The 57671-nt window shown below is 51.0% G+C and carries 53 protein-coding genes and 2 pseudogenes (1 of these 55 cut by a window edge); 40 read left to right on the top strand and 15 right to left on the bottom strand.

Annotated features, from left to right (window positions below):
* From menB to aroA, 8 genes are all read left to right on the top strand, one after another.
* A protein-coding gene (menB, locus tag BN1247_RS04105; RefSeq protein ID WP_054949258.1) for a 1,4-dihydroxy-2-naphthoyl-CoA synthase crosses the window boundary here: on the top strand, positions 1-757 show its 3' portion. The gene continues 65 nt to the left of window position 1, outside the view; the window shows 757 of its 822 coding nt (coding positions 66-822); its start codon lies beyond the left edge, outside the window; its stop codon occupies positions 755-757.
* Positions 758-805: 48 nt separating this feature from the next.
* Positions 806-2590, top strand: a complete 1785-nt coding sequence (menE, locus tag BN1247_RS04110) for an o-succinylbenzoate--CoA ligase (RefSeq protein WP_187119718.1) — start codon at positions 806-808, stop codon at positions 2588-2590.
* Between the two features lie 56 nt (positions 2591-2646).
* Positions 2647-3855 (top strand): threonine ammonia-lyase, encoded by a 1209-nt coding sequence (ilvA, locus tag BN1247_RS04115; protein ID WP_054949260.1) that lies wholly within the window; start codon positions 2647-2649, stop codon positions 3853-3855.
* 251 nt (positions 3856-4106) lie between these two features.
* On the top strand, positions 4107-4286 hold the full coding sequence (locus BN1247_RS04120) for a hypothetical protein (RefSeq protein WP_054949261.1): 180 nt from the start codon (positions 4107-4109) through the stop codon (positions 4284-4286).
* Between the two features lie 208 nt (positions 4287-4494).
* A complete protein-coding gene (locus tag BN1247_RS04125) occupies positions 4495-5772 on the top strand; it encodes a putative glycoside hydrolase (protein ID WP_082416016.1) in 1278 nt (425 codons plus the stop codon).
* Between the two features lie 110 nt (positions 5773-5882).
* Complete coding sequence (locus BN1247_RS04130) at positions 5883-6449, top strand: class I SAM-dependent methyltransferase (RefSeq protein WP_074011044.1); 567 nt, start codon at positions 5883-5885, stop codon at positions 6447-6449.
* 300 nt (positions 6450-6749) lie between these two features.
* Positions 6750-6965 (top strand): hypothetical protein, encoded by a 216-nt coding sequence (locus tag BN1247_RS04135; protein WP_054949263.1) that lies wholly within the window; start codon positions 6750-6752, stop codon positions 6963-6965.
* A 49-nt stretch (positions 6966-7014) separates the two neighbouring features.
* Positions 7015-8304, top strand: a complete 1290-nt coding sequence (gene aroA, locus BN1247_RS04140; protein WP_054949264.1) for a 3-phosphoshikimate 1-carboxyvinyltransferase — start codon at positions 7015-7017, stop codon at positions 8302-8304.
* Positions 8305-8323: 19 nt separating this feature from the next.
* On the opposite strand, the gene BN1247_RS04145 is transcribed toward aroA, so the two are convergent.
* From BN1247_RS04145 to BN1247_RS04155, 3 genes are all read right to left on the bottom strand, one after another.
* Positions 8324-9508: an aminotransferase class I/II-fold pyridoxal phosphate-dependent enzyme gene (locus tag BN1247_RS04145; protein WP_054949265.1), complete on the bottom strand. Its 1185-nt coding sequence runs from the start codon at positions 9506-9508 to the stop codon at positions 8324-8326.
* Positions 9505-10002: an Lrp/AsnC family transcriptional regulator gene (locus BN1247_RS04150; RefSeq protein ID WP_054951481.1), complete on the bottom strand. Its 498-nt coding sequence runs from the start codon at positions 10000-10002 to the stop codon at positions 9505-9507. The genes BN1247_RS04145 and BN1247_RS04150 overlap by 4 nt, the downstream gene beginning before the upstream one ends.
* A 196-nt stretch (positions 10003-10198) precedes the next feature.
* On the bottom strand, positions 10199-10528 hold the full coding sequence (locus BN1247_RS04155) for a DUF2512 family protein (RefSeq protein WP_054949266.1): 330 nt from the start codon (positions 10526-10528) through the stop codon (positions 10199-10201).
* A 235-nt stretch (positions 10529-10763) separates the two neighbouring features.
* Here BN1247_RS04155 and BN1247_RS04160 point away from each other — a divergent pair, with 235 nt between their 5' ends.
* The 12 genes from BN1247_RS04160 to BN1247_RS18355 all read left to right on the top strand — a co-directional run bounded on the left by BN1247_RS04160 (position 10764) and on the right by BN1247_RS18355 (position 20019).
* The gene (locus tag BN1247_RS04160; protein WP_054949267.1) at positions 10764-11456 is read left to right on the top strand and encodes a response regulator; all 693 of its coding nucleotides are present in this window, start codon (positions 10764-10766) and stop codon (positions 11454-11456) included.
* Positions 11413-12705 (top strand): sensor histidine kinase, encoded by a 1293-nt coding sequence (locus tag BN1247_RS04165; RefSeq protein WP_147675176.1) that lies wholly within the window; start codon positions 11413-11415, stop codon positions 12703-12705. Before BN1247_RS04160 ends, BN1247_RS04165 begins: the two co-directional genes overlap by 44 nt.
* Before the next feature lie 114 nt (positions 12706-12819).
* Positions 12820-13506, top strand: coding sequence for a TlpA family protein disulfide reductase (locus tag BN1247_RS04170; protein ID WP_054949268.1), 687 nt, complete (start codon positions 12820-12822; stop codon positions 13504-13506).
* Positions 13507-13579: 73 nt separating this feature from the next.
* A complete protein-coding gene (locus BN1247_RS04175) occupies positions 13580-14296 on the top strand; it encodes a cytochrome c biogenesis CcdA family protein (RefSeq protein ID WP_054949269.1) in 717 nt (238 codons plus the stop codon).
* 12 nt (positions 14297-14308) lie between these two features.
* Entirely contained in the window at positions 14309-15028 is a 720-nt protein-coding gene (locus tag BN1247_RS04180; RefSeq protein WP_054949270.1) for a hypothetical protein, read from the top strand.
* Positions 15029-15199: 171 nt separating this feature from the next.
* Positions 15200-15775 (top strand): sulfurtransferase TusA family protein, encoded by a 576-nt coding sequence (locus tag BN1247_RS04185; RefSeq protein ID WP_054949271.1) that lies wholly within the window; start codon positions 15200-15202, stop codon positions 15773-15775.
* A 225-nt stretch (positions 15776-16000) separates the two neighbouring features.
* Positions 16001-16396 carry a DsrE/DsrF/DrsH-like family protein gene (locus BN1247_RS04190; RefSeq protein WP_054949272.1) on the top strand — a complete coding sequence of 132 codons (396 nt, stop codon included), beginning with the start codon at positions 16001-16003 and terminating at the stop codon, positions 16394-16396.
* Positions 16397-16457: 61 nt separating this feature from the next.
* Positions 16458-17612: an MBL fold metallo-hydrolase gene (locus BN1247_RS04195; RefSeq protein WP_054949273.1), complete on the top strand. Its 1155-nt coding sequence runs from the start codon at positions 16458-16460 to the stop codon at positions 17610-17612.
* Between the two features lie 235 nt (positions 17613-17847).
* On the top strand, positions 17848-18630 hold the full coding sequence (locus BN1247_RS04200) for a sulfite exporter TauE/SafE family protein (RefSeq protein WP_054949274.1): 783 nt from the start codon (positions 17848-17850) through the stop codon (positions 18628-18630).
* Between the two features lie 209 nt (positions 18631-18839).
* The gene (locus BN1247_RS04205) at positions 18840-19223 is read left to right on the top strand and encodes a rhodanese-like domain-containing protein (RefSeq protein WP_054949275.1); all 384 of its coding nucleotides are present in this window, start codon (positions 18840-18842) and stop codon (positions 19221-19223) included.
* Entirely contained in the window at positions 19220-19480 is a 261-nt protein-coding gene (locus tag BN1247_RS04210; protein ID WP_054951483.1) for a metal-sensitive transcriptional regulator, read from the top strand. Before BN1247_RS04205 ends, BN1247_RS04210 begins: the two co-directional genes overlap by 4 nt.
* A 410-nt stretch (positions 19481-19890) precedes the next feature.
* Complete coding sequence (locus tag BN1247_RS18355; RefSeq protein ID WP_261796023.1) at positions 19891-20019, top strand: hypothetical protein; 129 nt, start codon at positions 19891-19893, stop codon at positions 20017-20019.
* Positions 20020-20276: 257 nt separating this feature from the next.
* Here BN1247_RS18355 and BN1247_RS17380 read toward each other — a convergent pair whose 3' ends face one another.
* From BN1247_RS17380 to BN1247_RS04240, 6 genes are all read right to left on the bottom strand, one after another.
* Positions 20277-22244 carry an ABC transporter ATP-binding protein gene (locus BN1247_RS17380; protein WP_054951484.1) on the bottom strand — a complete coding sequence of 656 codons (1968 nt, stop codon included), beginning with the start codon at positions 22242-22244 and terminating at the stop codon, positions 20277-20279.
* Positions 22244-24001 carry an ABC transporter transmembrane domain-containing protein gene (locus BN1247_RS04220; protein WP_054949276.1) on the bottom strand — a complete coding sequence of 586 codons (1758 nt, stop codon included), beginning with the start codon at positions 23999-24001 and terminating at the stop codon, positions 22244-22246. Before BN1247_RS04220 ends, BN1247_RS17380 begins: the two co-directional genes overlap by 1 nt.
* A gap of 364 nt (positions 24002-24365) precedes the next feature.
* Entirely contained in the window at positions 24366-26279 is a 1914-nt protein-coding gene (locus tag BN1247_RS04225) for an FtsX-like permease family protein (protein WP_054949277.1), read from the bottom strand.
* Positions 26254-27033: an ABC transporter ATP-binding protein gene (locus tag BN1247_RS04230; protein ID WP_054949278.1), complete on the bottom strand. Its 780-nt coding sequence runs from the start codon at positions 27031-27033 to the stop codon at positions 26254-26256. Before BN1247_RS04230 ends, BN1247_RS04225 begins: the two co-directional genes overlap by 26 nt.
* Positions 27034-27362: 329 nt before the next feature.
* Positions 27363-28571 (bottom strand): sensor histidine kinase, encoded by a 1209-nt coding sequence (locus tag BN1247_RS04235; RefSeq protein ID WP_054949279.1) that lies wholly within the window; start codon positions 28569-28571, stop codon positions 27363-27365.
* Positions 28568-29275 (bottom strand): response regulator transcription factor, encoded by a 708-nt coding sequence (locus BN1247_RS04240; protein ID WP_054949280.1) that lies wholly within the window; start codon positions 29273-29275, stop codon positions 28568-28570. Before BN1247_RS04240 ends, BN1247_RS04235 begins: the two co-directional genes overlap by 4 nt.
* 205 nt (positions 29276-29480) lie before the next feature.
* Between BN1247_RS04240 and dhaK the strand changes: the two genes are divergently transcribed.
* The 7 genes and pseudogenes from dhaK to BN1247_RS18360 all read left to right on the top strand — a co-directional run bounded on the left by dhaK (position 29481) and on the right by BN1247_RS18360 (position 35462).
* Positions 29481-30482: a dihydroxyacetone kinase subunit DhaK gene (gene dhaK / locus BN1247_RS04245; protein WP_054949281.1), complete on the top strand. Its 1002-nt coding sequence runs from the start codon at positions 29481-29483 to the stop codon at positions 30480-30482.
* Positions 30483-30546: 64 nt separating this feature from the next.
* A complete protein-coding gene (gene dhaL, locus BN1247_RS04250; RefSeq protein WP_054949282.1) occupies positions 30547-31170 on the top strand; it encodes a dihydroxyacetone kinase subunit DhaL in 624 nt (207 codons plus the stop codon).
* Between the two features lie 149 nt (positions 31171-31319).
* On the top strand, positions 31320-31808 hold the full coding sequence (gene dhaM / locus BN1247_RS04255) for a dihydroxyacetone kinase phosphoryl donor subunit DhaM (RefSeq protein WP_054949283.1): 489 nt from the start codon (positions 31320-31322) through the stop codon (positions 31806-31808).
* Positions 31809-32143: 335 nt separating this feature from the next.
* Entirely contained in the window at positions 32144-32473 is a 330-nt protein-coding gene (locus BN1247_RS04260; RefSeq protein ID WP_054949284.1) for a hypothetical protein, read from the top strand.
* 612 nt (positions 32474-33085) lie between these two features.
* Positions 33086-33467 (top strand): annotated as a pseudogene (locus BN1247_RS18485) (DEAD/DEAH box helicase family protein); the annotation flags it as partial.
* Between the two features lie 542 nt (positions 33468-34009).
* Positions 34010-35329, top strand: coding sequence for a helix-turn-helix domain-containing protein (locus BN1247_RS04270; protein ID WP_054949286.1), 1320 nt, complete (start codon positions 34010-34012; stop codon positions 35327-35329).
* Between the two features lies 1 nt (position 35330).
* On the top strand, positions 35331-35462 hold the full coding sequence (locus tag BN1247_RS18360) for a hypothetical protein (protein WP_261796024.1): 132 nt from the start codon (positions 35331-35333) through the stop codon (positions 35460-35462).
* Between the two features lie 173 nt (positions 35463-35635).
* Here the strand turns inward: BN1247_RS18360 and BN1247_RS18365 are convergent, their stop codons facing one another.
* Positions 35636-35758, bottom strand: a complete 123-nt coding sequence (locus BN1247_RS18365; protein ID WP_261796025.1) for a hypothetical protein — start codon at positions 35756-35758, stop codon at positions 35636-35638.
* A gap of 71 nt (positions 35759-35829) precedes the next feature.
* Positions 35830-36219: a helix-turn-helix domain-containing protein gene (locus tag BN1247_RS04275; RefSeq protein ID WP_054949287.1), complete on the bottom strand. Its 390-nt coding sequence runs from the start codon at positions 36217-36219 to the stop codon at positions 35830-35832.
* A 149-nt stretch (positions 36220-36368) separates the two neighbouring features.
* Here BN1247_RS04275 and BN1247_RS04280 point away from each other — a divergent pair, with 149 nt between their 5' ends.
* From BN1247_RS04280 to BN1247_RS04295, 4 genes are all read left to right on the top strand, one after another.
* Positions 36369-36599, top strand: coding sequence for a helix-turn-helix transcriptional regulator (locus BN1247_RS04280; RefSeq protein WP_054949288.1), 231 nt, complete (start codon positions 36369-36371; stop codon positions 36597-36599).
* A 123-nt stretch (positions 36600-36722) separates the two neighbouring features.
* A complete protein-coding gene (locus tag BN1247_RS17010) occupies positions 36723-36986 on the top strand; it encodes a helix-turn-helix domain-containing protein (protein WP_074011046.1) in 264 nt (87 codons plus the stop codon).
* 386 nt (positions 36987-37372) lie between these two features.
* A complete protein-coding gene (locus tag BN1247_RS04290; RefSeq protein WP_054949289.1) occupies positions 37373-38761 on the top strand; it encodes a sodium/glutamate symporter in 1389 nt (462 codons plus the stop codon).
* 305 nt (positions 38762-39066) lie between these two features.
* Positions 39067-40101, top strand: a complete 1035-nt coding sequence (locus BN1247_RS04295; RefSeq protein ID WP_054949290.1) for an ornithine cyclodeaminase — start codon at positions 39067-39069, stop codon at positions 40099-40101.
* A 518-nt stretch (positions 40102-40619) separates the two neighbouring features.
* On the opposite strand, the gene BN1247_RS04300 is transcribed toward BN1247_RS04295, so the two are convergent.
* The gene (locus BN1247_RS04300) at positions 40620-41930 is read right to left on the bottom strand and encodes an ISL3 family transposase (protein ID WP_231633131.1); all 1311 of its coding nucleotides are present in this window, start codon (positions 41928-41930) and stop codon (positions 40620-40622) included.
* 147 nt (positions 41931-42077) lie between these two features.
* Here BN1247_RS04300 and BN1247_RS04310 point away from each other — a divergent pair.
* From BN1247_RS04310 to BN1247_RS04340, 7 genes and pseudogenes are all read left to right on the top strand, one after another.
* Positions 42078-43246, top strand: a protein-coding gene (locus BN1247_RS04310; protein WP_261796060.1) for an IS3 family transposase whose coding sequence is annotated in 2 segments (ribosomal slippage) — positions 42078-42339 and positions 42339-43246 — 1170 coding nt in all. Because the reading frame shifts where the segments join, the coding sequence is not laid out codon by codon here.
* Between the two features lie 189 nt (positions 43247-43435).
* Positions 43436-43753: pseudogene (locus BN1247_RS04315) on the top strand (CDI toxin immunity protein); the annotation flags it as partial.
* 45 nt (positions 43754-43798) lie between these two features.
* Positions 43799-44251, top strand: a complete 453-nt coding sequence (locus tag BN1247_RS04320) for a DUF6756 family protein (protein WP_054949294.1) — start codon at positions 43799-43801, stop codon at positions 44249-44251.
* A gap of 180 nt (positions 44252-44431) precedes the next feature.
* Positions 44432-45379, top strand: coding sequence for an ABC transporter ATP-binding protein (locus tag BN1247_RS04325; protein WP_054949295.1), 948 nt, complete (start codon positions 44432-44434; stop codon positions 45377-45379).
* Positions 45380-45392: 13 nt separating this feature from the next.
* Entirely contained in the window at positions 45393-46175 is a 783-nt protein-coding gene (locus BN1247_RS04330) for an ABC transporter permease (protein WP_054949296.1), read from the top strand.
* A complete protein-coding gene (locus BN1247_RS04335) occupies positions 46172-47158 on the top strand; it encodes an ABC transporter permease (protein ID WP_054949297.1) in 987 nt (328 codons plus the stop codon). Before BN1247_RS04330 ends, BN1247_RS04335 begins: the two co-directional genes overlap by 4 nt.
* A 67-nt stretch (positions 47159-47225) precedes the next feature.
* A complete protein-coding gene (locus BN1247_RS04340; RefSeq protein ID WP_054949298.1) occupies positions 47226-49847 on the top strand; it encodes a winged helix-turn-helix domain-containing protein in 2622 nt (873 codons plus the stop codon).
* 151 nt (positions 49848-49998) lie between these two features.
* On the opposite strand, the gene BN1247_RS04345 is transcribed toward BN1247_RS04340, so the two are convergent.
* On the bottom strand, positions 49999-51591 hold the full coding sequence (locus BN1247_RS04345) for an alanine/glycine:cation symporter family protein (RefSeq protein ID WP_231633133.1): 1593 nt from the start codon (positions 51589-51591) through the stop codon (positions 49999-50001).
* 898 nt (positions 51592-52489) lie between these two features.
* Between BN1247_RS04345 and BN1247_RS04350 the strand changes: the two genes are divergently transcribed.
* Positions 52490-54355, top strand: a complete 1866-nt coding sequence (locus tag BN1247_RS04350; RefSeq protein ID WP_054951485.1) for an anaerobic ribonucleoside triphosphate reductase — start codon at positions 52490-52492, stop codon at positions 54353-54355.
* The gene (gene nrdG / locus BN1247_RS04355) at positions 54352-54831 is read left to right on the top strand and encodes an anaerobic ribonucleoside-triphosphate reductase activating protein (protein WP_054949299.1); all 480 of its coding nucleotides are present in this window, start codon (positions 54352-54354) and stop codon (positions 54829-54831) included. Before BN1247_RS04350 ends, nrdG begins: the two co-directional genes overlap by 4 nt.
* Positions 54832-54971: 140 nt before the next feature.
* Here the strand turns inward: nrdG and BN1247_RS04360 are convergent, their stop codons facing one another.
* Entirely contained in the window at positions 54972-57104 is a 2133-nt protein-coding gene (locus tag BN1247_RS04360) for a hypothetical protein (protein WP_054949300.1), read from the bottom strand.
* Positions 57082-57627, bottom strand: a complete 546-nt coding sequence (locus tag BN1247_RS04365) for an RNA polymerase sigma factor (RefSeq protein ID WP_054949301.1) — start codon at positions 57625-57627, stop codon at positions 57082-57084. Before BN1247_RS04365 ends, BN1247_RS04360 begins: the two co-directional genes overlap by 23 nt.
* Positions 57628-57671 lie beyond the last annotated feature (44 nt).

Below are 57671 nucleotides of genomic sequence, written 5' to 3' on the forward strand. Positions count from 1 at the left end.
AATGGCCAAAATTACGATAAACCGCCCGGAAGTGCGCAATGCGTTCCGTCCGAAAACGGTGGTCGAATTGATCGACGCATTTGCGGAGGCGCGGGATGACGCGAGTGTCGGTGTGATCATTTTAACGGGTGCAGGGGATAAGGCGTTTTGTTCCGGTGGGGACCAAAAAGTGCGCGGTCACGGCGGTTACGTCGGGGAGGACAACATTCCGCGCTTGAATGTGCTCGACTTGCAACGGCTCATTCGCGCCATTCCGAAGCCGGTCATCGCCATGGTCGCCGGCTATGCCATCGGCGGCGGGCACGTGTTACATATCGTTTGTGACTTAACGATTGCAGCCGACAACGCCGTATTCGGACAGACGGGTCCGAAGGTAGGTAGTTTTGACGCTGGCTACGGTGCCGGTTATTTGGCGCGCATCGTCGGACACAAAAAAGCGCGGGAGATTTGGTATTTGTGCCGCCAGTATTCGGCGCAAGAAGCCCTCGACATGGGACTCGTCAACACGGTCGTACCCCTCGAGCGACTGGAAGTGGAGACGGTGCAGTGGGCACAAGAAATGTTGGAGAAATCGCCGACCGCCCTTCGCTTTTTGAAAGCGTCGTTTAACGCTGACACAGACGGTCTCGCCGGTCTACAGCAACTCGGCGGCGACGCGACGCTGTTGTATTACACGACGGAGGAAGCAAAAGAAGGACGCGATGCGTTTAAAGAGAAGCGCCAACCAAACTTCGGGCAGTTTCCGCGCTTTCCGTAAAAAAAACGGCAGCAGCTCGGTGGGGAAACTCATCGGGCTGCTTTTTAAGTGAAGGTGAAGTTAGTGACTGGACAACAAATGCCGAATTGGCTCAAAAAAAGGGCTGCACTAACACCGGAGCGGCTCGCCGTCATCGCGGGCGGGGAGCGGCGCACGTTTCGCCAGCTCGACGAAGGAGCAGAGGCGATGGCGTACCGCTTGGCGCGCTTAGGCGTACAGGAGGGCGATCGCGTCGCGTTACTACTTAAAAATAGTGTGGCAGCGGTAGAAATAATCCACGGATTGCACGACCTCGGCGCCGTACTGTTGCCCCTTAACACCCGCTTATCGGTGCGGGAGTGGCAGTGGCAGCTGCATGACGCGGCGGCTCGCCTGCTTATTTACGACGACACGTTACCGAGCGAGACGGTTGCGCAGATTAAACAGCTGCGCGAAGAGCTTGAACAACCGATTGTGCAAACGCCTGAACAATCGCTCGTACAATTGCAAGAACTGCCGCTTGAACAGCTCTATGAGGGACACCCGCAAGAACAGCCATGCGAAGGACAGCAGCAAGAACAGCCATGCGAAGGACAGCAGCAAGAACAGCCATGTGAAGGACAGCAGCCTGAGCAAGGCCTGGCAGAACAGCGAGCGACAGACGGTCACCGTAACGATCGGTGTGACAGTCGCGATACCGTAACGCTCCTTTCGTTGCGACAATTTCTCTCCGTGAGTCCCTCCCCAGTCGTCGGGTTAACACTTAAACAGACCGTACAGTTAGAGGCGCTGCAAGCGATTATGTACACGTCGGGCACGACAGGACACCCGAAAGGGGTCAGGCTCACGTATGGCAACCACTGGTGGAGCGCCGTCGGTTCGGCACTCAACCTCGGCCTTTGTGCTGGGGACCGCTGGCTCATTAGTGTGCCGCTGTTTCACATGAGCGGGCTCTCTATCGTCATGCGTAGTGTCATCTACGGGATTACGGCTGTCGTGCACGAATCGTTCCAACCGGAAGCCGTCCATCGCGCCATCGTTGCCGACGGGATCACACACCTTTCCGTCGTCAGTGCGATGCTGGCGCAACTCGTCGATCGACTTGGCACGGAGGAGCGCTATCCGGCGTCGTTCCGCTGCATGTTAGTCGGAGGGGGACCCGTGCCGCTGCCGCTGTTACAGCGCTGCCAGCAGCTCTGCATCCCGGTGTACCAAACGTACGGATTGACAGAAACCGCCTCACAAATCGCGACGCTTGCCCCGGAGTATATGGTGAGCAAAAGCGGTTCCGCTGGCAAGCCCCTCTTTCCCGCCGAGCTGCGCATCGAGGTAGACGGTGTCCCTGCCGCGGCAGGTGAAGCAGGGGAAATCGTCGTGAAGGGGCCATCGGTCACAAGTGGCTACTGGCAGCGGGACGAGGCGACGACACAGGCGATTAAAGACGGTTGGCTGTATACGGGCGACATGGGCTATGTGGACGAAGAGGGGTTTTTATACGTCCTCGACCGGCGTAGTGACTTGATCATTTCCGGCGGGGAGAATGTGTACCCGGCAGAAATAGAAGCGGTTTTGACGGCGCACCCTGCTGTGGTGGAAGCAGGCGTCACCGGTTTGCCGCACGACAAGTGGGGACAAGTTCCCGTCGCCTTTGTCGTCGTACGCGCCGGCAGCCGTACAGGTGGTGCCGTCGACGTCGACGAAGAGACGCTGCGCGACTTTTGCCGCGAGCGACTAGCGAAATACAAAGTGCCCGTCGCCGTTCATTTCGTCCCATCTTTACCGCGCAATGCGGCGAACAAACTCGTGCGGCGAAAACTTTTTGAACTCGCGACAGGTTCGCCGAGTCGGGTATGAAAACGTGATATAATGAACGGTATGGAATGGTAGGAACGATTTTCCGGGAGGTTTCAATGGGACACATAGCGCAAATTAAAGCCGCGAGAGAGGCGATCGCCAAGATCGCCCATGAAACGCCACTCGATTATTCGCAAACGTTTAGCGACTTAGCTGCCAACGATATGTATCTTAAATTGGAAAACTTGCAAAAGACAGGGTCGTTTAAAGTGCGCGGCGCCTATAACAAAATTCATTCGCTACAGCCGAAAGACAAACAAAAGGGCGTCATTGCCGCTTCAGCCGGCAACCACGCGCAAGGCGTTGCCTTCGCCGCCACACAGGAAAACATTGCGAGTACGATTGTCATGCCGGAAGGCGCCCCGCTCGCCAAGCTACAAGCGACGGAAGCGTACGGTGCAGAAATCGTACAGCACGGGTCGACCTTTGACGAGGCGCTCGAGCGGGCGATTGAACTACATCGCGAGACAGGAGCGACCTTCATACACGCCTTCGACGACGAAAAAATTATTGCCGGCCAAGGGACGATCGGATTGGAAATCGTAGAGCAACTGCCGGAAGTAGACGCGATCGTCTGTCCGATCGGCGGTGGCGGCCTCATTTCCGGAATCGCGAAAGCGGTAAAAGAACTAAAGCCGTCGGTAAAAGTGTACGGAGTTGAAGCGGCGGCTTGCGTCAGCATGGGGGCGTCGCTTAAGGAAGGGAAACCGCTGAAAGTACGGGCGACGAGCACGATCGCTGACGGCATTGCCGTGAAACAGCCGGGACGACGGACGTTAGATTTGGTGCAAAAATACGTGGACGACGTCTTCGTCGTCGACGATTTGGAAATCTCGCGCACCATGCTGTATTTGCTCGAACGCAATAAATTACTCGTCGAAGGTTCGGGCGCAGCTGCACTCGCCGCGATGCTGTATCATAAAATACCGGAGACGGGTAAAAAAGTCGTCTCGATCGTTAGTGGGGGCAACGTCGACATTTTATTTATTTCGCGCATTATTCAGCACGGCCTCGTCGAAGCGGGACGTTTCGTCACGTTTACGACACTCGTCAACGATAAGCCCGGCAATTTGAACCGCCTGCTGACGATTGTGGCCAAACATCACGCAAACGTCATCTCGATTCAACACCACCGGATCACGCCGAGAATTATTCCGGGGCAAACGGAGATTGAGCTCGCGCTAGAGACGAAAAACGACGCACACATCGCTGAAGTCAAGCATGCCCTCAAAGAAGCTGGTTATACGATTACGAAAAAAATTTAACTATGCCACCGATTCGGCGGCGCTTAAAGGAAGTGTCGTCTAAAATGCTATTGCGACGTTTGCTCTGCACAGTTTCTTTCACCTGTGCAGAGTTTTTTTGTGGCATTTGTGGCATTATCGTTGCTGGTAATCGCGATTGCTGTATAAACGGAAGGGAAAAGCGAAAACTACTATATTAAAGGGTAAGGAATGAAGGCGCGTTAAACGAGCGAATATACGGCTCGTCAAATCTTTTTGGAGGGGGTGTTAACGTGAAAAATGAAGAGCAGCAACGAAAGCAAATAAGTCTACAGCGAAAGGAGCCGACGATTGCTCCGGGGTTAAATGACCGTGAACTATTGGAGCACAAGGCGACGGAGGCAGAAATTCGCGCCGGCAACAGCACAGAAGTGACGACTCTCACATATGACGAAACCGAACCGAGCGATTGAGACGACACGTGACGGTGTAATTAAACCAAATATTACATAAATCGTTCGATTGCGACAACTATTGACACGTTTTAACATGTGTATGACAATAGCTGTAACGCTATAACTGATGCAGTCGTTTTAAAGGGGATTCATACATATGTGGGCTAATAACTGGTTTTCTAGCTTCCTTCTCGCCTTAAGTGTAATTTTTTTTACAGCTGGTTGTATGACCCTATTGACGCAATCATCACAAGAATCAGGAGGAGGGTATACACCGAGTAAAAACGATACGGGTGCAGAGGGGCCAGTAACAGACAGAGAGAAAGGGTCCCGCTCCGAAGTAGGGGCTATTTCTACTGGGGCTCGCGGTGCAAAAGCCAAAACGGAAGCGCCCTCCGTCCCGACCTTTACGGAACCGGAAGTGGTGCGCGGTATTTACGTCACAGCCCCGTCTGCGGGCGGTCGTAAATTTCCGGAGCTCGTTGAGCTCGTCGCGAAGAGTAAGCTCAATGCAATGGTCATCGACATAAAAGACGACGACGGCCACATTACATACCCGCTTGCAGACAATGAACTAACGCCTTTTGTCAAGCCGTACATTAAAAATCCAGAGCAGTTGATGCAGACCTTGTCGGAAAACGACATTTATCCGATTGCGCGCATCGTCGTATTTAAAGATACAGTTTTAGCGAAAAAAAAGCCGGAGTGGTCGTTTTCGCAAGGTGAAAACGTGTGGCGCAGCGCCAACGGCGAGGCGTTTGTCAACCCTTATTTACGGGAAGTGTGGGAGCACAACGTCGCAGTGGCCAAACAGGCGGCAGCACTCGGTTTTAAAGAAATCCAATTCGATTATGTCCGTTTTCCGGAAGGCTTTGAAACGTTCGGCGACAGTCTCACTTTTGAGCGAGGCACGTATGCGTCGGTGCAAGATCCGCTTAAGGCGCGGGTAAAGGCTGTCACTGATTTTGTCGCTTACGCCAAGAAAGAATTGGCGCCTTACGCTATCGACGTGTCGGTTGACATTTTTGGATATGCGGCGACTGTTCCCGCGGCGTCGGGCATTGGACAAGACTTTTCCGCGATTAGCGCGCACGTCGACGTCATTTCGTCGATGATTTACCCTTCCCATTGGGGATTCGGCAATTTTGGTCTCGCTAAACCAGATTTAGAACCGTATGCGTTAGTGATGCAATACGTCGTGCGGGAAAAAGAAAAACTGTTACTGGTAAAAAACCCGCCGCGCTCCCGCCCGTGGCTGCAAGATTTTACCGCTACTTATTTAGGTGCGGGCAATTATATACCTTATGGCAAAACAGAAGTCGAAGCGCAGATTCGCGCGTTGAACGAAGCGGGCATAAAGGAGTTTCTCCTTTGGAACGCGGCGAACGACTATACGCCGGACGTCAATTATACGCCGGCGCTCGACGAGGCGCGGCAACAGGCGATTCGACGGGAAGATCGCGAGCGGTTGGACGAAAACAAAGGAAAACGTAAAGCCGACTGAGGATGGCGAATAGGCTAGTCGATTAAACCCGTAGAATGTGACGGGGCTTCAGTTTGGGAAAGAGAAGTCGAAGTAAGATGATGTATCATGGGAAGGAGATTTTATTAAAAATGGCCGGACATCGTTTTAATCCAGAGCGCGCACACAAATTGCATTCCCCGGAACGGTTGAAGTTGCTTCCACCGGAGACGGTCGTACAGAAACTAGGCGTTACGCGAGGAGAGACCGTCGCCGATTTAGGGGCGGGTAGCGGCTATTTTACGCTCCCACTGGCGCAAGCGACCGAACAGACAGTGTATGCCGTCGATATCGAACCGAAAATGTTAGTGCATTTGCAAGAAAGGGCGACTGCCGCACGCGCCGACAACATCGCCTACGTCGAGAGCGATTTGGAACACATACAACTCGCCACACATGCAGTCGATAAGGTGATCGCGGCGTTCGTCCTACATGAGGTGGCCGACTTAGCGCAGGCTTTCGCGGAAATAAAGCGCATCATGAAGCCAGACGGGCGCGCACTCGTTTTGGAATGGATGAAAAAAGAAACAGAGTCAGGTCCACCGCTCGGCGAACGCATTCCGGTAGAAACGTTCGCCGAACGCGCCCAATCTGCCGGTTTTCGTACGGACGTCTTTTATCCGAATGAGCAACATTACGGTCTCGTACTTTCATTGTAGTTCGTCTTCATTTTTTCGTATGGCGGTTTACTAGCTTTTTCATTGCTTGTACGGGGAGTTGAAGCACGAGGACCCAGAAGATCACTTGCAAGTAGTCCATCCGTCACACCCCACTAGATTTAACGTAAGGAAAAACTTTTCCGATCGTACAAATAGTGTATGAGCCGTGTTTGGTTGCGGTGACGACCTGCGTCTTTTTTTTCGTGTTGTTAGCGTTCCTTGATCCGTTTATGTCATATCTTTCGCGTTCCGCTATTACACATGGTAACAGAGGATGCTCTTAAAGGAGAAGGCGAACGAATGAAAAGTGGTAACAGCGAACAGCTGTACGAAGTTGCGGCGCGCGTATACGAAGAAGAAAGTTTGCGCGAGGCCGCGCGTTTGGATGAACGGGAGCGCAGGGAAGACATCGAGGAGGAGAAGGACGAGCGCAAGCAGTTTTGGACCGGGGTGCGCGCGGCAATTTTTATCGGGTGTGCTGGGGTGATTGCTTATTATATTTTTTTTACAGGTTAAATCGTGTTAAAATGCTAGCAAAAGAAGGAGCCGAGGAGAGGACAACTGCATGGATGTACGCGTAAAACGTATGGAACAGTTAAAAGGGACACTTAATCCGTTATCGTCAAAAAATTATACGTCACGATATTTGCTCGCTGCGGCGCACGCGGAAGGGACGAGTACGATTCGCCATCCGGCACATAGTGAAGACGGCGAGGCGATGCGCCGCTGTTTACGCGACCTCGGCGCCCATCTCGTCGAAGACGAAGAAAAAATCGTCCTGACCGGTTTCGGCAAAGAGCCACAGCCGGTTAAGCACCTCGATCCGGGCAACGCCGGGGCAGTGGCCCGCTTTTTACTGGCGCCGTGCGCGTTTTTACCCGAGGTGACGCTCGTCAACTCTTATCCGGAGTCACTCGGCAAGCGTCCCCACGGCGATTTGTTGCGGGCCCTCGCAGAGATCAACGTGCGTACCGAATCGCGGGACGGAAAACTGCCGATAACAGTGCATGGCGGGGCGCCGCGCGGCGGAAAGGTACACGTGTCGGGGGCGGTCAGTTCCCAATATTTAAGTACGCTGTTGTTTTTGACGCCTCTACTCGCTGCGGATTCTCACATCGAAGTGACGGGCGGCCTCAAGTCCAAGGCGGCGGTGCGGCAGACGTTAGACGTGCTGCAGCAAGCGGGGATCGAGATGGAAGCGTCGCGCGACTTGTTATCGTTCCACGTGCCGGGCGGGCAGCGTTACAAGGCGCGCGAGTATGTCGTTCCCGGCGATTACCCGGGCACGGCAGCGGTAATGGCAGCGGCAGCAGTCCTTCAATCCGACGTACGCATTGGGCGCATGGACGAGCAGTCGTTGCAAGGGGAGCGCGCCATCGTCGACGTGTTGCGACAGATGGGCGTTCCGCTCACCCACGCGAACAACGAGGTACACATTCGCGGCAACAGCAGGCTGCGCGCCGTTGAATTTGACGGGGACCGGGCAACAGACGCCGTGTTAGCGATGGTTGCCGCTGCGGTATTCGCCGAGGGCACGTCGCGGTTTTACAACGTGGAAAACTTGCGTTACAAAGAGTGTGACCGCATCACCGACTTTTGCACGGAATTGCGCAAAGCGGGGGCGCGCGTCGAAGAGACGCGTGATGAAATCATCGTGCACGGTTCCCCCGAGGGCGTGCCGGGTGGAGTGGCGATCGACGCTCACTATGACCACCGCGTCATTATGGCGTTGACGGTAGTCGGTCTGCGTGCCGATCAAGGCCTCACGATTCGCGACGCCCACCACGTGGCGAAGTCGTACCCGCAGTTTTTTGCCCATTTACGTTCGCTCGGGGCCGTTATCGAAAAGGAGTAAACGGGAAAAGAAGCCGCATTCACCCGAGGTGAGTGCGGCTGTGTTGCTTCGCGTAGCGGGCGACGAACCGTTCCATGCGCGCCATTGCTTCGCGCAGTTTTTCGATTGACGTCGCATATGAACAGCGGACGTGGCCTTCGCCGGAGGAGCCAAAGACGTGGCCGGGAACGACAGCGACTTTTTCTTCTAGAATTAGCCTTTCTGCAAATTGGTCCGACGAGAGGCCAGTGGCACTAATATCGGGAAAGGCGTAAAACGCGCCTTCTGGTTCAAAACTGTCTAAACCGATCTCGCGCAAAGCGTGTGTGACGTAGTTGCGGCGCTGTGCGTAGCTGTCGACCATGCGCCGCATATCGGAAAAACCGTGTTGCAGCGCTTCGAGCGCCGCCATTTGCGCGTTGATCGGCGCACAGAGCATCGTGTATTGGTGAATTTTCGTCATCGCCTGCACGATGTCGCGCGGACCGGCAGCATAGCCGATGCGCCAGCCCGTCATGGCGAATGCTTTGGAAAAACCGGAGAGGAGCACTGTACGATCTTTCATCCCCGGCAGCGAGGCGAAGCTTACCGGATGTCCGGTATACGTCAGTTCAGCGTAAATTTCATCCGATATGACGAGTAAGTCGAGTTGCTGCACGACCTTGGCGATTTCCAGCAGTTCTTTACGCGTCATGATCGCCCCGGTCGGGTTGTTTGGATAAGAAAAAATGATTGCTTTCGTTTTTGCCGTCACCTTCTCGCGAATGTGCTGCGGAGTCAGTTTAAAGTTTGTCGCTTGCGTCGTCGCGATTTTGACCGGTACGCCGCCCGCGAGGCGGATAATCGGCTCGTACGACACGTAGCACGGCTCAACGAGTAAAATTTCGTCGCCCGGGTCTGTGATGGCGCGGATGGCGAGGTCGATCCCTTCACTCGCCCCGACGGTGACGAGAATTTCCTCTTCCGGATCGGTTACGACGGCGAACCGCTTAGACAAATAGCGAGAAATCTCGCGGCATAGCGCGGGTAACCCACTGTTCGGCGTATAACTCGTATAGCCGTCTTCGAGGGCCGAGATCGCTGCCTCGCGGACGTGCCACGGGGTGATGAAGTCTGGTTCACCGACGCCGAGCGAAATAACCCCTTCCATTTGCGCAGCCAAATCGAAGTACTTGCGAATACCAGACGGGGGAATAGCCTGTACGGCCTGCGCTAAACGGGTCACGGCGCCATCACCATCCGCTGGTCGTCGTCCGCTTCATCGAGGACGATGCCGTCGTGTTTGTATTTTTTCAATAAAAAGTGAGTGGCGGTTGCGTTCACCGAATCGATCGTCGCTAGTTTTTGCGAGACGAAGGAGGCGACTTCTTTTACCGTTTTTCCTTCGACGATGACACACAAATCGAATGCGCCGGACACGAGGTACACCGAGGTGACTTCCGGAAAGCGGTAAATGCGCTTGGCGACGTGGTCGAAACCGACGTCGCGCTTCGGTGTCACTTTCACTTCGATAAGCGCAGTGACGCGATCGTTCTCGGAGAATTTTTCCCAATTGACGAGAGTGGGATATTTGACGATGATCCGTTCTTGTTCTAACGTGGTGATACTCTCTTTTATTTCGTTAATAGATACGTTTAACATGGCGGCAAGTGTTTCATAGTCGTAACGGCTGTTCTCTTCCAGTAGCTTTAATAGCTCTCTCTGTTTTGATGCGTTCAACACATACCATCTCCAAAGCAAATTTTAAGCAGCTAATCATAACTATTGTATAATCTTACCTTAAACGTTTCCGTTGCACAAGTTACAATTGCCGTAGCATTTGCTGTTCATAGTAAAGATCGTCGAACGCTTAGAAGGTGTTTTTCGGCTGTCGGCGCTAAAACAGCGCATATATACTATAATATAGTAGTGTCGCCTACGTAGCTGTTTCGCGTCTTTCGTATGCCGTATGTAAATACAATTCGCTCAAGCCGATCGCGACAGCGGCGAGTACCGGGGTGAGTGCGCTGATGTTTTTAAAAAGGATGGCGACGAGTATCCACACGAACAGCGCGTCAATGACGGCCGAGGCGACTTTTCCGGTTCGGGGAAAGACCATTAAGTCGCCGACAAAATAACCGATGACCGTAAAAATGACCGCAGCGAGCAAAATGTTCGGGAATGTGGCGGCGTGTTTTACAAAAATGACGAGAGCGGCTGTCGAGACGGCGAGTTTAATGCCGAGTGCACGGAGATGTCGTTGCAAGCAGGCTCATTCCTTTCATGTCGTTCATCGTTTTGCTATTATAGTGGCACAATGTTGTCGTTTTTATGTGATATTATGGATGGGCATCTTTATAAATTCTTAACAATCACCGGATATACTCACTACTAACTACCGGTGGTAGGGCATGCGCTGCTGCGTCAGGTAGGGCATGCGTTGCATTAGGTAAGGTATGCGCTTTGAGTGGTGGGGCAGCGATGGAGGCTAAGAGGCTGACATGAATACGACGGGCAAATCGATTTTAGTCGTAGAGGACGATGCAAAAATACGCGAGCTCATTAAAGTTTATTTAGAACAGGCCGGGTTCGAAGTCATCGAAGCGGGCGACGGGCGCGAGGCGAAGCAACTGTTCCAGCGGGAAGACCCGTGCTTCGTCATTATCGACCTCATGCTGCCCGAAACGAGTGGGGAGTCGGTTTGTGAGTGGATTCGCACGGAATTGAAAAGCGACGTGCCACTCATGATGGTGACGGCGAAAGTGGCGGAACAAGACCGGGTGCGCGGCTTGCAAATGGGGGCCGACGACTACATGACAAAACCGTTCAGCCCGCGAGAACTCGTCGCGCGCGTGGAAACCGTGTTGCGTCGCACGGCCCACCGCTGCAATAAGCTCACGTACCGCGGAATCGTCCTCAAACCGCAGAAGCGCGAGGTGAAGTTTCACGGCCACCCTGTCGCGCTCACGCCGCACGAGTTTCAGTTGTTGCACTTTTTCATGCGCCACCCGAACCAAATTTTAACGCGTAGTCAATTGTTGGACGAACTTTATCCGCACGACGACAAAGTGGTGAGCGAGCGAACGATTGACGTGCACATCGGCAAAGTACGGGAAAAACTCGGGCGTATCGAGGCAGAGGTGGAATTGATTGAAACGGTTCGAGGGATGGGGTACCGTTTTGTCGCTTATTAAGGGAAAATTAGGTGCTCTACTAGCGTCGCGAAGGGACAAGGTTCAGGCCGTGGAACAAAACGGCAGTGGCCAAGGGCGTCATAGGGCCAGTTGCAGTAGCGAACAGCAAGCGGAACAGAGTAACAGCGCGTCGCAAGTTCAGCGGGTAGGTGACGCTCGTTCCATAAAGGGCGATCCCCCCGCCAAGCGAAACGGCAAGGTTTTGTGGAAGCTTATCGCACTGAACAGTGTCGTCATCGGCATCGTCGTTTGGCTCGCTGCCTTCTCCGTGAAAGAATTTGCCTGTTACCTCGTCGCACAGTACCCACTACTCGATACGGAAAAAAGTGCCGCGTTCAGTCGTACGATGCAGTCGTATTTAGTCGACGTCAGTCTGTTCGCGATTAGCATTGCTGCCGTCTTTCACTACTTATTCGTACGCAAACTATTAAAACCGCTGCAGCAATTAACGGCGGCAGCCCAGCAAATGACTACGGGAGCTTATCCCGCGCCGCTGCCGCGCGTCTCCCGTGACGAAATTGGGCAATTGACCGATACGTTTAACCGTATGATTGCGCAGTTAAAGCGAGTCGACAGGGAGCGGAGCGAGTTATTGCAAAACGTCGCGCACGAGCTGCGCACGCCGCTAACGAACGTAAGTGGCTACTTAGAGGCGTTAAGTAGCGGCGTACTCGAGGGTAACCGCCAGTTGTACGAGTCGCTTTACGACGAAGCGACTCGACTGACGCAGTTGGTCGATCAATTGCAGCAGTTAAACGTTTGGGAAGGCCAAGCTGCGGTCCGCACGTTTGGCGAGGTGTCTATTGAGGACGTCGTGACGCAAAGCGAGCAGTCGTTTGCGCTCGAGTTTGCCGCTAACGAGATCGCGTGCGACATACGCGTGGAGGAGGCGCAAGTTTGGGGCGATGCGGCTGGACTAAAGCAAGTGGTCGACAATTTACTGCGGAACGCGCTCACGTTTGACGAAGGCGGTTGGCTGCGCGTAACGGGAGAGCAGCGGGGCAGCGAATATTGCGTCACGGTGACGAACCGCGGACAGGCGATTCCACCGGAGCAGGCCGAAACAATTTTTACTCGCTTCAGTCGCGTAGAGGAATCGCGCAGCCGCGATACAGGTGGCGCGGGTCTCGGGTTAGCCATCGTCAAGGAGATTGTGACTCAGCACGGCGGACGCGTCGGCCTGCGCACAGGCGCTGGGCAGCGGCACGCGTTTTGGTTTACGGTTCCGCTCGCCGAACAGGTGAAATAAACGGCCGAGCGCTTAAGTAAGTGGCTACCTAAGTTAGCGGTAGGACACGTACCATAGTTAGCGGTAGGACACGTACCATTGACAACAAACTGAACGTTGAATAGGGGTGATCGTATGCGTTGGGGAAATATTTTGATCGGATTGGCGCTCGCCGCGTTGGCGATCGGGGCGATCGTGATGAACTTGCCGAGCGACGACAACAAAAAAAAGACAGCCGAGGAGAACAAACAAGAAGCGACGGCGACGAACGGCGGTGCGCAAGAGGACAAGAACGCACCGCAGGCGCAAACGCCAGAGGAAAAAGGCGACGGCAAAGAAGATAAGAGCGAGAAAGGTGCCGATAAACAAGGAAAACCGAAGCGGGACGTTAAGCCGCAAAAAGGCTTCGTCGCACCTGAGTTCGCCTTAGCCAAAATGGGGGGCGGCGAAACAGTTTCCTTATCGGCTAACAACGGCAAGCCGACGCTCGTCAATTTTTGGGCTTCGTGGTGTGGGCCGTGTCGCATCGAAATGCCCGACATGCAGGAAGCGTACGAAAAGTACGGCGACAAGTTGAATTTTCTAATGGTCAACATGACTTTTACGGAAAAGTCTGATAGCGATGCGCCGAATTACATTAAAGAAGAAGGCTACACGTTTCCGGTTTTAATGGACGAAAACGGCGATGTGGCGGAGCAGTACGCCGTGTTGGCTGTCCCGTCGACGTTTATGATCGATGAAAACGGAGTCGTCGTGGAAAGAGTCCAAGGCTTAGTGCCAGCGGAGACGTTGCAAGCGTTAATTGAACAATTGGTCGACTAACAAACACGATCAACTAACATGGTTAACCAACACGATCAATTAACACGATCAATGACTAACTTGAGGTGATAACATGCAAGCCGATGTGTCCATCTGGTTGGCGTTCGGCGCTGGATTCCTCTCCTTTATTTCGCCGTGTTGCTTGCCGCTGTACCCGTCGTACATTTCCTATATAACTGGTGTGTCGGTCACGCAATTGCAAGAGAAGGGGCAGTCGTTTACGATGCGTAAACTGACCATGCTACACACGCTCTTTTTCATCATCGGATTTTCGATCATATTTTTCGCCATGGGCTATACCGCTTCTTGGATCGGCGACTTTTTCGTCGCCAATCAAAGAATGATTCGCATGTTGGGCGGGGTTTTGATCATCTTAATGGGGATTTTCTTGATGGGCATCTTTACGCCAAAATTTTTAATGCGCGAGAAACGGCTCACGATCAAGAATAAACCAGCGGGCTTTTTAGGTTCGATTTTAGTAGGGATCGTCTTTGCCGCGGGGTGGACGCCGTGTAACGGACCGATTTTGGCGATGGTGCTTTCGCTCGCAGCGAGCTATCCGACGCAAGGGTTCGTCTTTATTTTCGCTTACATCCTCGGGTTTGCGATTCCTTTCTTTGTCATGGCCTTTTTCATCGGAGAGACGAAGTGGATTTTGCGTCACTCTAGTAAAATAATGAAGGTTGGCGGTGGCATCATGGTGCTCGTCGGGATCTTGCTATATACCGATAAAATGACGCTCATTACGACGTCGTTAGTCGACCTATTCGGGGGTTTCCAAGGGTTTTAGGAGGTTGACACGATGTTTGAACCACAAGCGATTAGCATCGGCGGCTTTTTCTTTGTTCCCGCGACGTGGCTGGCGCTGGCGATTCTCGTCTATGTAGGAGTACGAATGAGTGAAAGGCTGTCTCCAGTGCGAGGGGAAGTTGCGCGCACGGTGAGCGATTGGCTGCCGACGGCGCTGCTCATTTACTTACTCGTCTACAAGTTTGGTTCAGCGCTGCTCAACCCGTTGGCGGCAGTGAAAAATCCCACGACGCTGTTGTTTACGACTGGTAGTCCCGCGTCGGCAGTGGCGGCGCTCGTCGTTGTGTGCGTTTGGCTCGGGTGGAAACTGTGGCGTTCACCGCATCCGTGGGCGCTCCTCGACGTCATTGCCGTTGCCGGCTTAGGAGTGGCGACGGGTTACAATATATTGTTCATCGATCTGGGAGAGACGACGGCGGTGTGGTGGGGCTGGCGCGGCGAACTGTACCGCTACCACCCGTTACACCTTTACCGCGTCGCCTTACTCTTGCCACTACTCGTATGGATCGTCCGTCAGTGGCGGCGGTTTGACCGTGGCACGGCCTTTTACTGGGCAGCACTCGGCGGTGGAATTGCGACAGTGCTCGTCTCGTTTGCCGCTTTTTCTGTCGCGCCTCCGACACTCGGTTTAACGAATACGCAATGGCTCGGGATTGCGCTGGCGGTGCTCGGATGGGGTGTGAAGGTAGTTAGAGAAAAAACGGCCACATAGAGGCGTTTGTTCGCTACGAACAGCTTTGCAGACATTATTCCTTAAAAAAGATGCAAAGGGGGTTGCGTCTCTTTTTTTTATCTGTTAATATACCCCTAGGGGTACGGGTATGAAATAATTTCATCATACGTTATTCCGATGATTCTATCGCTAATAGGAGGAAAGACAACAATGCAACTTACAGTTGATAAAGTGCTCGACGCAACGGGATTGTCTTGCCCGATGCCGATCGTGAAGACGAAACGAGCGATTGACGGTATGGCGGCGGGCGAAGTGTTAGAAGTTCACGCCACAGATCAAGGTTCCACTGCTGACATTAAGGCGTGGGCAAAAAGCACCGGGGTGCAATATTTAGGGACGATCACCGCCGGTGACGTACTCAAACATTACGTGCGCAAGCCGAGTGTCAGTGAGGTGGAAGACCGTAGAGAAAGTGACGCGGTCGTCGCGCTAGACCAGTTGCAGGAAAAAGTCGCAGCTGGTGAAAAATTGACGATTATCGATGTGCGCGAACAGGCGGAATACGCCTTCGGGCACATTCCAGGAGCGAAAAATATTCCGCTCGGGGAACTGGAAGAGCGGTTAAGTGAAATAGATCGTAATGACGACATTTACGTCATTTGTCGTAGCGGTAACCGCAGTGATTTGGCCGTACACACAATGAAGCAAGCAGGATTGACAAAAGTAAAAAACGTCGTTCCTGGGATGAACACGTGGACTGGTCCTACGGAGACATCCCACGCGTAAGTGCGTAAGGCATCGCATGCGAAGGGATCGTATGTGATACAGCATCATTGTCGCGCATCGTCGTCGACACAACGCATTTCTAGCGTCGTGACGCACTTCACGCACGGTGACGCACTTCACGGATAGTGATGTAACGAAGTAGCAGGAACGAGAATCGATGGACCACATGTTGCTTTACGACAAGCTTTTAGACTATATGTGCCAATTTGAGGAGGATGTTTAAAGATGGGTAAAAAAGTTGCGATTATCGCTGCGAACGGCAGCTTGTTCGATGCGTACAAAGTGTTTAACATTGCGACGGCTGCCGCAGCGTCGGACGCTGAGGTAAAAATATTTTTTACGTTCGAAGGACTGAACCTCATTCATAAAGAGGGTTATAAACAGTTGCCGATTCCGGAAGGCCGCGAACAGATCGCCGCTGGATTCAAGAAGGCGAACGTGCCGTCAATGGAAGAAATGATTCCGCTGGCGCAAGAGATGGGCGTGACGTTTATCGCCTGTCAAATGACGATGGACGTGATGGACTTGCAAAAAGACGCCTTTATCGACGGAGTAGAAGTTGGCGGAGCAGCGACGTTTTTACAGTTTGCGCAAGACGCCGACGTCAGTCTGACGTTTTAACGAAAATGCTTTAACGAGGATATCGAAAACATTCAGTTAAAATTGGTGGAGGGGGAACATTATGTCTGTGCAAAAAATGTCGGCCAGGCAACTGGCACGGCTCATTATGAAACAGGAATCGTTGTTTATTTTAGACGTCCGGAATGAAGACGACTATGCGGATTGGAAAATCGAAGGCGTCAATGTGCGCTCGATCAACAAGCCGTACTTCGAGCTATTGGACGGTGTCGAAGAAATCGCCGCACAGTTGCCTAAGGACGAAAACATTTTGGTCGTCTGTGCGAAGGAAGGCTCGTCAAAATTTGTCGCCGAACAACTGGCGGAAGCAGGTTTTGACCGCGTGTCGTATTTAGAAGACGGGATGGCATCGTGGAGCGAACATTTAGAGCCAGTAAAAATCGGTACGCTTCCCAGTGGGGGAGAGGTTTACCAGTTCGTACGGCTCGGTAAGGGATGTCTCTCTTACGCCGTCGTCGCCGATGGAGAGGCGCTCATCGTCGACGCGAACAGGATGATCGGCGTGTATGAGACGTTTGCTGCCGAAAAAAAGGTCATGATTACGCACGTCGTCGACACCCACTTGCACGCCGACCACGTCTCCGGCGGGCGCCATTTAGCCGAGCGGGCCGGAGCGACGTACTGGTTGCCGGCGCCAGATGCGGGGGATGTGACGTATGCGTATAAACCGTTGCAAGATGGTGGAGTACTTGAAATCGGCGCGGGTGTCGGTGCAGAAGCGGTGAAAAAAGTGACAGTAGAAGCGATACACACGCCGGGGCACACGATTGGCAGTACGTCCCTCATCGTCGGCGGTAAATACTTGCTGACAGGGGATACGTTGTTCGTCGCTTCGATCGGGCGCCCAGACTTGGCGGGGCAAGCAACCGCCTGGGCGGACGACTTGCGCGCGACGCTGTACGACCGCTTCAAGGCGTTGCCGCACGAACTCGTCGTGTTACCTGGACACTTCGCCGAAGTGAGTGAGTTAAACGAAGACGGGAGTGTGCAGGAGACGCTCGGACAGCTTTACGCCCACAACAAAGGGCTCACGATCACGGACGACGCACAGTTTCGCCGTGCCGTAACGGAAAACTTGCCGCCGCAACCGCACGCGTACGAACAAATTCGTATGACGAATAAGGGACAAACGCATCCCGATGCCGCGGAACAACGGGAAATGGAAATTGGACCGAACCGTTGTGCCATTCACGGGTAAGTCTAGGGGAGAACGGTCGGTCGTACGCGACCGTTCTGGAAAGGGTGCGAGTGCGGCGCGCTGGACGAAGGCGTGCCGCTACTTACGCTACCGTACCGCCGCATGCGCTATTGTGCTCCCACTTGCACTACCATGCCACTTGCTACGTCCCCGTGTCGGGTTTGGGGGCAGGGGTATACGTGCAGACAAACATGTGGCGGTGCGTCCGCCTGTGACGAGGAAAGGGTGAGCCCAGATGACCATTGACTTCGCCGTGACACTGTTCGCGATCGGCTTTGTCGGCTCATTCGTTTCGGGGATGCTCGGCATCGGCGGTTCGATCGTTAATTACCCGCTCCTGTTATACGTTCCCCCTTTGGTCGGTGTGACGGCGCTAACGGCCCACGACGTGACCGGTATTAACGCGGTACAAGTTTTTTTTGCAACGCTCAGTGGGTTATTCGTTTTCCGCAAAGGCGGTTATTTAAATAAGGCACTCATCGGGTATATGGGTGTGAGTATCGTGGCAGGTAGCTTTATCGGCGGTTACGGCTCCAATGTTGCAAGTGCCGCCGCCATTAATACGACGTACGCGGTGTTGGCGACACTTGCCGCACTGCTTATGATCGTCCCGCAAAAAGAGAGCGACGATGTACCGCTGACCGAAGTGACGTTTCATAAACCGGCTGCGGTCGCCATCGGCTTTGCTGTCGGGTTGGCGGCTGGCGTCGTCGGTGCGGGAGGGGCCTTTATTCTCGTTCCGCTCATGTTGGTCGTTTTAAAAATACCGACGCGAATGACAATCGCGACCTCACTCGCGGTAACGTTTCTCTCGTCGATCGGTACGACGGCGGGAAAACTACTCACCGGTCAAGTGTTGTTTGCGCCTGCTGCGGTTGTCGTCGTCGCCAGTTTGCTCGCCGCGCCACTCGGTGCTACGGTGAGCAAGAAAGTGAATGTCAAGTGGTTGCAGGCACTATTAGTCGTGTTAATCGTGGTAACGTCACTAAAAATTTGGGTCGACGTGTTAGGAGGATAACTTGGCGGCTATTGTCGTACGTTTTTCTTCTGTGTTGTTCTTACTTCTGCGTTGTTCTTATTCGTCGCCTTCGTTGCCGCACCGTTACTAAGACGTTGTTTCTTTTGCACGGTTGTGTTATTTTACCCTTAGGGGTATATTAATAGTCGTATCGCCCGTTCGTCTTGTCGCAAGTGAGGCACGGTTGTATGCTGGAGGGAGGGTTCAGCGTGTCTGCAAGTATATTTTTTCTGCTCGTTGTCGTGGCGCTCGTCGGGTGGATGCTTTGGCAGAAGTTTGTGCCACCGAAAGGGGTCACGAACATTAATGTGCAAGAGCTGGAACAATTGTTAGCCAAGCGTGAGGACTGTTATTTTATCGATGTGCGCGAAACGCACGAGTACAAAGCTGGACATATCCGCGGGATGAAGAATATCCCGCTGTTAGAGTTGCACAATAGACGTAACCGCATCCCACAGCAGAAACAAATTGTCCTCATTTGCCGCAGCGGCAGGCGAAGTCGGATCGCGGCGAGAATGTTGGCGAAGCAGGGCTTTTCGCGCATAGCCAACGTTCGAGGTGGGATGCTCGCGTGGAAGGGAAGGGTATCATGAAATACGAGAACGATGTAAAAAACCGCCTAAAACGGATTGAAGGTCAAGCGCGCGGCGTGCTGCGGATGATGGACGAGGAAAAAGACTGCCGCGAGGTGATCACGCAGCTGTCGGCTGTGCGCGCAGCTGTCGACCGCGCCATTTTGTACATCGTCGGGACGAATATGGAGCAGTGTTTGCGCGAGAACATTGCCAATGGCGAGGAGACAGACGACGTCATTAAGGAAGCAGTGCAAATGCTCGTCAAAAGCCGCTGATGCCGCTGACGTGACGTTGACTGCTGCCGACGATCGGCATACGGAATTTAGACAAGATGAGCTTATCTCCTGACATACGGAATATTGACGAGTTGAGCCCATCTCCTGAGTTAACGGGATTAAGCTAAAGACAAGCCCAATATACGAAGGCTAGCGGATACAGACAAAAATGAGTCCATTGTATAAGGTAAATGCGGGGTAAGGAATTTGTGAACACGCACGTAGATCATTCGATGGAGGTGATAACGTTGTTAAAGGTGACACCGGCAGCAATTGCCCAATTAAAAAAGGAAGCTGAAAATCATCTCGAAAATAATGAGGAAATGTTTATTCGCGTGTCGATGGGCATTGGGTGAGGCGGTCCACGTTTACAACTGACTCTGGAAGAGTCAGCCCAGCCTAACGATCAAGTGATCGACCTCGAAGAGAATTTAAAAGTGTTAGTTGGCAGTAACGATGCGGTGTATTTCGACGACAGTAAATTGGACTACACGAAGTCGCTGTTCGGCTTTGGACAGTACAAGCTCTTGCGCGTGTAGTACGGTATGTGTGCGAGCCTTTATGCGAGCTTTCATAAGATAAGATTGGCCTTCTTCTATCTGTTACACTGTTATGTGTTGCCGGTATAGGGGAGCCTTTCGCACGAAGGAAAAGACCTCCTACTGAGTAAGTACTTTACTCTAGGGAGGCCTTTTTGTTTACAACTGATCGCTATTTACAAGCGTCATTTACAAGTGTCATTGACAAGCGTCGAACATCGTCACGACTTCGAGCACCACATACCGTCTGCCCAATGTTAACCGATCTTACTCGTTTCCTTTGCGCTAGCGGCACTAGTGCCTTGCTGTAACAGGTACATTTTGTGGTACAACCCTTCCGCAGCCAACAGTTGTTGGTGTGTGCCGCGTTCGACGATTTCTCCTTTGTGTAGCACTAAAATTTGATCGGCGTCTTGAATGGTCGATAAGCGGTGGGCGATGGCGATCGTCGTTCGCCCGGCGCGCATTTTTTCTAAGGCGACTTGGATCGCTTCTTCTGTTTCCGTATCGACACTCGCTGTCGCTTCGTCGAGGACGAGAATTTTCGGGTTGAGTGCCATCGTGCGGGCGAAGGAGAGCAATTGGCGCTGGCCGCTGGAAAATGTCGCGCCGCGTTCGCCGATCGATTCCTCGTACTGTTGTGGTAACTTGCGAATGAACGCATCGGCTTGCACGAACTCAGCCGCTTTAACGACGTCTTCGTCGCTAATTGACGGGTTGTTCAAGCGGATATTTTGCTTTACATCGCCGACGAACAAGAACGAATCTTGCAACACGAGCCCGACCTTGCGGCGCAGTTCGTCGTTGTCGTACGCCTCTAGCGGTACGCCGTCGATCGTAATTTTCCCTGATTGCAAGTGGTAAAAGCGCATGAGCAAATTAATGATCGAGCTTTTGCCGCTACCCGTATGCCCGACGAGCGCCACAGTTTCACCAGGGTTGGCAACGAAGGAGATGTTCTTTAACACGTCAACCTTGCCGTCGTAGGAAAAAGTGACGTCGTTAAACGCGATCCGCCCGTCGCGGATGACCGGTGCTTGATTGGTGATCGAACCTTTACCGGTGACCGGACTTCCATTGACAACCGGACTTTCACCTGTAACCGGCGTGCCAACGCTGCTGACTGACGCCCTTTCGCTTCTCGGTTGTGTGGGACGGTTCGCCTCTTCAGCCCCCGCCACACCAACTAGTTCCTTATTCGGCGCTAGGCGGTCGTCGTCGAGCAAACCGAAGACGCGCTCAGCGGAGACGATCGCCTGCTGGTATTGGTTAAGGCGAATCATCATCGCGTTAATCGGTTCAAAAAAGCGATCCAAATAACTAATGAACGCGTACAGCACGCCGATTTCGATCGGACTGTTCAATGAGTTAATGCCGAAGAAACTGAGGACGAGGAGCAGCGCCAGCAAATAAATGATGTCGACTGCCGGTCGCAACAGTAACGCATTGAGGCGAATGTTGCCCATGATGGCGTCATAGTGCTCTCGGTTCGTACGGCCGAATTCGCGGCGCAACCGTTTTTCTTGCCGCATCGCCTGAATGACGCTCATCCCTTGCAACGACTCGTTCAGTTTCGCGTTCAGTTGGCTGAGTTTACTGCGCGCTGTGCGGTACACTTTCGAACTAAAGTGGCGGTAAGTGAACATAAGCGCGATGACGAGTGGCATGAGCGCAAGACAGAGCGCGGCCAACTTCGCATCGAGGGCGAACATCCCGATAAAGACGCCGACTAAAAACACCGAGTTTTGCACGAACGTCGACAGTACGTGCACGAACAAGTCTTTGATCGCTTCCGTGTCGTTCGTAATGCGCGAAACGAGACTGCCCCCCGGTGTCTTATCGAAAAAGCTCAGTCCTAAGTGCTGTACTTTGCTAAAGACATCGATGCGCAGTTGCTGCACGATGTTGAGCGCGACCTTTTGAAACGTGAGCAACTGAAAGTAGTTCATGACGACCGAGAGCAAGTACAGGAGGAAAAAACCGACGCCGAGCAACGTGAGCGGTTGCCAGTGCAAGTTGCGCGGCGTCAAATAGTCGTCGATAAATATTTTCGCCAAAATCGGTCCGAGCACGTCGGCAGCGGTGCCGATTAGCAGCACGGTGAAGGCGAAAAACAACATTTTTTTGTGCGGTTTGGCGTAGCTGAGCAGACGGCGCAAGACGTTGCCCCGCGCTAACCGTTCATTCGCCTGCCCGTCGTTTAAATGTGTATCTGTACCGTTCATCACGAACGAATCCCCCCTTGAGCGACGAGTGCCTCGAGTTGCTGGCTGCGATAAGTGGCGGCATACCAGCCATCTAAAGCCATCAGCGTGTCGTGCGAGCCGCGTTCGACGATGCGGCCCTCTTCACAGACGAGGATGAGGTCCGCGTGCTTGATCGCACTTAAGCGGTGCGCGGAGATGATTGTCGTCTTTTGCGCCCGATTGTGCTTTAAAGCTGCTAAAATCGCCTCTTCCGTGTTGGCGTCGACGGCAGAAAGCGAGTCGTCGAGAATCAAAATTTCCGGATTGATGAGCAAGGCGCGGGCGATCGAGATACGCTGTTTTTGCCCCCCGGACAAGGTGACACCGCGTTCGCCGACGACCGTTTCATAGCCGTCTTTAAACCCGATAATGTCGTTGTGCACGTGCGTCAGCTTCGCTGCGGCGACGATTTCCTCGCGCGTCGCTTCCGGTTTGCCGAAGGCGATGTTTTCCGCGACGTTTGCCGAGAAGAGGAAGTGGTCTTGCGGTACATAGCCGACCGCCGCGCGCAGCGACCCGAGTTTGTAATCGTAAATCGACGTGCCGCCGATCGTAATATCGCCGTCTTTGCAGTCAAACTCGCGCAACAGCAGCTTGAGCAAGGTTGTCTTGCTGCTGCCCGTCTTGCCGACGATACCGAGCGTTTGCCCCTGCGCCAGCGTAAAGTGGATATCCTTAAGGGCCGGTGTCTCCGTATCCGGATAGTGAAACGTATCGACGGCGTAGACGAGGTCGCCGCTCGGTACCTCATCGATGGCGCCTTCTTTGTCCACGATGTCCGGTTTGACGCTTAAGAGCGACTGAATCCGGTCGTACGAGGCGCGGCCGCGCTCGACGATGTTGAATAAAAAGCCGAGAGCGAGCATTGGCCAAATGAGGCGCCCTAAGTAAATCGTGAAGGCGGTCAACTGTCCGAGCGTCATTTCTTCTTGCACGACGTAGACAGCGCCAAAGGCGATCGCTAGGAAAAAGGACATCCCCACGACGAATATGATCGTCGGTTCGAACAGGGCATCAATTTTGGCCACGGCGACGTTTTTTTGCACGACGTCCTCCGATTTTTGGCGGAACGATTCCTTTTCCGCTTCTTCCAGTCCGAATGCCTTCACGACGCGCACGCCGGACACGTTCTCCTGCACTTTGTCGTTTAAGTCAGCGAACGCCGCTTGCGCTTTATGGAACCGCTCGTGCAGCTTGGAGCCGTAATAGCTCGTCGCTACAGCCATAATCGGCATCGGGATGAGGCAGATGAGCGTCAGCTTCCAACTAATCGTCGACGCCATCGTCAAAATGACGAGTCCACCCATCGCAATCGAGTCGACTAACGTTAAAATCCCTTCCCCAGCCGTACCTTCGATCGCTTGAATGTCGTTCGTCGCGTGTGCCATTAAATCGCCGATGCGTCGCTTTTGGTAAAAGCGGGGTGACATTTTTGTAAAGTGGGCGAACAACTGGTCGCGGAGCTGCCGTTGTAATTTTACGGCGGATCCGAAAATAAGCAAGCGCCACACATAGCTCAAGACGTAAATAATGCCGCCGCTAAGCAGCAATAGCCCGACCCATTTGCCCAATTGTTGCATCGTGAACGTTTCTTGCTGGATGCTGTCCACGACGACCCCGACGACGTACGGGGGAAACAAAATGAGCAAATTGACGCAAATGAGGACGAGGATCCCTAAGATATAGCTCTTTTTTTCCTGTTTGAAGAACCACCACAAGTCGCGAAACACTTTCATGACATACTTTTCCTCCAAACTGCCTGTAGTTCTTACTCGGTACAACCTTCAGCACTTTTTTTGCATAAAAAAACCATGGGATGACCACACCCCATGGTTGATGTATGTACAAAAAAAACGACGCCTGCGACGCATTGGTAAACTTGCGGCAGCTATTCGTGTATACACACTTCGCGCTGAGGTTGTGTCATGCAAATTGCAGAATGTGCATTTTGGCAATCTAGTGTATTGACGTGATCGTTATGTTTAAGCATGACAAACAGCCTCCTCGAATTCATAAATGTCGTGTAAAAGTGAAGAAAATACTTACATACTTGTGTATTATAGCAAATTATTTAGCGGAAGTAAAGGGTTTTTTTGTTGTTTAAATGTGCGTCATTTGCCGTAAATACGTCCGGCGGCTTAACATGAAATATACGAGTTGCATCACAAAGTAAATACCGAAAACGACTGTCCCGTAATACCAAACGTCGATCCCCAAAATATTTCCGAGCACTTTTAGCGCGAAGCTAGCGTGTAGTGCTCCGATCAGAAAAGGTAAGAAGAACATAAGGCTAATTTGCGTTGTCGCGATTTTATTCATTTCTCGTGCGCTTACGCCGATCCGTGCCAACGCTTTATATAGGTCGTGGTCTTCTTGCAGTTCCGTAAACAGTTTGAAGTATAGAAAGCTGCCAGCAGCAATAAAGAACAGCAAACTTATGAACAAGCCGATAAACAAGAGCAGTGCCGCCCCTTCTTTTTTCTGCAAATAGTTGCCAACTCTTGAGCTAAGGATGACGTTTTGCGGAAGAGTCTTCTTTAACTGTTGAATTGCCTGCTCGCTATTTTCCCAGTTGCTCAGCTCGTAACCGTAGTAAGTGATCATTTTGTTATTTGCGACGAAGGGCCGCATCGCTTCATAATCGTCGTCGTTCACAACGAGCAATTCCATAGAGGAGAGCGAGGGGACGACCGAAGCGTCGCGTTGATTGAGGACAGGTATATGGCGTCGCTCGCCGACGTTTAGCGAAAACGTTTGTTCGCCGATCGATACATTTAGGTCCACTGCTTTTTTTTGTTCTATCTTCTCAAGCTCGGGATAAGGAGTAACGATGATCGCTTCGTTTTTTTCTAACATCAGAGGATCGACACGTGCCATTTTGTTCGCACGCTCATTGTAATGCGCCGCCGGAATGAGAAACAACGGCTGATCTTCTCCTTCGACAGAGACGAGCCAGCCACTCACTTTATCTTGATCGGCGATGCGAAACCTCTGTTCCGAGAGGAACGGTTCAACCGTTCGCGAGACAGACTCGTTAGGCGGCACTTGTCCACTTTCGACAATGCTAAACGTATGCGGATAGCGAAGCACGGTGGAGTCCTTCATCCCTTGGTAATAAATGTAGAACGCCCCTGACGCCGTCAAGACGACGGCGGCCAATACAGTTACGGCATAAAACGTGCGCGCATTGTCTTTTAAGCGAAAAACGAGTTGCGAAATAACGAGTAAATTCGTCCGCTTATAATAAACGGCAGGTAAGCGCGTCAGCTTCTGCAAAACAGCGATACTGCTCTGTGTGAAAAAATAGTACGTCCCAATGAGGACGAGGATCAAAATCGGAGTCATGACGATTTGGTCCCCGCGATTCCAAGCTAAATAATAGCCGGCAGCGAGACAGACGACGGCCATCATGCCAAGCCAAACGGAATAGGCCGGTAACGTCTTCGGTTTTTTGGCTGCTTGAAACAACTCGACGATCTCGCTTTTACCCACTTGAAACAAGCTGACCGCCGTCAACAGTTCAAACAGGATAAAAAAACTAACGAACGTAACAAATACGGCTTGTGGTGCGATGACGAATGGCAGTGGGGCACTCACTCCTAATAAAAGGCCAATGGCCATAAAAAACAGTTTGGACAGCAACATGCCTGCCAACAAGCCGCTGCCGATGGCTAAGAGTGAAATAACCGTATTTTCGTACAGCACAAGTCGGTGAACTTGTCTTTTCGTCATCCCAAATAAAAAGAGGAGCCCGAATTCCTTTTTGCGAGACTTTAAGAAGGCGCTGTTGGAATACAGAACGAAAAAAAACGAAAAAATAATGATGATGACTTCGCAGAAAATCAATTGCTTGCGAATATGATCGGCAACCCCGCCGTTTGCGATGTCGGGATGAAAAACAAATAGGGCGAAAATAAAATAGATCGTCACGGCGAACGAACTACTCAAGTAGTATGCCGTGTACCGCTGCCAGTTGCCCCGAATATTACTAAGCGCGAACGTGCGAAAATTCACTGTGATCCCCCCCTAACAGAGCCAGACTGTCCAGAATGTGCTCTAAAAACGCTTGTCGTTTTCCTCCCTTGCGAATTTCCGCAAAAAAAGAGCCATCTTTAATAAACACGATACGTTCACAAAAACTTGCCGCAAACGGGTCGTGCGTCACCATTAAAATCGTGGTACGCTGTTTTTTATTCAAGTTTTTTAGCGCCTCCATTAAGTCTTTCGACGACTTCGAGTCGAGGTTACCGGTCGGTTCATCTGCTAGCACGATCGACGGTTCGTGAATAATCGCGCGCGCGGCGGCGGTCCGCTGCTGTTGACCGCCAGAAACTTCGTACGTCCGTTTATTCAATATGGATTCGATGTCCAGTAGCCTAGCCACATATGTTACTCGCCGTTCAATCTCGCGTACCTTCATGTTATCTAAGACGAGCGGCAGGACGATGTTTTCCTTGATCGACAGCGTGTCCAACAGGTTGAAGTCTTGGAAGATGAAACCTAATTGGCGGCGTCTAAACAATGCGAGATCCTTTTCCGGCAATTGCAGCAGGTCGACCCCGTTAATTTCGACTGTGCCCGCTGTCGGTTGGGCGATCGTCGCTAATAGGTTCAGAAGCGTCGTCTTGCCGCTGCCTGACGGGCCCATGACGCCGACGAATTCGCCGGCGTCAACCGAGATGGAAAGGTCGTTTAGCGCCTTGTGGATCCCGCCCCCTTTTTTTGATCCGTACACTTTCTGTAGTGATTCAGCGCGTAAAACTGTCATCTGTCTGTTTCCCCCTTAAGCTTGCGATACGGTTCACACGGTGTGTTCACCAGCTTACTTTTACAATAACGGATGTCGGGAAAGTGTGGTATCGATTTACCTTTCGTTTGGACGATCCAAGCTTACAGTTTTGTCACCTTACGCAGTTGGTCTTACGTGGTCAATACCGTTTTTTTACGATACTTGAAAGTCGCTCACCGCTACTCGCTTGTTCTTGCCGAGCTCCTTACGTCATTATTCGAGTGTTGCAACTGACGAGGCGACGGTGCTCGGGGAGCTCACGATGACATCGTTCCTAGCAGAGAGCACTTAGTATCACAATTTGGGTGTTACATCTGATGCAAGTGGCGGTGTCCGGGAAAGGTAACGGTAACAGTCGTTCCTACACCGACTTCTGATTGAATGTCTAGCTGATGATCCAACCGCTCACACAGTTGTTTCGCCAAGTACAGACCCATCCCTGTCGATTCCGCATAGCGCCGCCCATTTTCCCCGGTAAAAAAAGGGTCGAACAGACGTGGCACATCTTGTGGTGGGATGCCGACCCCTTCGTCTTTTAGGCGCACATGCCAACCAATGGCATCTCTGTACACATCGATCCAGAGAGTCTTGCTGGCTTGCTCGCGTTTGGAATATTTAATCGCATTCGTCAGAAGCTGACGAAAGACGAGGCGAATCCATTTCGCATCCGTCTGTACGACGGCTGTTTCTTGTGGTGCCTGCAGTTTCGGAAATACTGACTGGCGGATACACGCTTTTTTATATTCGTTGACGACTGCCCGCAACGTCTCGACGAGGTCGATCGACTCCGCTTTCACGTCGAAGGAAAAGGAGTCTAGCCGCGCCGTGTTCAGCATCATATCTAACCCGTGAGCCAACTTCTCTTTTTCTTCTGCGATACTGTTGAAAGTAACCGTCATTTCTTCCGTCGATGGGACGTCCTTCGTTTGCTGTAAGAGCAGGTCGATCACAGCGACAGGGGTTTTCATTTGATGTACCCACTGGTTGACGAACGTGAGGTGTCGTTGCTGCTCGTTACGTAATTGAACCAGTTCTTTTGTATAATGGCGGTACTGCTTGGCTAGGATTGCTTGGTAGGCGCGTTGTTCTGCTGTTACGGCGCCTTGTAACACTAAGGTGTCATCGAGCGTCCCCGTTTTTTGCAACAGCTGATTCATCTGTTTATACAGATGGCGCTGCCTACCGTAGTCGACGAGGAAATACACGCATAACACGGCTGCCGATAACAGCAGTAAATAAGATACATTTTCTATGCGCAATGCGGTGCCGTTTTCCAGTAACCCGAGTTGGACGACGAGCAGTGTCAACGCGACGCTAACACTATAGGCGACGATGTAACGGATGCGATCTTTGAAAAACGTCGTAAGGCGCAGCGAATGCATGTGTCGCTGTGCCATCTGCTCTGGACGTTCCATCTGTAGCTTCTGCTTAGGTTGCTCGGTCTGTTCCGGCTTCACCTTAGTTGGATTGTTCTCTGACAGCTTCTCCTGTGATAGCTTCCCCTGTGGCGGTGTCATTCGCTACTCCCCCCGCTGTACACGAGACGGTAACCGGCACCGCGTTTCGTTTCGATGGCGTGATGAGCGCCTAACTGGGCTAATTTTTTTCTAACGCGGGCGACATTTACCGATAGTGTGTTGTCGTCGACAAAATCGATCGCGTCCCACAGTGTCTCTAGCAATGTGTCCCGGGGGACGTAACTGTTGACACGTTGTGCTAAGCAATCCAATAGGAGGAACTCTTTTTTACTTAATTCTAATCGTTTCCCGTCCCACTCCATTGCGTGTTCGCCGCGCAGTAAGTAAAGGCCGCCGACGTCGTATACGTCGCGGGTCGTTGCGGCGTGTCCGGCGTACTCGCCATACGTCCGCCTTAGCACGCTTTTAATTTTTGCTAGCACGACTTCAAAGTGAAACGGCTTCGTGATGTAGTCATCGCCGCCGTTTTCGATCGCCATCACTTGATCCATCTCCCCCGCCCGCGCAGAAATAAACACGATCGGCACGTTAGAAATGGTACGGATTTGTCTGCACCAATAAAAGCCGTCATAACGTGGCAAGTTGATGTCTAGCAGGACGACATGAGGTTCGGCGCTCCTAACTTCTTCTTTTATACAGCTGTAATCAGTAGCAGTCACGACATCATAGCCGTATTTTTGCAAAAATTGCTTGAGAATCGTACGGATTTTTTCATCGTCTTCTACGAGAAAAATGCGGTACACGTCTTTTTGCCTCCTAATTACGTATGGTCAAGGACGCTCTTGTTCTTGCTTTCGTCATCTTACTTCCGTTCTCTTCATTCGTCATCTTGCTTTCGTTCTCTTATTGTACATCTTTAGAGTTCAAAGGGATGATGTTTTTTCTACTCGTACGATGTGTCATAATATAGGTATCACGCTTAAAAGAACATGCAAGGGGGATTACGGAGTGAAAAAAATCGTTAACCGCCCGGAAGATGTCGTCCAAGAAATGTTAGCGGGGTTAGTGGAGGCAAACCGGAAGCAGTTGCGGCTGATCGAAGGTACCGGGGTGATCGTCCGCGCCGATGCCCCCGTAAAAGGAAAAGTCGGCCTCGTCAGTGGCGGAGGTAGCGGTCACGAGCCGGCACACGCTGGTTTCGTTGGCAAAGGGATGCTCGATGCCGCCGTCGCTGGCGCCGTCTTTACTTCGCCGACGCCGGACCAAATCCTTGAAGCGATTAAGGCGGTCGACAGTGGCGAAGGTGTCCTCTGTATCGTCAAAAACTACACTGGCGATGTGCTAAATTTTGAAATGGCCGCAGAATTAGCCGCAGCGGAGGGAATCGAGGTCACACAAGTCGTTGTGAACGACGATGTCGCCGTCGAAGACTCCACCCATACGACAGGGCGGCGCGGCATTGCCGGCACCGTATTCGTGCACAAAATCGCCGGGGCTGCCGCTGAAGCAGGGGCGTCGTTACAAGAAGTGACCGCCGCCGCGGAAACCGTAATTGCCAACGTGCGCAGTATGGGGGTCGCTTTGACACCGTGTACACTGCCCGAAGCAGGGAAACCTGGTTTTCAACTAGGAGACAACGAGATCGAAATCGGGATCGGCATCCACGGCGAACCCGGTGTCGAACGCACACACGTACAGACGGCAGCTGAATTGACACAGACTCTCGCCGCGCGCGTACTCGTCGACTTGCCATTTGCGGCACACGATCGGGTTGCGGTGATGGTTAACGGGATGGGGGCGACACCGCTCATGGAACTGCACATCGTCAACAACGAATTGCAGCAACTGCTCAAAGAGCGGGAAATAGACGTCGTCGACACGTGGGTCGGCGAATACATGACGTCGCTAGAAATGGCTGGTTGCTCGATTACGCTGTTAAAACTGACACCAGACTTAGAGAAATGGTTACTCGCGCCTGCGGATACAGATGCTTTTACGCGTATCGGTTAAGGTAGGCAAAAAGTTGATGTGATTGATTTTAACGTATATAACGTAAGGCAGGAGGAAAAGGGCAATGGATGTGACACAAACAGTCGCTTGGCTCCAGCATTACGCTGACGTCATCGCCGAGAACAAAACGTATTTGACCGAGCTCGACGCGGCGATCGGCGACGGGGACCACGGTGCGAACATGGCGCGGGGCTGGCAAGCAGCGAAAGAAGCACTCGACGGGTTTGAAGGGGACATCGGGCAATGTTTCATGCTCGTCAGTAAGACGCTCATCGCCAAAGTCGGTGGGGCGTCGGGGCCGTTGTACGGGACGGTTTTCTTGCGCATGGGCATTGCCTGTAAAGGGAAGCAGTCGATTGCGCGGGAAGACTGGCCCGGGCTACTCAAAGCGGCGTGTGAAGGGATTCAGCAGCGCGGCAAAGTGACGGGTGGCGAAAAAACAATGTTCGATGTGTGGAAACCGTTGCTCGATGCGGTGGAGGCGCCCGACGCATCCGATGCTGCGGATGACGTATCGCTCGCGCAGTTGATGCGTGAAACGGCGGAAGCTAGAGCGGAAGAGACGAAAAACTTGCGTGCCACAAAAGGGCGCGCGGCATACGTCGGCGAGCGCAGCGTCGGACATCCAGACCCAGGCGCCGTGTCGACGAGCCTACTATTCAAAAGCTTGCACGAGACGCTCCGTTAGTCGGAACAGAAGCCTAAGAATGTAACAACAGTACCTTAAGAGTACCTCAAGAGCACCGCAACAGGATCTTAACGGGCCTTAATCGAACGTCAATTGAACCTCAGTATCTCGGTTAGGCCCTCAGTCGCAAGGTTTCAGAGGAGGATTTCATGACAGCAGCAAACGACACAGCTACCCGGGACATGGCAACGGATCAAGCGACAGGTCAAGCAACAGAAGGGGCTAGTCGTGAACAGCAACAACAGCGGCGCCAAGCGGCACTCGTGCTCGTTTCCCACAGTGAACAACTAGCGACGGGCTTACAGGCGCTCATTAAAGAAATGGCGACAGACGTCACCGTGTTAACGGCCGCGGGTGACGGGGAGGGTGGTTTAGGCACACAAGTAGACGCGATCGAGGAAGCGATTCGCGCGACAGAGGCGGCACACGTCCTGCTCTTTTTTGACTTAGGCAGTGCGCTCATGAATGCCGAAATGGCTACAGAAATGCTAGCTGGAGAAGCGGTCGACGTGACGATTGTCGATGCGCCCCTCGTCGAAGGTGCATTTGCGGCGGCGATGGCCCTGCAAACGGGAAGAGACGCCGAGGAAGCCGTGCGCGCTGCTGAGAAGGCGCGGCGCGAACCGAAAGTGCTATGAACTGTTGGTAAAAATTGTGCCGCCTCACAGTTCACAGTTTCTATCGTAAAATGGGTGGCTGAGGAAGGGGCTGCAAGGTCCGTTTCGGAATGATGAATCGTGGCTGGCAGTCCCATCGTGGCACAAATGGTGGGTACTCGTTGCATGTTACTGGGTACTCGTCGCATGTTATTAGGTACTCGTGCATGTTACTGGGTTCTCGTCACATGTTACGTTGTGGGGCGGAATCGTGGCTACCCGTCGTATACTCCTTAGTGGGAAGCAAATTTATTGTCTTGTGCGGTTTTTGCGGCTATTATATTATTAGGGTAAAGTCGCGAGTGGGGTGACGACATATGCGAGAAGCGCCGTACGCATGGCAATTCGATGCGCGGCTCGACCTAGAGCGGCCCGTGTTGCACGTCCCTGATGACGAGTTAACGGAAGCGGATCGGCAGGCGTTCGCTGCGATGTGCCAACAAGTGTGCGCGAAGATTCCCGAGCGGATCAAAACACTTGAACAGGAGTACATGGAACGATTTACCCGTTTGGAAGACGTGGAACAAGACGCGGAGTTTCACGAGCTGTTAGATGAGATGAACGAAATATCAGGTTGCATTAGTGAACTGAACGTGTTGTATTTGCAGCTCGAGGGTAAATATTTAACCTCGTATGTCCATGCGTAACTGCATAAGTGACTGGCAAGGGCACGCAGGCGTCATTTTATCTTGAATGATGCGTGGGACGGTTGTATAATAATAGTGAGATATGAGTATATTAATAAAGGCTACCAGTGCTGGAACACTGGCAGCCTAGTAATAAACGGGTTCCCTGTAAAGGGGATCGGCCTGATGTGGTAAATTAACATAATCCACCCAATTGAGCCTCCCTTCATTAGGGAGTGCCGATCCACCGTTGAGGTTACCCGCCTATTGGACGTATTATAGCATATTTGACAATTGTGCGGACATTATTTTGCACTTTAACCAAATAAAAAAGGGAATGCACTATGCACTTATATTAGTAAAAAAACCGCTTGGTACATTTAGAGCGGTTTTTTGCTGCTCATTTTAATTAAAAACATATGTTCGCTGACAAGAATGCACACCATCTATATGGTATAACCTAACTATATACGTTGGCCGACCTTCCATTTCTAGCGAATGTTTGCTAAATTAGAGAGAGTAATTAGCCATTGCTAACATAGTTTACATAATAATCCATGACATAGGCTTGCACACCATTAATAAATGTTCATGGCACATAACCGGTTACACATAATCGATGAACACGTCCATGACACATACGCGCTTGGAGAACAAGCAGAAGCGGCGTTCAGAGATAATAAGTTGGAAGACTATCAAACGTTTACCCAACTTTATGGGTTACAATTGTTGAAAGGTAAAGACACCAGAACCAGAAACAAAGGTACATATCGCGACCGTGCAAGGGATGATGCGGCGCATTTTTTACAGTGAGAAAGGGGAAGATACGCCGCCCGTTGACCGCTACGATTGTATCATTGTCGACGAGGCGCACCGAGGCTACACGTTAGAGTTAGACCGCGAATACGTCAGTAAATATCGGCAAGTCCTCGATTACTTCGATGCCGCACGCATCGGCTTAATCGCGACGCCCGCGTGCCATACGACAGAAATATTCGGCAAACCGGTGTATACTTAGCGGTGTGTCATTTTACATCGCCCAAGCGACCCGAAGGGCTCCATGTCAAGCCGCCATCGGCGCTCATTCTAGTCGAGGTTACTTTTACACAAATTAGGGCTTGATCACGTCACGGTCCCAACCCATACATAAAGGTCTCGACTGATGATCAAGGCATTATTAAGGTGGATTTCTTAATTTGTTATGAAGTGAAAAATGAGGTGGATTTATGGTTCAATGTGATGAATGGAAAGCTATATCAATTAACAGCCTTGGGAAAAATATAAGGGTCTGCTTTTCAATCAAATTCACATTGGTATGCATATTGATTATGTGTTAAAAATGGAGCCTTCCTTTCTCGGACAGGCAATATCGTCAGCTTTTGGGCGTTTTAGATAAGCTATAACAGTATATCTATTATTCTACTAAGCTACCTCAATCAAGACAAAAAATTTTGACCTGACAAGCAGGAATTAGCCGACTTTCGTCGAATACACTGACATAGCAGACAATCTAGGCATCGTAGATCATAAACTATGCGACGATAGGAGGTAGATGAAATGGAAATCGATTCGATAACCCTCGGATCACTCATGCGGAAACGCCGCAAGGAAATGGGGCTGACGTTAAGCGACTTAGCCGATGAAAGCGTCTCCGTTCCGACAATTAGCAACATCGAACGCGGCATTACCCACAACCTGAGCAGCGATAAAGTTGCCTACATACGGGAAAAACTCGGTTTAACGGATGACGTGCTAATGCAAATGCAGCAAAAAACGGAAGTTGAAGAACAGCAGTTTAAGCGGAAATTGTCCATTATTAGGAACTTGCTCGAGGTAAAGCAGTTCGATGAAGCGCGCAGGAGAATAAGTGATTTAGAGAAAGAAGAGCGGTTAGCAGAGTTCCCGCAGTTGGCCGTAGATGTGCAATTGCAGAAAGGATCTGTCTTGTGGCGGCAAGGCCACTATGACCGCGCAAAAAATGCGTTGCAACAAGTGTTTCGCTTGCACAAGGAAACTGGTGTTGATACGAACGCAAACCTTGAAGCCGAAGCGTATTTTAACTTGTCATTGACGGTATTTTATGGCGACCAAGATTATGAGAAAGCGATTGAGTATGCCGACTTAGGTTTGGAAGCCATTCGTAAGGAGGACAGTCAGCTTAAGGGGCGTCTATTGTACCAGAAGGCGAACTGTTACTACCATTTTGAACGAGATACCGAGGCATACAGGTATGCGATGGAGTCACGTGCACTATGTGAGCAGACACACGACATCAAGATTTTCCTGCTAACGTACAACATGGAAGGTCTGGTTCTTTCTAACCAACGGCTTTACAAACAGGCGATCAAAGTGTTTGAACAGGCACTGGATCGGGCTACGTTGTATTATAATGAGCCGCGTTTAGTAAGTGTCCTCTATCTCAATATGGGTGATTCGTATTATCGGAAAAAAGAGTACGATAAGGCTTTGGAGTATTACGATATTGCCTTTGACTTAATTCGGCACAGTCCAGAACATACGCTAGTAGTTGTGTATTATTCGTATGGGGAAGTGTATTACGAGTTAGAGGAATACGATAAGGCGATCGAATATGTGAATAAGGCTAGTGCACTCGCGGAGAAACTTCGGATTAGTTCGGAGTACTTACCGCTTCTGATCCTTAAAGCGAAAATTGCTATGGGTAAGAATGAGTCCGAAGTAGAAAGGGTCTGTCAAGAAGGCATTAAACTGGCCAAGAAAAGTAAGTTGTACAACAAAATGAAGGAGTTTCACTTCGTTTTAGCGAATTATTTTGAGCGAGCGGGTAATCGCGAAGCATTTAGGCAGGAGGCCGAAAATATGTATCATATTGAGGCTTTACTGCAAAGGAGGGAATGAATTGAAAAAAATTGTCGCATCACTTACTATCATTGCACTATTACTGATGCCGTTTACTGCTTTTGCCAGTCCCACGGGACCTGGCCCTGATTTAGGTGCATTAAAAGTTAAACAAAAACAGATTGTGAAGTAAAAGGGTGTTCATGCGTTAAGTTCATCGCCTAAGGGTTTCGGGGATAGTGAGTACACTGTCCCCTTTTATAATTTGTCTCTTTCATATGGACTGCTTTTTGCGGTTTCTTGGCGGAAACCCTCATTTCGAAACTATTTGTATGTTTTATCTAAATCCCCTTAATACCCTTGTAACTATTCGTTTTCCTCGCACTGCACCTTTATGAATTCCCACATTTTAATGAGCTTCTTCACCTTGTGTTCCGGATCGGCTGCTAAGTCATGAAGCATATCGTGAAACAAAGAGTGTTTTTTCATCTCGATAAAAACGGTGTACTCAACGTTACTTACTTTTCAAGTGTACTTAAATCACTGGATTCACCAACTGATTAATCGTGTTCGTGATCCTGCATGGCATGCCATACTCTAATCATTTTTTTAACATTGCGTTCGGGATCTTTCATAAGATCATGGATCATTGAGGCGAACTGCGGGTTTCTCTTCATTTCATTGAAGATGATAAATTCAGCTTCTGTAAGTTCAATCGTTTGCCCAGCAAATATGAGCATTGGTTGCGTTTGATTATCCGTACGTCCCACATGGTAGTCAATGCTGACATCAAAGAAATTTGCAAAGGCGATGATAAGATCCATTTCAGGTTTTCTAAATCCATTTTCATAACCTGAAATAGTGGATTCGGCAAGGTTAAATTTCATCCCTAATTCCTTCATAGTCAAATTGTTTTGCTTTCGAAGTTCTCGTAGACGATTGCTGAGCATGCTCATACTCCTCTCGGTTTCATTATACTTTGCACATTGCAAACGTGCAGTTTTTTTAACTTAACTTTGCAAAATGCATTGACAAGGCGATTGAAACAGATTATTATTAACCAAAACAATTCGAAACGAGAAGTTTAGGGGGTGATTAATTGGATAGTTTATTGAAACGGACGCGATTCGCACATGGGTTGAGCATTGAAGAAGCTGCAAAAAAGCTTGGTATCCCTAGCGGTTATTTATCACAAATTGAAAATGGACATCGCTTAATTAGTGCTGAGCGTGCTACACAGATCGCCAAGATATACGACCAAAAACGAATCGACTTATTCAAACCTATTCGCTACGCAACGCGAGAAGCCGGAACGTTATCTCTTGATTAAGGTAAATATGGCCATCTTTCAGGTCGTACAGAAAAACGATTTAGTAAGGAACTGTAATGGTAGTATAACCAGTTTTTGGTCATTGGATTCTATGTAACTTAGCGAAGATAAGGAGGTTTCGCCATGCGCCAATGGCTCATCGACACCCGCCAGTCCAAAGGTCTAACCCAACAACACGTCGCTTGCCTTGCCGGAATCTCCCGCAGTTACTACTCACAAATTGAAAGCGGCGCCAAAACACCGGGTAAGGAAACGGCAAAAAAGGTGGCACACGCGTTACAGTGCCACGTCGCGCTTTTTTACTTAACAAAAGTCGACGATTGGTGTGTCGCTGAACTGAACAAACTGGTGCGTTCGTCACAGCAGTCTGTCGTGAGAAACGAATGACTCATTGGCAATGGTTGGTCATGGATCAAGGGAAAGGGGGGATGAGATGGGTAGAGCGATAAGTAGCAAATCGGAAATCACAAATTAAAGCAGTGATCTGTGGGCATGATCTGTCATAGCGATGTGTCACGATAATGAGTCACTGCAATCGGTAAGGTCAGAAAGGCAAAGCGTTTGTTGCATATTGCAGGTCAACCTATCAACGGGTTAACGGTTTATAAAGTTTGGTAACGGGGTTGAAAACAGCGTGCAAGCAAAGGCTGCAACGTCCAAGGATCGGTAACAAAACCACGATCTATAAAGGGGTCTATAAACAGAGACATGGGGACGTTCAGGTGGCGCGCTCAATTTAAGAAAACATCATCACTTATTGGGAGGAATCTTTCGTGTTTCCATCGGAAAAAATCACGTCTGCCAACGTAGAGACACTGTTGTTTTACGTGGCGGTGTTAGGGGTGTTGTTGCTCGTCGGGGTGTTTTTGCGCGTGAAGGTGAAGCTGTTTCAGAAGTTTTTCATTTCCGCTGCCCTCATCGCAGGGGCGTTAGGGCTCGCGCTCGGGTCGTACGGATTAGGGGTGTTGCCGGCCGAGATGACGGAAAGTTGGGGCGCACTACCGGGGGCGCTCATCACCGTCGTGTTTGCGCCGATGTTGATGGGGATGACGGTGCCTAATCCGAAGAAAGTCGGCAATATCATTATGCCACAGCTTTATTTCGGGTATATCGGTGAGTGTCTGCAAGTGTCGCTCCCGTTTATCCTTACGGCGCTACTACTCACGCCGTTGTGGGACGTGAATGGGATGTTTGGGTCCATTGTGGAAATCGGGTTTTCCGGCGGGCACGGGACGGCCGGTGGGATGGTCGACGTGTTCGACACGCTCGGTTGGTCGGACGGGGGACCGCTCGGGATGACGTCGGCGACGGTTGGCCTACTCGTCGGTATTGTCGTCGGGATGATCCTCATTAACTACGGGGTGCGTAAAGGGTACACGTCGGTCGTAAAGAATGTGCAGGAGCTGAAGGTGACACAAACGGGGGATCTCCTGCCGCGGGACAAGCAGGCTGTCGGGGCGAAGGTGACGCTCAATAAAGATGCCATTGAGTCATTTGCGTTTCATGCGGCACTCATCTCGCTAGCGATCTTGATCGGTTGGGGGATGCAAGTTGTGATCGGCCAGTGGATTGCGGGGATGCCGTTGTTCCCGCTGGCGATGGTCGGTGGCTTAGTCGTGCAGCTGTTGATCGGAAAGACGCGCTGGGCAGAGGCCGTCGATCGAGCGACGTTTCAGCGCATTCAAGGGTTGGCGCTTGAATTTCTCATCGTCGGGGCGATCGCTTCGATTAAAGTACCCGTCGTCGTCGCCTATGCGGTGCCGCTACTCGTCTTGATGGTCGTGACGGCCGCGCTAATGGTTTGGTACGTGTTTTGGGCAGGGCCGCGCTTGTTTTCCCGCCACTGGTTTGAAAGCGCCATCGTCAATTACGGGTCATTGACGGGCGTGGCGGCGGTCGGGTTGATGCTGCTGCGCACGGTGGATCCGGAGATGGAAACGGAGGCAGGACCGGGGTATGCGCTTCGTTCGCCCTTCATTAGCCCGTTTATTGGAGGCGGATTGGTCACGTCGATGCTACCGTCACTGGCGTTCACGTACGGGGCGTTGCCGGTTGGCCTCGTGTTTTTGGCGGTGGGGATCGGGTTATGTGTGTTGGCGCGGCTGACAGGGTATTGGGTGAGTCCGGTCGTACGGAAGGTGAGTCGTACAGTCGCTAACTGAACGAAGGTACTGGGTGAGTTTTGGCTGTCGGCAACGGTAGCCCGATTATAACGGACGTCATGCAGTCGAAAGTTGTTGTGGCGCATCAGTTGCTATGTCATCGACAGGTGTTGCGGTGCATACATGTGACGCATACATGCAACACACAGTTGGTGGACTAATTAGGGTTAAGCAGCCGCCCATATTTCGAAAGATTCCCTAAGTATACCCTAAATATAGTCGACGTTCGTCAGGAGAGTTGTTGATCCGGGAGTAGAGAGTCGTTCGTCACCAGAATTATAAGGTTCATACGAGGAGGAAGATCAATGTTTGCCCATGAGTTATTGTACTTATCGCAAAGCGACGTCATCCGCTGTGGCGGTATGTCGATGCGTGCGGTAATGGCTGATTTGGCACACGTGTTGGCACTGCATGCGGCGGGGGATTACGTGCTTCCGCCGAAGGTGGTGCTTCGTTGGGGAGATTTGGACAGTGAAGGGGAGCGAGGACGTATTAACGGCATGCCCGGGTATGTCGGCGGTAGCGTCAACATCGCTGGCATGAAGTGGGTCGGCAGTGCGCCCCACAACCCGGCTAAATACGGGTTGCCACGCGCGTCGGCGCTCATCGTGTTGAACGATCCAGAGACGATGTTACCGCTTGCGGTCATGGACGGGACGGTCATTAGCGCGATGCGCACGGGCGGGGTGACGGGTGTGGCGGCGAGGTACTTGGCGCGCCCCGATGCGACGCTCGCCGGGATTATCGGCGCCGGGACGCAAAACCGCACCCAACTGATGGCGCTCAAAACGGCGTTACCGCAACTTGCGACGGTGCGCGTGTACGATTTGTCAGCGGAACGGGCGGCGGCGTTTGCGGAAGCGGTTAGTGCACAATTAGCTCTTGATGTGATACCGGTGACGAGCGGGGAAGAAGCGGTGCGCGGCGCTGATGTCGTCGTGACCGCCACGACAGCTAAACGACCGGTCGTAGAGGCGCCGTGGTTCGGGGCAGGCTGCTTTTATGCACACGTCGGCGGGTTTGAAGCGGAATACGAGGTAGTGGAACGTGCGGATCAGATCGTCGTCGACCATTGGGAAGGGATTAAGCACCGCGGCGCACAGACGCTCGCCTTGATGCACCGCGAGGGGCGTTTTTCCGACGACCAAATTGACGCGGAGCTGGGGGAGATCGTTACTGGCGACAAGTGTGGACGTACGGACGAGGAGGCGTTCATTTATTTTAATGCGGTCGGAATGGCGCTCGACGATTTGGTCGTCGCTAAGCGCGTGTATGACTGTGCGAAGACGCGTGGGGTTGGGACGTCGGTTCGTTTGTGGGAAGAGCCGGCGTTTGTGTAAGTGGTTGTACGTATATAAGGGTTGCGGATGGAACGAGTGAACGAGTCATCGCCTAGTGGTTCGGTGGGTGGTGGTTCATGTCAACCGCCGTTGCGAGGCGCTAGCCTCAGTCAATTGAGGGATCCGTTAGGCGGGCTGTTGTTATGTTTCCGCCTAACGGATTTTTTTAGGCTTGATGAATGCGAGTGGGGTTTAAATGCAAGGAACATCATTCCATGTTTCATTTGTAAACGTTTTATAACTATAGTAAAATGTACTGCATAATCGTGAGACTAGCAAATATAATAGAAAATGTTTTTGAGGGGGCCCATGAATGGTGGAATATTCATCCGGCGAGATTTCCAGATCAACATCAACGTGGCCTTCATTCTAAAAAGTGGCTCTTCGCTCTTTCTCATGGGTAAACCATGGGAGCCTTTTCGCGCTTAAAAGGTTCTCATAGACGAAAGCAGCCGTCAAGAAAAGCGCTTGACTCCTGCTTTCGTCTATGAGATGGGGCAGCTAAGCGGAAAGGCTAGTTATGCTTGCCTCGACGCGCAAGCCCGAATGTACAACTTGTTTGCAGTCATGTACACCATATGAATGAGATTTTGGGGATTACGGTAACCACGTGCCCTTCGCTTTGCCGCCTGTATAAGGCTATTGAGACCTTCTAAAAGACCGTTAGTCATACGTGTTGTAAACCAGCGCAAAATACCCTCCTTATGTTTCTTTATCGTCTTTGAGACACGTATAAATGGGGGTAATTGCGAGCGTGTTGCCCAGCCTAACCATTCATCTAAGAAAATGTCGGCAAAGAGTTGGTTAACCTGCCATAAATCCTGTAAAGCCAGTTTCATTCGATACGCCCGCCCCGTTTTAAGGTTACCATCTTTTAATCGCTCGAGTGTTTTCTTTTGATCGTTGGTTAACATATCTTCGTTCTTAAGCCAAATATATTTGGTTTTATGTAACTCCGGCGTCTGTTTTTGCTCTTCCTTTCGGACGTCGTCGACTGCCTCGTTAACCATTTTCATCACATGAAACTTGTCGAATGTGATCTGGGCGTGCGGAAAGGCGTCCTGAATCCCCCTAATAAAAGCGGGGGACATGTCACAGCACATTTCAGCGATTTGATCTGCATCTACCCCGTTGCTGGATAAGTGCTCTCGAAAGCGATGGATCGTCTCCGAGCCCTTTCCTTCGACAGCAAATAGAACCAGTTTACGATCCGCATCCACAAACAAGGTGATGTACTGGTGACCTTTACGAGAGGACGTTTCGTCTATCGCGACACGCTTTACATTAGACAGGTCAAGTTCCTCCATGGCTCTTTCCACGTAATGGCGAAAAATGCGCCATAACCGCGTGTCATGTTCACGTAGTTCACGAGAGGCAGCCTTCACTGGCATTTCCGACATTAGGCGCATCGCGTAGGATTCGAAATGCCAGGTAAAATGGGATGAGGGTCGAGACCAGCTGACGTGTACAGTGATGACCTTATGACATTGACGACAGGTTACACGAGGGACACGGGCATGGACATACGTTTTCCACTCCCAAAAATCTAAGTGCCGCCATGATTTTGAAGAAACATCGTATGCTTTGGAGGGGGTTCCACACGTTGGACATGGAAATTCGGCACCACGAGGGAAATCGAGATACAGGTTCCATTGTTCCTGTTCTTCGTCGTACGCCATGACTGTTAATTCCCAAGGTTTTTCGATTAAGAGCGCCGACTGCAATAGCTTAATTAACGTGGTATTCTCTGATGTGATCCACATAGTAACCATACCGCCTTTTCTATCTTTTTTAGCAGTATGGACAACTTTGGAATCAGCAATACCCATCAGCTATAGCGAGGAGGCTAAAAAGTCTACTTCTCGAAAACTATTTCCAAGGGGGAAAAAGTAATGAGTGATTTTAGTGCTAGACTAAAAAGTAGACACACCGAATCGGGGGATTATAATAAAACTAAATGATTCGAGGTGTTCTACATGAAACGTCGAAAGAATTACAATCGTGAATTCAAGCGTCAAACTGTCGAATACGTATTGGAACAAGGTAAAGCCGTGGCACAAGTTGCTCGCGAATTAAGCATATCGGAAAACACACTGTATCGCTGGGTCAATGAGTATAAACAAGACCCAGAAAATGCTTTTGTCGGAAGTGGCAACTTAAAGCCTGAAGATCAAACGATGCGTGACATGCAAAAGCGTATTCGGGATCTAGAGGAGGAAAACGCCATTCTAAAAAAGGCCATGCACATCTTCGCCAAAGACCGGCGCTAATATATTCCTTTATTTACAAACACCGCTTCAAGTTCCGTGTCGAGAAGATGTGCCAGGTGTTCAAGGTTTCCCGAAGCGGTTATTATCGTTGGTTAAAACGACCCGAAAGTGCGCGTGACAAACGGCGAAAGAAACTCGTTAAGCGCATTCATCACTATTACTTTCATTCGCGAAGATTATACGGTGCCCCAAAAATCACCGCATTGTTGCGAAAGGAAGGAGAACAAGTGTCCCAGCGAACGGTTTCCCGCTTAATGAGCCAACATCATTTACGGTCCCGAACGGTTAAGAAATACAAGGCGACGACGAATTCCAAGCATTCGTTTCCTGTTCACGCGAATACGTTAAATCAACAGTTTAGTGCGGAAACACCTAATCGCGTATGGGTCGCGGATATTACCTACGTGCCTACAGATGAAGGTTGGCTTTATCTCGCGAGTGTTATGGATTTATATTCACGTAAAATCGTTGGCTGGCATGTCGCCAAGCGAATGACCACGCACCTCGTATTAAAAGCGCTCGACAAAGCTTATCGTGTACGACGTCCTCAGCCATCACTGCTTCATCATTCGGATCGAGGTAGTCAATACGCGTCACACGACTATCAAGCGCGATTAGCCAAGTACGGTATGCAGTGCAGCATGAGTCGAAAAGGTAACTGCTTTGATAATGCGTGCATCGAATCGTTTCATAGTGTCATTAAACGGGAATTGGTGCACCTAACGTCATTTAGAACCCGTAAAGAAGCTGGGGTGGCTATCTTTGAATATATCGAGCTCTTTTATAACCGCCAAAGAATCCATTCGGCTATTGGCTATGTGTCACCTTGTCAGTTTGAACAAATGTATGATGGCCGCATGGAAGCGATCGCGTAGACGGCTTTATATGGAGAGGCGGGCATGATAGGCTTGTCTGCCAAGCGATCACTCGATACGAGGAGATCGCCCGATCGCTAACAGTCATACCCACGGAGGCTCCGTGTCAAGCCGTCACCTTAACCCGTAGGTGGTTGCATATTTCTCGATTTAATATGTCTACTTTATTGACATAGTACCACCTTTTATCAAAGAATTGATTGGGAAAAGGTAAAAGTGAAAAGGAAGATCAAGTATTACGGTGATATACTGACTTGGTTGGATGAATTGGGAATTAGCGAAATGGAAGTTGTTTTATTGTGGAACTATATTGACGATCCAGCCGTGAAAACAGATATAGTTTCTGCCGTAAAGGTAATTGATGACGTTACTGCAGTTGCGTCGGATACCTTCATACTATCTCCATCAACCGGCTATGTCATAGAATTTTACCATGAAGGAGAAGTTACGATAGGTTTACCGAATAGTAAAATAAAAGATGTGATTGATCACAATAGTCGTGATTAGCCAACTGTGTCTTCCCCGTTGCTAACTGTTTAAGGAGTGAAGTTCATGTGGGATATAAAAGGTCAAATTTTTGCCGCTTCGAATAAACTTGAAATTAAAGTAAAGGAGATCCCATATACGAGAACTGCAGAAATGAAAAACCTAATAGCAGCCAAGTTTACGGGTGGAATGAATGTTGAACCTATATGGGAAAGAATTAATGACGATGTAGCAGTACAGAATCCAGATGCATGGCAATGGGTTTCAGAGTTTGTAAATGATAATGAGGCTATTGTTTTTTTCAATACGTCGGATGAAAAGTCCTCGTTCATAATTTCGGGTGGCGAAAATATAGTGAATATCTTAGCTGAAACCTTTAATGTAGAGTTTTATCTTACCAACAAAGAGTTCGATTACTTGATTTGTTTTAATCATCACGACGTGCTAATAGCGAGTGGAACAGCCAAAAGGTGGCTGAGAAGGTACAAAACTGGCGAACTCGATAATTATCCCCAGTAATTTTGTAGGATCAGCAAAGCTGAACGTGAATATTACGACGCTTGCAATCGATGCTTCCGTCATTTCGGAAGATTATAGACGTGAAACAGAAATCAACCCCATGAATCGACCATTCGGTTGATTCGGCGCGCGAACTGCGGTGGTAAGATAGAAATAGATGGGGAGAAAGGGGATAACAGTATGAGTGCCAATCCGCCGATGATCGAAGTAAACAGTTTGTGTAAAAGCTTTGGCAATCGAAAAGCGCTAAACAATGTCAGCTTCCATGTACATTCGGGGGAAATTTTATGCTTTCTCGGCCCGAATGGCGCAGGAAAAAGTACGACGATCAATATTTTATCGACAACCTTGCGCGGCGATCAAGGGGAAATCCGCTTTCGCGGTGAGCCGTTCGACCGACTGACGAGACAATACAAGCGAGAGCTAGGAATTGTGCCTCAGGACGTAGCTGTATATGAAGATATTTCGGCAGAGGAAAACGTTCGGTTTTTTGCTTCGCTCTACGGACTGCGCGGCAAAGAACTGTCACAGAGGACGGATGAAGCACTGGAGATTGTCGGGCTTTCTGATCGGCGCAAGGACAAACCAAAGACATTCTCCGGCGGTATGAAGCGGAGGTTAAATATGGCCTGTGCGATTGCCCATCGGCCCCCATTGATCATCATGGATGAACCGACAGCGGGAATCGATCCACAATCCCGCAAGCATATCCTAGAATCAATCTGCAGGCTGCGAGACGAGGGAGCGACGATCATCTACACCACACACTATATGGAAGAGGTCGAGGAAATATCGACCCGCATTCTGATCATTGATCACGGAGAAGTGATTGCCTCAGGTACCAAAGAGGAATTAAAAGAACGTTTTGCTGATGAGAAGCGGTTTAAGGTGGAGGTAGAAGAAACAGATGAGATGCCGAAGCTGCATCTGTTTCGAATCGACGGGGTTAAGCGAGTGGACGTCAACGGCAATGTGATACGCATTTCAACGTTGAAGGGCATCGACAATCTGGATCAGATTATTGCCTACCTATCGTCTAGTGGTCTGAAAATCGTAAACCTGACCAGTTTCTCGCCCAGCCTGGAGATGGTGTTTCTCAATCTCACGGGTCGCACGCTGCGGAATTAAGGAGGCAAAGATCATGGCCGAACTGGAAAAAAGCATGGGCCCGGCGAACCCGAACTTGTTTGCGATCATGTTCAAAAGAGACCTGTTTAACCTGCTAACGGATGGGGGACTCCTGATCTACCATACCTTGTTTCCACTGCTGTTGATCATGACACTTGGCTACCTGGGCAGCGGCATTTACGGTGGTAGCGGTGTCACCGCATACGATTATTACAGTGTGACAATTATGATCTACAGCGCGTTGAATGTGTCCATCACAGCGGCAAACAGTTTTATGGAAAACAATCTGAAGCGAAGCAATTTGCGTGTTCTGTATGCACCCGTACCCAAATCTTTTGTATACCTGTCCAAAATCGCAGCGGCTTTTCTCTTTACCAGCGTCTGTTCTGTCGCACTTGTCCTCTTGCTCCAAACGGTGTTTGGTCTGGCTTTGGGTGGCAGCAATGTGATTTACACGATTGCCGTGTTACTCGGCCTCCATTTGTTCTCGGCATCACTGGGGGTTCTGCTCTGTTGCGTGTTTAAAAGTGAAGAGATGACGAACAAAATTCTCAGTATGGTAAACAATGTTCTCGCGATACTGGGTGGGTTATTTTTCCAGTTAGACAGCCTTGGGCGCTGGGCAGAAAATATTTCCTATCTGTCTCCGGCCAAGTGGGTAGCCGAAACGGTACTGCGTATCGTCTACGATGACGATTTTAGCTTTTTTTTACCAACGATGGCTACCTTTGTCGTTGCGTCGCTGCTCATCTTGTGGGGCTGTAAACGAACGTTTAAAACGGAGGATTACGTATGAGGATGACCTTTCGCATTTTTAGCAATCATGTGCTTCGGATGTGGAATCGCCGGAATGTCATTGTCATCACGTTGTTAATGACGATGGCCGCGGTTGCGTTTGCTGTCTTTTTTACGAGCCAGATCGAATTGAAGGGTAACGTCGCAGTCGTGGCCAGTACGACAGCCAGCCTGCCACTCGATGAAAAAAACTACAGCGTTCACTACCTAGAGCAGGCGCCCTTACAGTCCGAGTTGGTGCGCAACAAATACGATGCGGTCGTTACGCTTGAAAGAGACGGCTCGTATCAGATCGAGACGTTAAAAACCGATCGGTTCAAGGAGGAACTGGAGCAGGCGATCGCCGGGTCAGATTCTGCAGTCCCGACGAAAAAGAAACGGAGTTTGCAAAACAGCATCCTGGGCTTTCTCAGCATGTTATTGTTAGTCCAAGCTTTATTTTACTTTCAGTTGTTCTCAGACGACAAAAAAACAGGTACACTTCGCCGAACGGCTGTATCCCCGGCAGGCATTGCCCCCTATTTGATAGCCCAGTGCCTATTTGGATTTTTAGGCGTTTATGCTCCGGCGTGGCTCGTACTGGCGATAACCAAGGGAATCGGGCTCGACATCGGTTTCAGCCTCGGGATGTACGCGCTCTTGTTGATCTTCCCTGCGCTCTTGGCCGTCTCCTTCGCTTTGTTCATAGCGGCCTGGATCGAAAATGCCGACACGGGACTATCACTCGCATCAGGGATCATTATCATCAGCTCCTTGCTATCGGGCAGTTTTTACAAGATCGATCACCAAAATGGAGTCATGGAGGCAATCTCCAATGTTTTACCGCAGAAGCAATTTATCCTGCTGGTGGATGGAGTGGAAGCGCATGGAACTTTGTTGCAGAATATGGGGAATGGCCTTTATGTGATTGCTGTTTCACTAGCTTTGGGGGTAGCTGGCTGGTTTATCTGCCGCCATCGTCTGTACAAAGGATGGTACGGATGAGAGCCGCATTCGTGGTACTATAGGAGTAAAACAGCATGCATGCGAATGAGGCAGGTGAACACGGAAGATGGGCAGATTTCAACTGCTTGCTGCCAAATTAAAAGCACCCGCGCCACGGAAGCGATATATTCCACGTCCCCGTTTGTACCAAAAGCTTGACAGGCTGCTCGATCACAAGGTGACAGTCGTACAAGGCTCGGCGGGAAGCGGAAAAACGACATTACTGACTACATATATGAGAGAGCGGCCCAACCTGGAGTGGCGCTGGATTACCCTTGACGAAACAAATAACGATGTGCGTTCCTTTTGGGCTTATATGCTCAAAGCCTTACAGGATCAACTCGGTCAAGAGCCGGAGCAATTGGAGCCACTGTTTGATGCGTTGTCACAACAACCAAATGTCGAACATTTACTCGTCCTTTTCGTAAATCGGCTGGAGGAATGCGGTGCATCGGGGATCATCGTGCTGGATGATTTTCATGTGTTGCATCACCCGCTCTTGTTGGAAAGTTTGACCTTCTTTATCAAATACAGTCCCGATGCCATCCGGCTGGTGCTGCTGACGAGAGAAACGCCGACCCTCTACCTCGGGGAGCTGGTGATGGCTGGAAAGTATCTGGAGATCGGAGAACAAGAGCTTGTGTTCTCCCGTGCAGAAGCGGATGTCTTTTTATCGCAAACGCTTGGCCTGACGCTTACATCTTCTGCGACGGATCGGTTGTACGCATGGTCAGAAGGCTGGGTAGGCGGCTTGCAGTTGTCGGCGATTGCGCTTGGGCAGCGGACCCAAACATGGTCAGGGTCGACTAGCGCTTTGAATAAATACATGACCGACTATTTATCAAATGAAATTTTGCTGTCTGTATCGGGGCGAGAAAAACAATTCATGTTGCAAACATCGGTGCTTACCTATTTCCATGAAACGATTTGTAACCGCATGCTCGGAATCAACGATGCGGGAGACGTGATTGCCCAGTTGGTGAAAAAGCATTTGTTCGTGATCACAGTGGACGAAGATGAGGGAATTTATCGCTATCACCAGGCATTTGGAGAGTTTTTACGGGCAAAGCTACGCGAGCAGGGCGAGGATGCAGTGCGCTCGCTTCATCTGAAGGCAGCTAAAGCTTACGAAGCGTTTGGCAGTGGTGAAGAAAGTCTGCAGCATTATTTGAGCGCAAAAGCGTTTGAAGATGCCATCCGACTATTGACCGCGAAAGAGTATCGCTTCCACAGCTGGACGTATTTGCGGCAAATCCCTCTGGACGTATTATCACAGTGTAGGCCGCTTTTGTTTCAGCGGTTGTTTTATCATGTAGGCAACTTGGAGATAGAGGACATTCGCGAGATCATCCGTTTGACACTGCCACACCGAGACGACGACGGTCTGTGGAGTTTGTTTCAGTTGTACCGCTTCCTGCTCGGCGATGACATCGCCGATTTACCAACTGGATTGGATTGGATTGACGATCTGGAGCTGCTCGAATTGGATGCCGTCACCCGCGCGATTGTACTCGTTACGGGCGCGACGATTTTGTCGCTAAAAGATCACTATGCGACAGCGATGGATTGGCTCGGTCAAGCGATGCGCTTGGAGCGACAGGCGCCCAATCCGTATTTGCGCTATTTCATTTTGAGCAACCAGGCCCAGGTACTGGAAGCGATGGGTCTGCTATCGGATTGTCTGCCGCTGTACGAGGAAATGTTCCGGCTGTGCGAGCAACAGCCGATGCTTCATTCTGCGAGGGTATTCACCTGGATTGGTCTGATCGGCATCCAGTTGAAGAAAATGCAACTTGATCAGGCAGAAGAGGCTTTCACTGCGATTAGGCCGCTCTTGGAAAGCGGTAAACATCAGCTGCAAAGCGCCTACTTATACAACAAAATGGAGTTGTGCGCACTAAACGGCGATCGGGAGGGGGCGATCGCGTTGCTCCATGAACTGGATGCCTATCCACTCTTCCAAAACCCCACGTATCTCGCCTCTACGTTAAAGTATCTGCTCAGGTACAGTTTGCGCAATGTCGAGAGGGAAAACGCCGTATTGGAGCGGGTGGAAGGAGAGCATTCGGCGTCTACGGCTCGTTTGGAAGACCATCTAGTGTGCGCGCGGATTTGGGCCGCAAGAGGGGAACATCTGCGAGCGCTTGAACATCTTGACCAGTTATTACCCTACGCCCGAAAGTACGGGATTCGCACGATACTGGTAGAAGGGCTGCTGCTCAAGCTAACTGTTTTGTTAACTAATTCACGTCTTTCCGGAAAAGGGATTTTGCATGCCTTGCGGGAAGCGATTCACTACGGGTACGAGCACGAGCATCTAGCTCCGTTTTTTCTGGAAGCCGAGAAGATCCGACCTTATATTGGCGCACTGATAGAGGACCCCGACCAGGAGTTGAATTCGGGAGAAAAGCGATTTGCACAACGCATTCAGTCGATGATTGAATCTCAAGCAAGTTCGTGTACATCTGCATCGAGAGACACCGCCGGGCAAGAGACGACGGTACTCAGTGAGCGCGAGCTCGAGGTATTGCAGGTGCTGGCAACCGGTCGGACGAACAAAGAGATTGGGGCAGAGCTTTGCATCTCGCTGGGAACAGTGAAGTCCCATATCATTAATATTTATGCAAAGCTAGAGGTGTCCAATCGTGTATCAGCAGTTGAAAGAGGCAGAGAACTGGGGTTGCTGTGAAGATGATGGTGATATACTGGCTTGGTTAGATGGAATTGGAAACCAGCAGTAACCCAACATAGGCACAAGAGGACAGAATAACACTGTCCTCTCAGAACTTCGATTCTCGATATCCCGCATTAATTGTTTTCAAATCCCACGTTTACACCAACTACTCCCGCGTTGTCCCGGCCGCAACTTCCATATCCGTAAGATCTGCGATAGTTCCACTGCCTGCTGCAACAATGGAACCTTCCACATCCGCCTCACGCGACGGTGCCCCCGATGTGTCTCCGCCACTTCCCGGTGTGCCCCAACACTCTACGTTTTTCAGCCCGGGGATGTTGTCGACGTGGAAGACGGGGTCTTTTCCTGCTTTGCGTTGCCGCGTGTAATCTTGTAGGGCGGCGAAGGCGATTTTTCCGAGTAGCGCAATGGCGATTAAGTTCGTGACCGCCATCAACCCCATGAACAAGTCGGCCATGTTCCACACGAGCTCCACTTTCGCCACGGCGCCGAAAACGACCATGCCGATCGCGATGAAGCGATACAGAAACACCCACGTTTTGTCCTGCGTAATAAACTCGATATTCGTTTCCCCGTAATAGTAGTTTCCAATTAGTGAACTAAAGGCAAACAGCAGAATAGCGATCGCGACAAAGCTCGTCGCCCAAGAACCGACTTGTGCACTTAGCGCTTCTTGTGTCACGACGATGCCGTTCGTGGCCTCAACATCAAACTGTTGCCCGGAAAAAAGAATAATAAACGCCGTCGCACTACAAATTAACAAAGTATCTGCAAATACGCCAAGCGCCTGAATCAAGCCTTGCTTGACCGGGTGCGAAACTTCCGCTGTCGCCGCGGCGTTCGGGGCACTCCCCATCCCGCCTTCGTTGGAAAACAGCCCGCGTTTAATGCCGTTCATCAAGGCAGCGCCGACCGCTCCCCCAGCGACCTGTTCAAAACCGAAGGCGTGTTTGACAATCGTCGCAATGACGTCCGGAATGAGCGTAAAGTTTTTCATCATGACGTAAAGGGCGACGAGTACATAGCCGGTGGCCATAATCGGTACGATGACGCTGGACACTTTAGCGATCCGCTGCACCCCGCCGAAAATGATCAATCCGAAAAGCGCGGCGACGATGAGTCCCATCGTGAGCATGTCCGTATCGAACGCGTGTTGGAAGGCGTTCGTCATCGTGTTCGTCTGCACGGCGTTAAAGACGAAGCCGAAACACAAGGTAATCAATACGGCAAAAAGGATGCCCATCCAACGTGCATTTAACGCTTTTTCCATGTAATAGGCAGGACCACCGCGGTAACTGCTGCCGTCTTTTACTTTATAAATTTGTGCCAGCGTGCTTTCGACAAAACTGGAGGCCGCCCCGATCAGCGCGATAAGCCACATCCAAAAAACAGCCCCTGGTCCGCCGGCAGTAATTGCCAGGGCGACACCGCTTAGATTACCTGTGCCAACCCGTGAAGCAGTACTAATACAGAACGCTTGAAAAGAGGAAACACCCTTTTTCCCCTTTTTTCCTTTGGAAGGGCTATCACCTAATAACCGAAACATTTCCCCTAAGTATCTAAACTGAACAAATTTTGTTCGAATGGTAAAGTAAACACCTAGTACGAGCAGTAAACCGATCAACACATAAGTCCATAAGATCGTATTTCCGACGTCGGTGACGTTTTCCAGCACGGAAATGGCGCCTACTCCGAATCCTATAAAGAAATCGCTAATCCTTGTAATAACCTCTTCCATAACAACACTCCTTACTTAGAGAATTATCAAAAATTGCCTTAGTTAATGCGCGCTATTTACGTTCGCTAACAAGACATAGGGGACCACAAGACATAGGGGACTTTTTACATTAAGATTACTTTATCATACTTATTACAAAACGTTCAATAGGAGAATGCGATTCGCTTGGAATAGTGGATAAAAATATTAAATGTAGGAATGTTATTATATACTTGTTTAACGCTAAACGTTCTTAATGAATTTGTAACAGAGAATCCGTTGACGAGAGCTTGTATATGTAATAAATTGAGTGAGGAAAAACTATATATTGTGTTTGTATCGTAGTTTACCATCTATATATAGGGGTATTATCTTCCGATTTTTGTTGATCGCTTTGTGCGTTTCGGGCAATTTTATGCGTTTCGAAAAAATAATATATCAAAGCGTGTAAAGGATTTACTTACATCACGAGTTAATAGTGAATTAATAGTGGGTTAATAGTGAGTTAATAGTGAGTTAAACGGTGTGTGGTTAATGAGTTTAATAAGTGATATAGAGTGTGCTTTAACACGAGGGAGAGTGTCCAATGATGAATCAGACAGAGATCGCAACTGGCGATGAAAAAGTAGGGGTAGGAGTAGGAAAAAAAACTTATCGCACGTCAAGCATTCCCGCTTCAAGAAGACCTGTGACAAGTGGACCTGCGTCAAGTGAACCTATGACAAGTGGATCTGCGTCAAGTGAATCCGTGTCAAGTAGACCCACGTCAAATGGATCCGTGTTAGGTATTTCCGTCTCAAGTAGGCCCGCATCAAATAGATCTACGTCAAATTTTCCGGCGAAAATGGGCGCTGTGGCCAGTCGTCTAGTGCCGAGCGCGCAAGCTGAAGAAGTGTCAGCGTTAGAAACCGAAGGGGAAATGCCAACAGCCGAGAGTAGGGCTGACAGCCGTTTACTCGGTGCGTTTCGCGACATTTTGTTCGGCGGGAGCCACGATTTATTGCAGGAAAATGCCAACGTCGACGGACGTTCGCCGATGGGATTGATGGCGAAGCTGGCCGGGGAAGGGAGTAAGTTTTTTACGGAGGAGTACTTACTCAGTGACAACGTGCGGCGGGCGGTCGAAGACAACTTAATTTACATACATGACGCCGATTTTTTAGCGACGGGGACGACGACGTGCTGTCAAATCCCGCTCGGAAAACTGCTAGAGAACGGTTTTAATACAGGGCACGGGTTTATGCGTACGCCGCAAGATATAAAAAGCGCGCTGGCACTTGCGGCGATTATTTTACAAGCGAACCAAAACATGCAACACGGGGGACAGGCGTTCCCGATGTTTGATTACGATTTGGCGCCGTACGTCGAGCGGACGTTTCAAAAAAATTTGCGGCGCATCCAAAGCTACCCGACGACGTACACCGCAGAACAGGAAGTGGCCCGCGCGTGGGAGGAGACGGATCGCGACACATACCAGGCGTGTGAGGCGTTCATCCACAACGCGAACAGTATGCATTCCCGCGGTGGGGGACAAGTGCCGTTTATTTCCGTCAATTACGGGACGGATACGTCGCGGGAAGGGCGTATGCTCATAAAAAATTTGCTCTTGGCGACGCAAGCGGGGCTCGGAAAAGGGGAGACGCCGATCTTCCCGATTCAAGTGTTTAAACTGAAGGAAGGAGTCAATTTCAACCCGGGCGATCCGAATCACGATTTGTACGAGCTGGCGCTAGAGACGACGAGTCGTCGCCTCTTTCCGAACTTCAGTTTTTTAGATGCGCCGTTTAATGCGGCCTATAACGACGGGACACCGGAAAGTGAAGTAGCGTACATGGGTTGTCGCACGCGCGTGATGGGTAACTTGCACGGGGCAGAGACGAGCATCGGGCGTGGGAACTTATCCTTCACGTCGGTGAACTTAGTGAAAATCGCGCTCTTGAGCGACGATGTGCCGCAGTTTTTTGCCCGTTTGGACGAGGTGATCGCGGTCGTCGTGGAACAACTATTGGCGCGGTATAAGTTTCAATGCGCGAAGCGCGCCGCTAATTTCTCCTTTTTGTATTCGCAAGGTGTGTGGCGTGGTGGGGAAACGCTGGCGCCGGAGGAGACACTAGAAGAGGTGTTGAAGCAAGGGACACTTAGCATGGGCTTTATCGGGTTGGCCGAGGCGCTCGTAGCCCTGACGGGGGAACATCACGGTGAAAGCGAGGCGGCGTGGCAACTCGGGCAACAAATCGTACGGCACATGCGGCAGGCGATGGATGAAGCGACCGCTCGTTATCAGCTGAACTTTACGCTGTTAGCGACGCCAGCGGAAGGGCTGTCGGGGAAGTTTGTCGCGAAAGACAGGGAGGCGTTCGGCGACGTTCCGCGGGTGACGGATCGGAACTATTACACGAACAGCTTTCATATCCCGGTGTATTACCGCGTGAAGGCAATCGACAAGATCGAGCGGGAAGCGCCGTTTCACGCGTTGTGCAATGCCGGGCACATTACGTACATCGAATGTGACGGCAATTTGCGCCACAATACGGCGGCCGTCGACGCACTCGTGCGGGCGATGCACCGCACCGGGATCGGTTACGGTTCGATCAACCACCCGGTTGACCGCTGTAAACAGTGTGGGTATGACGGGACGATCGATAGTGCCTGTCCGGTTTGTCATACGTCTGACGAAGGGCAAATCGAGCGCATTCGCCGCATTACCGGTTACCTCGTCGGCGACCTTACCCGCTGGAACAATGCGAAGCGGAGCGAAGAACGAGAAAGGGTTAAGCATTCGTGAGAGTACTCGACATTTTACACGACTCGGTCGTTGACGGCACGGGCCTGCGGACAGTCGTCTTTTTCGCTGGCTGTCCGCACCATTGTCCCGGTTGCCACAATCCGCGCAGTTGGAACGTCGCTGGCGGGCGGGACATGACGCTCGCCGACGTGTTAGCGGAACTGGACGCGAACCGCTTGAACGATGTCACCTTTTCCGGAGGGGAGCCATTTTTGCAAGCGGCGGAAGTGAGTGAGTTGGCTGCCGCAGTAAAACAGCGGGGCAAAAATTTGTGGGTTTACACCGGTTATACGTTGGAGGAATTGTTGGCGGAAGGGGATCGGGCGCGGTTAAAGCTGCTGGCGCAGTGCGACGTGCTCGTCGACGGCCCTTTTGTACGCGCGGAACGCGACTTGTCACTCCCGTTCCGCGGCAGTCGCAATCAGCGCATTCTGCCGCGGCAGGAGTGGTGCGACCGCTTGCCGCGGCCGCTGTAACGTTGGTGACTTTTGGGGAGGTACGTGCCATTCAGGGTGGCTCGTGACGTACGAGTAGTGCGAGTGATGGATGGCGCGGTAGATCTAGGTGCCGCGTACCGCACGAGTAACGAGTGGCGCGGCATCATCCTTCCCTACACTTACTCGTCGGTAACTTCGACCGTAAATGAATCGATCGCTGTGCCACCGACTGTGACGTCGACGCGCCACACCCCTTTGTGTGGGAGGGGCTTGAGGTCCGTTTCCGGAGTCGTGGCAAACGTGCCGCGCTGCGACCCGTTTAACGCCGTCTTGCTAAGTCTGACCCGTTCTCCCGTGAGGCGGTGAGTGGCCGTCGCGATGAGTGTTTTGTTTGCGTACTGTTTGGACGGGTCATTGACGTACCATTTAAGCCCTGTCGCAGGCTCCTTCGTAATAAACGCGGTCGGAGTGAGACCGACTTTGTCCGGTACGCCGATCACATCGTCAGGAAAGATGACGTTGTGTGCAGCATCGGTTATGGCGACTGGTTCGCTTTCGCGCCATTCTGCTTCCGACTCTTTACTTTCGCCGACGTTGACGACTACTTTTTCTCCGCGAACATCTAATTCCCACTCGCCTGGGGTTGGGAATGAGAGCAGTCCTTCGTAAATCGTCTCTGGGACATTGTCCATGGCGCGTATGACACTGCCGCCCTTCGTTAATGAAAACGTCGCTCTTTGGTCGTTGTTAAGCGAACGGGCGCGGATGTCGAGCGCCTTTTCTTTTTGTTCACCACTGGCGAACAGAGTGGCATGTATCTTGCCGACTTTGACGTCGTCCCGGGAAACAGAGAAGTAGGACGATTTCGTGCGGATAAAGTCGTCTTTTACATTGACGACGAAAGAGGCGAAGTGGGTGCCGTCGATGTTGATGTCAATGCGCCATAACCCTTTGCGCGGGAAGGGTGCAAAGGTGGTTAATGCGTGGGCGTCTTCGCCGTACAGTCCGTTCGTTAATTCGGAGCGGTCAAGGGTGAATGCTTCTCCCGTTTCCTCGTGGACAGCTGTGGCGAGGAGTTGTTTGCCGACTAGTTTTTTGCTGTCGCCCCACACATACCAGAACATTTTTGCAACCGTTTCCGACGCGCCTGCGACGATGGAAACATCGCCGTTATCGAGAAAACCGACCTTACCTTCGATCCCTCTCACGCCTTTCGGATAGACGACAGAGCCGTCTTTGTCCAACAGGTCGAAGCGTGGGCTGACTTTCCATCCATGGCGCGAACTAACATCGACAACTGTTTTCTCGCCGAGTACCTCAAGCTGCCATTTGCCCGGCGTGTCGAACAGGAAGGTGCCGCTATAGCTACCGTCCTCACTGGTAAATTTAAACGTCCTTTGTTTTTTACGCTCGTTTAGCGGAAAAGCGCGCACGTCGAGTGCCTTTTGCTTGTCCGGTTGACTCGGTACGTCTAACCAGACGCGAAGCGGCTTGTAGACGACGAGATCGTCCGGCGAGATGTCGAAGGTGGCCGTTTTTGTCTTGACGTATCCTTCTTTCACACGGACGACGATGGAATCGAAGTAGTTTCCGTCAAGAGTCACGTCGATGCGCCACAGCCCTTTCTCCGTTAACGGAGCGAACGATGTGAGCGCGCTTGCATCTTCACCGTAGATTCCGGACTCTAGCTTCGATTTGTCGAGGGTGATTTTTTTTCCGCTTTCTTGGTGTACGGCAGTGGCGACAAGCTGTTTACCGACAAGTTTGTCTGCGTCGCCCCACACGTACCAAAACATTTTCGCGACAGTTTCTTGGACATTAGCGATAAACGGCGTACCGCCGTCTTCGCGGAAACCAATTTTTCCTTTCACGCCTCGGACGCCACTCGGAAAGACGAGGGAGCCGTCTTTGTCGTACAAGTCGAAGAGCGGGCTCTCTTGCCACGGCACGTCGATCTGCACTGGTTTTTTCTCTTCCCGAGCGTCCGTAGCATTTGCCGGTTCGTTGGAGTCGGCTGTTTGCTCGGCGCCACTTTTTTGCTCTGCTGTCGAGGGCGCAGTGGGGGAGGATTCTTCTTGGCCCATCGGCCCAGGTAGTGCCCCCCAACCTTTAACTACGATCGCGAACAGACAAGTAGCGGCTAGCGCGACCGCGATGTGGCGCCACGTGCGCTTTCGCTTGAGTTGCCTCTCCGCGCGACTGTTGGCGCGCCGCAAGGTGTGTAAGATGCGCTCACTCGCCTCTGGGGTCAGTGGTTCGCGCGATAATTGTTTGACTTGATTGAAGAGTTCATCCGTGTTTTCTGGCAACATGACTATTTACTCCTCCTTCCATGTGATCATATGCTTGGCGTAGCGCTTTCAGCGCACGGTGTAGGGTGACGTTGACGCGCGTTTTGCTCCAACCGAGAATGTCGGCTGTCTCTTGCGGTGTAAACTCCTCCAGTGCGCGCAGTAGCAGGACTTCGCGGTGGGGGCGCTTTAACGTGCGGATCGCTGCGTACAGTTCAGCCTGCCCTTCCTGTGCGGACAGGACGTCTTCCGGTGTTGGTGTCGGCAGCGGGGCCGCGGTGTCGGCAGCTGTAGCGCGTTGCAGGAGTCGCTCGGCGACGAACTGTTTCCGTCCGTCGTCGACCGCGACGCGGCGGGCGATGGCAAACAGCCACGTCTTCGGGCTCGATCGCTTTTCAAAGGACGGCAGTCCCTTCAGTGCTTTTAAAAACACGTCTTGGACGAGATCCTCCACATCGTTTTTTCCAGAGTAATAACGGAGATAATTGTGTACATCAGAACCGTAAGCCGTAAACCACGCTTCTAGTTCGGAAAAATCCGCCACACAGCTTTCCTCCTTTCCACTTTCATATGTTCCCTGTATAAGAG

It is taken from the genome of Numidum massiliense (assembly GCF_001375555.1).
GTDB lineage: Bacteria > Bacillota > Bacilli > Thermoactinomycetales > Novibacillaceae > Numidum > Numidum massiliense.

What these genes read in the sequence shown, in the direction of transcription:
- BN1247_RS04230 (WP_054949278.1), bottom strand. Translation starts at nt 27,033, where the DNA reads ATGACAGTTTTACGCGCTGAATCACTACAGAAAGTGTACGGATCAAAA.
- BN1247_RS04220 (WP_054949276.1), bottom strand. Translation starts at nt 24,001, where the DNA reads ATGAAAGTGTTTCGCGACTTGTGGTGGTTCTTCAAACAGGAAAAAAAG.
- BN1247_RS04350 (WP_054951485.1), top strand. Translation starts at nt 52,490, where the DNA reads ATGCCAACAGCCGAGAGTAGGGCTGACAGCCGTTTACTCGGTGCGTTT.
- BN1247_RS04340 (WP_054949298.1), top strand. Translation starts at nt 47,226, where the DNA reads ATGGGCAGATTTCAACTGCTTGCTGCCAAATTAAAAGCACCCGCGCCA.
- BN1247_RS04325 (WP_054949295.1), top strand. Translation starts at nt 44,432, where the DNA reads ATGAGTGCCAATCCGCCGATGATCGAAGTAAACAGTTTGTGTAAAAGC.
- BN1247_RS17380 (WP_054951484.1), bottom strand. Translation starts at nt 22,244, where the DNA reads ATGAACGGTACAGATACACATTTAAACGACGGGCAGGCGAATGAACGG.
- BN1247_RS04190 (WP_054949272.1), top strand. Translation starts at nt 16,001, where the DNA reads ATGGGTAAAAAAGTTGCGATTATCGCTGCGAACGGCAGCTTGTTCGAT.
- aroA (WP_054949264.1), top strand. Translation starts at nt 7,015, where the DNA reads ATGGATGTACGCGTAAAACGTATGGAACAGTTAAAAGGGACACTTAAT.
- BN1247_RS04270 (WP_054949286.1), top strand. Translation starts at nt 34,010, where the DNA reads ATGGAAATCGATTCGATAACCCTCGGATCACTCATGCGGAAACGCCGC.
- BN1247_RS18365 (WP_261796025.1), bottom strand. Translation starts at nt 35,758, where the DNA reads ATGAAAAAACACTCTTTGTTTCACGATATGCTTCATGACTTAGCAGCC.
- BN1247_RS04195 (WP_054949273.1), top strand. Translation starts at nt 16,458, where the DNA reads ATGTCTGTGCAAAAAATGTCGGCCAGGCAACTGGCACGGCTCATTATG.
- BN1247_RS04170 (WP_054949268.1), top strand. Translation starts at nt 12,820, where the DNA reads ATGCGTTGGGGAAATATTTTGATCGGATTGGCGCTCGCCGCGTTGGCG.
- dhaM (WP_054949283.1), top strand. Translation starts at nt 31,320, where the DNA reads ATGACAGCAGCAAACGACACAGCTACCCGGGACATGGCAACGGATCAA.
- BN1247_RS04275 (WP_054949287.1), bottom strand. Translation starts at nt 36,219, where the DNA reads ATGCTCAGCAATCGTCTACGAGAACTTCGAAAGCAAAACAATTTGACT.
- BN1247_RS04175 (WP_054949269.1), top strand. Translation starts at nt 13,580, where the DNA reads ATGCAAGCCGATGTGTCCATCTGGTTGGCGTTCGGCGCTGGATTCCTC.
- BN1247_RS04235 (WP_054949279.1), bottom strand. Translation starts at nt 28,571, where the DNA reads ATGACACCGCCACAGGGGAAGCTATCACAGGAGAAGCTGTCAGAGAAC.
- BN1247_RS04260 (WP_054949284.1), top strand. Translation starts at nt 32,144, where the DNA reads ATGCGAGAAGCGCCGTACGCATGGCAATTCGATGCGCGGCTCGACCTA.
- dhaL (WP_054949282.1), top strand. Translation starts at nt 30,547, where the DNA reads ATGGATGTGACACAAACAGTCGCTTGGCTCCAGCATTACGCTGACGTC.
- BN1247_RS04125 (WP_082416016.1), top strand. Translation starts at nt 4,495, where the DNA reads ATGACCCTATTGACGCAATCATCACAAGAATCAGGAGGAGGGTATACA.
- BN1247_RS04345 (WP_231633133.1), bottom strand. Translation starts at nt 51,591, where the DNA reads ATGGAAGAGGTTATTACAAGGATTAGCGATTTCTTTATAGGATTCGGA.
- BN1247_RS04320 (WP_054949294.1), top strand. Translation starts at nt 43,799, where the DNA reads ATGTGGGATATAAAAGGTCAAATTTTTGCCGCTTCGAATAAACTTGAA.
- BN1247_RS04210 (WP_054951483.1), top strand. Translation starts at nt 19,220, where the DNA reads ATGAAATACGAGAACGATGTAAAAAACCGCCTAAAACGGATTGAAGGT.
- BN1247_RS04200 (WP_054949274.1), top strand. Translation starts at nt 17,848, where the DNA reads ATGACCATTGACTTCGCCGTGACACTGTTCGCGATCGGCTTTGTCGGC.
- BN1247_RS04335 (WP_054949297.1), top strand. Translation starts at nt 46,172, where the DNA reads ATGAGGATGACCTTTCGCATTTTTAGCAATCATGTGCTTCGGATGTGG.
- BN1247_RS04180 (WP_054949270.1), top strand. Translation starts at nt 14,309, where the DNA reads ATGTTTGAACCACAAGCGATTAGCATCGGCGGCTTTTTCTTTGTTCCC.
- BN1247_RS04135 (WP_054949263.1), top strand. Translation starts at nt 6,750, where the DNA reads ATGAAAAGTGGTAACAGCGAACAGCTGTACGAAGTTGCGGCGCGCGTA.
- BN1247_RS04185 (WP_054949271.1), top strand. Translation starts at nt 15,200, where the DNA reads ATGCAACTTACAGTTGATAAAGTGCTCGACGCAACGGGATTGTCTTGC.
- BN1247_RS04360 (WP_054949300.1), bottom strand. Translation starts at nt 57,104, where the DNA reads ATGTTGCCAGAAAACACGGATGAACTCTTCAATCAAGTCAAACAATTA.
- BN1247_RS17010 (WP_074011046.1), top strand. Translation starts at nt 36,723, where the DNA reads ATGCGCCAATGGCTCATCGACACCCGCCAGTCCAAAGGTCTAACCCAA.
- BN1247_RS04330 (WP_054949296.1), top strand. Translation starts at nt 45,393, where the DNA reads ATGGCCGAACTGGAAAAAAGCATGGGCCCGGCGAACCCGAACTTGTTT.
- BN1247_RS04300 (WP_231633131.1), bottom strand. Translation starts at nt 41,930, where the DNA reads ATGGGTATTGCTGATTCCAAAGTTGTCCATACTGCTAAAAAAGATAGA.
- BN1247_RS04295 (WP_054949290.1), top strand. Translation starts at nt 39,067, where the DNA reads ATGTTTGCCCATGAGTTATTGTACTTATCGCAAAGCGACGTCATCCGC.
- ilvA (WP_054949260.1), top strand. Translation starts at nt 2,647, where the DNA reads ATGGGACACATAGCGCAAATTAAAGCCGCGAGAGAGGCGATCGCCAAG.
- BN1247_RS04130 (WP_074011044.1), top strand. Translation starts at nt 5,883, where the DNA reads ATGGCCGGACATCGTTTTAATCCAGAGCGCGCACACAAATTGCATTCC.
- BN1247_RS04160 (WP_054949267.1), top strand. Translation starts at nt 10,764, where the DNA reads ATGAATACGACGGGCAAATCGATTTTAGTCGTAGAGGACGATGCAAAA.